The organism is Pseudomonas sp. ASL3 (genome assembly GCF_056680425.1).
This window is the reverse complement of sequence record NZ_CM155281.1, coordinates 6,097,673-6,155,000: the sequence shown is the minus strand read 5'-3', so window position 1 is coordinate 6,155,000 and position 57,328 is coordinate 6,097,673. Positions and strand designations below refer to the sequence as shown.

Below are 57,328 nucleotides of genomic sequence, written 5' to 3'. Positions count from 1 at the left end.
GTACATGATGCCCGGCGCTTCCTGAATCCCTACGTAGTTACCCAGGGACTTGGACATTTTCTTCACGCCATCCAGCCCTTCCAATAAAGGCATGGTGAGAATGCACTGGGCTTCTTGTCCATACGCCCGCTGCAGCTCTCGCCCCATCAGCAGGTTGAACTTCTGATCAGTGCCACCCAGCTCGACATCGGCACGTAGCGCGACGGAGTCATACCCCTGCACCAACGGATACATGAACTCATGAATGGCGATCGGCTGGTTGGTCGAGTAGCGCTTATGAAAATCATCACGCTCAAGCATCCGCGCCACCGTGTACTGCGAGGACAGGCGGATGAAGTCAGCGGGGCTCATCTGATCCATCCAGGTGGAGTTGAACGCCACCTCGGTCTTTGCCGGATCAAGAATCTTGAAAACCTGGGTTTTGTAGGTTTCTGCGTTAGCCAGAACCTGCTCACGCGTCAGCGGTGGACGCGTGGCGCTTTTGCCGCTTGGATCGCCGATCATGCCAGTGAAGTCACCGATCAGGAAAATGACCTGATGACCCAGCTCCTGGAACTGACGCAGCTTATTAATAAGCACGGTATGACCCAAGTGCAGATCAGGCGCCGTAGGGTCGAACCCAGCCTTGATACGCAGTGGCTGACCACGCTTGAGCTTTTCGACCAATTCGGACTCGACCAGGAGTTCATCCGCACCGCGCTTGATCAGCGCTAGCTGCTCTTCAACCGACTTCATAACAGCCCCGTTATGGCTCATTTCAAATGGGGACCAACCATACAAGATCAGGGCCCAATTACAAGTTTTGCCCAGCACCCGCCGACGAATCGGAAACTGATACGTTCGCAGGGTTGCTTCGAGCATGATTTGGTTATATTTTATACAGTTATTTCATCTTCACCTTGTCATACATCTTTTCCAATTCATCTTTTCAAAGTCAAATTACCTATGATCGACACACCGCCTAAAGCGCCCCCGCTTTATCCGAAAAGCCACCTGCTTGCTGCCAGTGGCATCGCCGCGCTGCTGAGCCTGGCTCTTCTGGTCTTCCCGTCCAGTGACGTTGAAGCCAAAAAAACCACTCTAAACCTTGATCTTGAAACTGCTGCCGATCAACTGACACAACAACAAGACGCTCAAGAACCGATCCAGGCCACACCTGAAAACGCTGCGTCCCCCTTCGCCCAAATCGAAAATGGCGCGGACGACACCCAGGAGACGGCCACCACCGAGCCCGTGAAGAAAGAGCCTGTCGCTCCGGCGGTCGCGAAAAATCCGAATCACAAGGAAGTCATCGTCTCCAAGGGCGATACCTTGTCGACCCTGTTCGAGAAGGTCGGTCTTCCTGCCGCCACCGTGCACGATGTACTGGCCAGCGATAAGCAGGCCAGGCAATTCAGCCAGTTGAAACATGGGCAGGTCCTGCAGTTCGAGTTTTCTCCTGAAGGCCAGCTCAAACAACTGCACAGCAAGGTCAGCGACCTGGAAAGCATCAGCCTGTCCAAAACCGGGAAAGGCTATGCATTCAACCGAGAGATCACTAAGCCAAACGTGCGCACAGCGTATGCTCATGGCGTTATCAACAGCTCGCTGTCGCAGTCGACCCAACATGCCGGTCTGTCCCACAGCATGACCATGGACATGGCCAGCGTCTTTGGCTATGACATCGACTTCGCCCAGGATATTCGTCATGGCGATGAGTTCGATGTGATCTATGAACAGAAGGTCGTCAACGGTAAAACTGTTGGCACGGGCAGCATCCTGTCCGCAAGATTCACCAATCGCGGCAAAATCTATACGGCGATTCGCTATACCAACAAACAAGGCAACAGCAACTACTACACCGCTGAAGGCAACAGCATGCGCAAGGCGTTCATCCGCACCCCCGTGGATTTCGCCCGCATCAGCTCCCTTTTCTCCATGGGCCGCAAGCACCCGATCCTGAACAAGATCCGCGCGCACCAAGGTGTCGATTATGCCGCGCCGCGCGGTACGCCGATCAAAGCGACCGGTGATGGCAAGGTTCTGCTAGCCGGTCGTCGCGGCGGCTATGGCAACACCGTGATCATTCAGCATGGCGATACCTACCGTACGCTGTACGGGCATATGCAAGGGTTTGCCAAAGGCATACAAAACGGAAGCAGCGTCAAGCAAGGCCAGGTGATTGGCTATATTGGCACTACGGGCCTCTCCACCGGTCCGCACTTGCACTATGAGTTCCAGGTCAATGGCGTTCACGTCGACCCCCTGGGCCAGAAACTGCCAATGGCAGATCCAATCGCCAAGGCTGAAAGACAACGTTTCCTTCAACAAAGCCAGCCGCTGATGGCGCGCATGGACCAGGAAAAGGCCACCATGCTGGCCTCGAGCAAGCGCTAAGCCATGGCCTTCTATATAGGTGTGATGTCCGGAACCAGTCTTGATGGGCTGGATATCGCCCTTATAGAGCAGGGCGACCGACCAACACTGTTGGCGACCCACTACATACCAATGCCCGATGACCTGCGCGCCGAGCTTCTCGGTTTGTGCGCCAGTGGCATCGATGAGCTAGCCCGGGCCGCCATCGCCGAGCAGAAATGGGTGCGTCTCGCCGCTCAAGGTGTTCTGGCGCTGCTAAGCCAGGAGAAACTGTCTCCCGGCGAAGTACGCGCCATTGGCAGCCATGGGCAGACTATTCGTCATGAGCCCGCGCGCGGCTTCACTATCCAGATTGGCAACCCCGCCCTGCTCGCCGAGCTGACAGAGATCACCGTTGTCAGTGATTTCCGTCGCAGAGATGTGGCCGCAGGCGGACAAGGCGCACCACTGGTGCCGGCTTTTCATGAAGCGCTCTTCGATCACCCCCTCGGTGCCCCACAGGATCATCGAGCGGTACTCAACATCGGTGGCTTCAGTAACCTGAGCCTGATTGAAGCTGACAAGCCTGTGTCCGGTTTCGACTGCGGACCAGGAAATGTTTTGCTTGATGCCTGGATACAAGCTCAACGCAGCCAAAACTTTGACCGCGACGGTACCTGGGCGGCGAGCGGGCAGATTGAGCCTGCACTACTGCAATCGCTACTCAGCGACCCGTTCTTTCTGACCCAAGGCCCGAAAAGCACAGGTCGCGAAGTCTTCAACCTTAGCTGGCTGCAGCATCATCTATTCCACCTGCCAACGTTCACCCCTGAGAACGTTCAGGCAACCTTGCTTGAGCTGACTGCGCTGACCATTACCCAGTCACTGCAGGCCGCGCAGGTGCAGACCGATGAGCTGTTGGTCTGTGGTGGCGGCGCGCATAACACTACGCTGATGGCGAGGCTGGCCGCCTTGCTGCCGAAAACCCAGGTCAGCAGTACAGCTCTCTATGGCGTGGACCCCGACTGGGTCGAAGCCATGGCTTTCGCGTGGCTAGCGCACTGCTGCCTTGAAGGCGTACCTGCTAACCGACCCAGCGTTACCGGTGCTCGCGGCTTACGCGTACTGGGCGCGATCTACCCGGCCTGACACAGACAGCAAAACGCCGCACATAAGTGCGGCGCGTCTTTGTCTACAAGCCCAGCCTAATCGACCAAACAGAATCAGATCGAGAACGACGAACCACAGCCACAGGTGGTGGAAGCATTCGGGTTCTTGATCACAAAGCGTGACCCTTCCAACCCTTCCTGATAATCCACTTCTGCGCCTGCCAGGTACTGGAAGCTCATCGGATCGACCACCAGGCTGACACCATCACGCTCAACGATGGTGTCGTCATCAGCGACGTCTTCATCGAAGGTGAAGCCGTACTGGAAACCTGAACAGCCGCCACCGGTCACGAATACGCGCAGTTTCAGGCGATCATTGCCCTCTTCATCGACCAGGGTCTTCACCTTGTGCGCTGCACCGTGGGTGAATTCCAATGCCGTAGGAGTGAAGGTTTCGACGCTCATGCTAAATATCTCCCGGCGCTATGCCGCCATAATGCGTAGTGACGCGCATTATCCGCTTGCCCCAGTAAACTGGTCAACTATTGTAAGAGCAGCAGTAAGCTTCAAGCCGCAAGAGAACGCACTATCACTTGCAGCTTGAAGCTAAAAGCTTGCAGCTGCCTTTAAGGCAGCATGCCAGCATGGGAAAGGCCCAACCGCTCGTCCAGACCGAACAGGATGTTCATGTTCTGTACCGCCTGACCCGAGGCACCTTTGACCAGGTTGTCGATGACCGACAACACCACCACCAGATCACCACCTTGCGGACGATGCACGGCGATACGGCAAACGTTGGCACCACGCACGCTACGTGTCTCGGGATGACTGCCGGCCGGCATCACGTCAACAAACGGCTCATTGACATAACGTTTTTCGAACAGTGCCTGCAAGTCCACCGACTTATCCACCACCGTGGCGTAAAGCGTGGAGTGAATGCCACGGATCATTGGCGTCAGGTGTGGCACGAAGGTCAAACCGACCTCCACCCCTGCCGCGTGCCGTAGACCCTGCCTGATTTCTGGTAAATGACGATGCCCTTTGACGGCATAGGCCTTAAAACTCTCGCTAGTTTCAGAGTACAACGAACCAACACTGGCACCGCGCCCGGCACCGCTCACGCCGGATTTGCAGTCGGCGATCAACCGGGAGGCGTCAGCCAGGCCTGCTTCGAGCAACGGAAGAAAGCCCAACTGCGTCGCGGTCGGATAGCAACCGGGGACGGCAATCAAGCGCGCTTGCTTGATCCGCTCGCGATTGACTTCAGGCAGACCGTAGACCGCCTCTTTGAGCAACTCAGGCGCGCCATGCGGCTGGCCGTACCATTTGGCCCACTCGTCTGCGTCCTGCAGACGGAAGTCTGCGGAGAGGTCGATGACCTTGGTGCCAGCGTTCAGCAGTTCACCTGCCAGCGCATGGGCAACACCGTGCGGCGTGGCGAAAAACACCACATCGCAGGCACCCAGAGCGTCGATGTCCGGCACGCTGAAGGTCAGGCCGTCGTAATGGCCTCGCAGGTTTGGGTACAGATCGGCTACGGCCAGCCCTGCCTCAGAGCGAGAAGTGATGACCACCACCTCAGCTTGTGGATGCTGTGCCAACAGACGCAGCAGCTCGACCCCGGTGTAACCCGTGCCGCCGACGATACCGACCTTGACCATAAATCTGCCCCTTCAACGAACCTACTGGAAAGCCGTCGATAATATGGGCGTAACGCTCAAGGAACAACCGCGAACGTGACGTACGGCGGTTCATGCCACTACTATTTGGCCACCGTGAACCTGGGAATAACCAAAAATGCTTTATCTATGGCTCAAAGCCTTCCACATCATCTCGATGGTCTGCTGGTTTGCAGGCCTGTTTTATCTACCGCGATTGTTCGTTTATCACTCGATGAGTGAGGACGCCGCCAGCCGCGAGCGTTTCTGCGTCATGGAGCGCAAGCTGTACCGGGGCATCATGGGACCAGCGATGATTGCCACGCTGGTATTCGGGATCTGGCTGATCAGCCTCAACCCCGGCGGTTACTTCAGTCACGCCTGGATGCACGCCAAACTCGCGCTCGTGGTTTTATTGATCGGTTATCACCATGTCTGCGGTGCGCAGGTCAAACGCTTCGCCCGTGGCGAGAATGGCCGCAGTCATGTCTTTTATCGCTGGTTCAATGAAATCCCTGTATTGATATTGCTGGCTATCGTCATTCTGGTTGTGGTCCAGCCTTTCTAATCAATAGCTCAATACGTTTGGGGTAATGCTTATGTCGCTGCCAGCTCTGCTTGAACAACGTCTGCGCCTGCCGGTCGTGGCCGCACCGATGTTTCTGATCTCCAATCCACAATTGGTTCTGGCGTGCTGCCGCAATGGCGTAGTCGGGAGTTTTCCTGCACTTAACCAACGCGAAAGCATTGGTTTCAAAGCCTGGCTGGAAGAAATCGAAGCCGGGCTGGCAGAGCTGACCAATCCAGCGCCTTACGCGGTCAACCTGATCGTGCACAACAGCAACCCGCGGTTGCAGGCTGATCTGGAAATCTGCATCGAGCATAAAGTGCCCATCGTGATCACTAGCCTGGGCGCAGTCAAAGAGCTGGTCGATGCAGTGCATGGCTACGGCGGACTGGTGTTTCACGACGTGACCACTCGCCGTCATGCGGAAAAAGCTGCAGAAGCGGGAGTTGATGGCCTGATCGCGGTCGCCGCAGGTGCCGGTGGACATGCCGGGACCTGGAGTCCTTTTTCGCTGATCGCAGAGATCCGCCAATTCTTCGACAAAACCCTGTTGCTGGCGGGTTGCCTGAACCACGGTCACGAGATTCTTGCGGCACAGCTGCTCGGCGCGGACCTGGCCTACTTTGGTACACGCTTTATCGCTACCAGCGAAAGCCATGCCCCTGAAGCCTACAAAGAGATGCTGATGACCTCCAAAGCCGCCGATATCGTGCATACCCCAGCGGTCTCCGGCGTTCCTGCCAGCTTCATGCGCCAAAGCCTGGAGAATGCCGGCTTCGACCTTTCGGCCTTGCAGGGCAAGGCCGAAATGAATTTTGGCGCTAAACTCAAACCCATCAGCGATGAAGCCAAGGCATGGAAAACCGTGTGGTCCGCCGGGCAAGGCGTCGGGGAAATCGACGACCTGCCCAGCATCGACGAACTGATTGCGCGTCTGGATGCCGAATATCGCAAGGCGCAAGCCCGTTCGTCTGAGCTGGCCTCCCACTGGCCGCGCTGACTACCTGCCCATGGCCTGCCTTCCAGGCGGGCCATGGGCCCCACTCTACAAAGCCCCATTGTGTTATCCAGACAAGGAAGCCAAGCATGGCCGAAACCCACTTCAAGATCATCTTCGAAGGGAAACTGCGCAATGGCGTCGAAATCGAGACCGCCAAGCTGAACCTGGCGGGCTTGTTCAAAAGTGAAACATCGACTGTGGAAAAACTGTTTCGCGGCCACCCAGTCACACTCAAGCGCGGACTGTCGCAAGAACAGGCCCAGCACTACCTGAGCGCATTGAATGATGCCGGCGTCGAAGCGCGGATCGAGGCAAATCCCGCCATTAGCTTGAGCATGGACGAAATCGCTGAACCCAATCCTTACCAAACGCCGGTAGAGAAGCCGTCTCTGGCAACATCGCCTTACGCACCACCACGGGCGCCGGTCGGCGCAACCCTGCCGGAGTTTGCCGACCTGAAGGTGTTCACTGTCCAGGGACGGATCGGCCGGTTGCGCTATCTGGCCTGGTCCCTGGTACTCATCGCCGCCATCTTTGCCGTCGCTGGCATTTGCGCAGCACTTATGACCAGCTCTCTGGTGGGCGGTGGCTTGCTCATCGCCATCGTAACGGTGGGCTTTTTCATCGTCAGCGTGCAAATCGGCGTGCAACGGCTGCACGATGCCGGCTGGTCCGGCTGGCTCTTGCTGATCAACCTCGTGCCTTTCGTGGGCACCCTGTTCCCGATCCTGATGATGGTCGTCCCGGGCAACACGGGGCCCAACCAATACGGCGCGCCGCAACCGCCAAACAGCAAGGCGGTAAAAGTCCTCGCAGCGATGTGGCTGCTGATCCTGTCGGTCCTGTTGGTTGGTTTTTTTGTCGGCGGCGTTGGCATGTTTGAAGACGAGGTCCAAACCACGGCCAGCGAATACGAAAATACCCTGCCCTACGACGACGATACTGATAGCGACACCTCGCAACCCGCCGATGCCGCTCCACCCTCTGTAGACTATAAAGACGAATAACGCGCCCACTCGCGCCCGACGCACACTGTCGTGGCCCGAGATCGCCGCCTGGAGAATTGCATGACCCGTTACGCTCTGATCACTGGTGCCTCCAGCGGCATCGGCCTGGCTATGGCCGAAGCCCTGGCGCGCCGTGGTCGCAGCCTGATTCTGGTAGCCCGCCAACGTGACCTGTTGGAGAGCATTGCCATTGAGCTGACCCAGCGGTTTGGCGTGGAAGTCCTGTTCCGAGCCTGTGATTTGGGAGAACCGCTGCGGCTCTCCGGCTTCTTGCTGGAGCTCGAAGAAGGCGAGCGGCAAATCGACTTACTGGTGAACTGCGCCGGCATCGGCACATGCGGGCCTTTTCTGGCCCAAGAATGGGGTGACGAGCAAGACTTGATCGACCTGAACATTCTGGCCCTCACACGTTTGTGTCACTCGGTCGGCAATGCCATGGCTGTGCAGGGCGGCGGGCAGATTCTCAATGTCGCCTCGGTCGCCGCGTTCCAGCCCGGTCCATGGATGAGCACGTATTGCGCGAGCAAAGCCTATGTCCTGCACCTCTCTGAAGGCTTGCGCGAAGAGCTGAAGAAAACCGGGGTGAAAATCTCGGTTCTGTGCCCTGGCCTTACCAGCACGGCGTTTTATCGCACTGCGCGCCTGGATGAGCGCAAGTTGTCCGCCAGCAAGTTGATGATGAGCCCCGAAGAAGTGGCGCTGTATACCGTCCGCGCGCTGGCGAAAAACCGTGCCGTGATCATTCCGGGTTGGCGTAACAAGCTGCTAACGTTCGTCCCGCGTCTCCAGCCGCGCTGGTTGGCAAGAAAAATAGCCGGTGCGCTCAACAAGTCCGCCTGCCCACGCTAAAGAGCTGGGCGTGATCCCACCCCCTCAGTACACTCAGTCACTTATCAAAACGGAGAAATAGCTGTGGAGACTCTGTTCACCAAGATCATCAACAGAGAGATACCGGCGAAGATCATCTACGAAGATGATCAGGTGCTGGCCTTTCACGACATTGCCCCACAAGCACCGGTGCATTTTCTGGTCATCCCGAAAAAGGCGATCCGCACACTCAACGATGTGACCGAAGAGGACAAGGGTCTGCTCGGCCATCTGTTGTTCACCGCGCAACGTCTGGCCAAAGAGCTGGGCTGCGAGGACGGTTTTCGGGTAACGATGAACTGCAATCCGCTGGGCGGGCAGACCGTCTATCACATTCACATGCACGTACTCGGTCAGCGTCAAATGCATTGGCCACCGGGTTGATTCATCTTTTCAACGGCTTATGCCCGCTGAGTCTGCATGCGCAAACCCGACGGGCTGATCCAGCTCAAGCCGCGCCCGACTGATTCGGGTAAACTGGCCGCCGTGGATTTATCCGGAGGTGCCCATGGCTACCGAGCGTCACTACTCCCCTGTTGACCGTCTCCTCTTGCAAGCCGATGCCGCGATGCGCACCTTGCTGCCTTTCAGCGGGCAACCGTATCGGCCATCACCCGCCATTGTTCAGCCTGAAGTCGAGTTGAGCGACGTCGATACCCGGCACGTTGCGGGCCTGATGCGCATCAACCATACCGGCGAAGTCTGCGCGCAAGCGTTGTATCAGGGCCAGGCGCTGACCGCCAAACTGCCGAAAGTTCGGGCTGCCATGGAGCACGCCGCTGAAGAAGAAGTCGACCACCTGGTCTGGTGCGAACAACGCATTCGCCAATTGGGCAGTCATACCAGCGTACTCAATCCGCTGTTCTACGGCATGTCCTTCGGGATCGGTGCTGTTGCCGGCTTGATCAGCGACAAAGTCAGTCTGGGGTTCGTGGCCGCGACCGAAGACCAAGTCTGCAAGCACCTGAATGAGCATCTGCAGCAATTGCCTGCCGAAGACGAAAAGTCCCGGGCCATTCTTGAACAGATGCGCATCGATGAAGAGCATCATGCCGAAAGCGCGCTGGAGGCCGGCGGATTCCGCTTCCCGGCCCCGATCAAGTTTGGTATGAGCCTGTTGGCCAAAGTGATGACCAAAAGTACTTACCGAATATAAAAGCGGTGCAGTGACGGCAAATACAAGAAAGGCGCCTCGATGGGCGCCTTTCTTATTTGTGTAGCCTGCTTTCTGTAGACGAAAGCAGGCCAACCCTTAAACCGGCATGTTGCGCCCGTAGAAGATTTCCAGCATTTCGTGCTTAACGCGCTCGGTCACCTGATCACGCTGTTCGGACGATAGGTTACTGGTGGCATCCCCGAACAGGTAGTTATCCAGTTCGAAGTCTTTGAGCAGCATCTTGGTGTGGAACATATTGTCCTGATACACGTTCACGTCAGTCATCTGGTAACCGGAGCGAGTGTCTTCAGACAGGTAATTCTGAATCGAGTTGATCTCGTGATCGATGAAGTGCTTTTTGCCTTCAACGTCACGGGTGAAGCCACGCACGCGATAATCGACGGTGACGATGTCTGAATCGAATTGGTGGATCAGGTAGTTGAGCGCCTTGAGCGGTGAAATCACCCCACAGGTCGACACGTCAATGTCCACACGGAAAGTCGCGATGCCATCGACCGGGTGAATTTCCGGGTAGGTGTGCACCGTGATGTGGCTCTTGTCGAGATGGGCCAGAATGGTCTCTGGCAGCGGGCCCGGGGACTCTTCGATCTGGCTGTCGGTAGGTGTCACCGGCTGCTCGGAAATCAGAATAGTCACGCTAGCGCCTTGCGGGTCGTAATCCTGGCGGGCGATGTTCAGGATGTTAGCGCCAATGATATCGACAACATCCGTGAGGATCTGCGTCAGGCGTTCGGCGTCGTACTCGCGATTGATGTACTCGACGTAAGCCTGCTGGTCCTGCGGGGTTTCCGCATAGCAGATGTCATAGATGTTGAAGCTCAAGGTCTTTGTCAGGTTATTGAACCCGTGGAGCTTGAGTTTGCTTTTCACCGTTAAAAACTCTCTTTATTTGTGCGGCACGGGCCGCGTGATCAAGCATGCCCGTCAGATAAGGAGGGCTCATCTGCGTAGGACGGTTAACACCTCTTCGCGGTGGCGATTTTGGTTGTCTGTTCGGGTGCAATTACAGCCTTGATGAACGGGCCGCACCCTGAAAAAGTGGCGCATTATGCAGACGTAATAAGCCATCTGCCAGAGTGTGCGCCGCTTTTATGAAAGTTGGGTGGCGATTCAGCCCAATTCGATGATTTCGTAGTCGTGAGTAATCTCCACGCCAGCGTTGCCAAGCATGATCGAAGCCGAGCAATACTTCTCGGCAGACAGTTCGATTGCACGCTTGACCTGAGCTTCTTTCAAACCACGGCCCTTGACCACGAAATGCAGATGAATCTTGGTGAACACCTTCGGATCTTCGCTCGCGCGCTCGGCTTCCAGAAACGCCTCGCAGCTTTCTATCGGCTGGCGGGACTTCTTCAGAATGCTGACCACGTCGAAGTTGCTGCAACCCCCCAGGCCGATCAGCACCATTTCCATTGGCCGAACGCCCAGATTACGACCGCCGCTCTCAGGCGGGCCGTCCATTACCACCACATGACCGCTGCCAGACTCACCGAGGAACATGGCTTCGCCAGCCCATTGGATGCGTGCCTTCATCGCCAAGACTCCACTGCTAAAAAAGGGTCGCCAGCTTAGCACAGGGCCGCGCTGTCGCTGGATGTACGGCTAAATGCCCAATCGAAATAAGCCGGTAGGAAATTTCCCAAATGGCGGAAAGTTCTCCTGATAAGCTGCGGCAAATCACGAGCACTGCCGATACCCATAAGAATGCCGTGTGGCGCTGTACTTTTCCGGGATACATGCATGGTTGCTATGACCCTTACACCCAAAATCAAAAACCTCGACAAACTTCTTGCCCATTGCCAGCGCCGTCGCTACTCAGCCAAAAACAACATCATCTGCGCAGGTGATCGCTCTGACTCGCTGTTCTTCATCATCAAAGGCTCCGTCACCATCCTGATTGAAGACGATGAAGGCCGGGAGATGATCGTTGCGTACCTCAATGCCGGGGATTTCTTCGGCGAATTGGGTCTGTTCGACCAGGCCGGGCATGAGACCGAGCGCAGCGCTTGGGTTCGTACCAAGACCGAGTGTGAAGTGGCTGAAATCAGTTACAGCAAATTCCGCGAAGTGACACAGCAAGAGCCGGACATTCTGTATGCCATCGGCGGCCAGATGGCCGAACGCTTGCGTAACACCACACGCAAAGTGGGCGACCTGGCGTTTCTCGATGTGACCGGACGTGTCGCACGCAGCTTGTTGGACCTGTGCAAGCAGCCCGACGCCATGACTCATCCCGACGGCATGCAGATCAAAATTACTCGTCAGGAAATCGGACGCATTGTCGGCTGCTCAAGGGAAATGGTCGGCCGCGTACTCAAGGCGTTGCAAGAACAGAATCTGGTGCACGTCAAAGGCAAGACCATGGTGGTGTTCGGCACGCGCTGAACCACTCGGTCAAAACCCGGCGAGGATTTGTCTATATAGGGTAGCCAATCGTTCCAGCACATCGGCGGCCGGATAAGCCTCGTGCAGGGCGATGTGACTGTCGGCACGCACCCGCTGCTCTTGCTCGCAGATCTGGTTGAAACGATTGACCGCCTCAACCATTTGCTCACGTTCGTTATCCAGCAGCAGCGCGCCATGGGCCAGTACCACGGGACGCTGCCCACCCTGACTTTGCCGCCAACGCTGAGCCGTACCGACCATCTTGCGGCCATTGAGGTTGACGTTGAAGCGCCCGTCACAGAAGGCCCCGTCCACTTCCCCGAGCGAGGCCGCACCACCCAACTCGATCAGGACGTCGCAGATCGGCTGACACAGACGGTTATAAGCATTCTCGATCCGGTCTCGGTCATTGTCACTGCGCGGTTGGGCGTAAACCAACGCGATGTTTACCACCGCTGAAGATTGAGGGACCGGTTCACCACCACTTTCACGCAGCAGTATTGGCCAGCCACTGGCCGCCAACGATTCAGTCGCCTGATCAAAACCTGCGAGGCGACTCATCCGACGCGGCATCACCAATGCTCGATCAAGCGGTCGCCATAAAAGCAGCCCGTACTCGAACTCACCGGCACACACCGACGCGAGCAAATTCTGCTCGGCCTGCAAACCCGCCTCGACGGAAATTTCGATCAACTGGCTCATTGTCTGCTCATCCTTTTTCGCACCTGTAAAAAAGCCGGCATCGCCGGCTTTTCCAAGGATTTAATTATTCCATGGCCCACGCTCCGGGAAGAACAAGCGTTGCAGCTCGGCTCCCGGGTGTTCCGCGCGCATGAACGTCTCGCCGACCAGAAAAGAGTAGACCTCACTGATCTCCATCAACTCGACATCAGCGCGATTGACGATGCCGCTCTCTGTGATGACCAGACGATCGCGAGGAATGAGCGGCAACAGATCCAGTGTGTTTTCCAGGTTTACTTCGAACGTGTGCAGGTTGCGGTTGTTGACGCCGACCAGTGGCGTGTCCAACGTCTTGAGGGCGCGCTCCAGTTCAGCGCCATCATGCACTTCCACGAGCACGTCGAGACCCACGCTTTTGGCGACGGCGGCCAGTTCGGCCATTTGCGCGTCTTCAAGCGCAGCAACGATCAGCAACACGCAGTCAGCGCCAAGCGCACGGGCTTCGACGATCTGATACGGATCGATCATGAAGTCCTTACGGATCACCGGCAGATTGCAGGCCGCACGTGCCTGCTGCAGATAAACGTCGGCGCCCTGAAAGAAATCGATGTCGGTCAGAACGGACAGGCAGGTTGCGCCGCCTGCTTGATAACTCTTGGCGATTTCGGCGGGGAGAAAGTTTGCCCGGATCACGCCCTTGCTCGGTGACGCCTTCTTGATTTCAGCAATGACCGCAGGGTGCTTGCTCTTGGCCTGTTTTATCAACGCCTTGGCAAAACCGCGTGGCGCGTCGGCCAACGCCGCCTGATGCTCCAGCTCGGCAAGGCTCACTACAGCGCTGCGAGCAGCGACTTCTTCAACCTTGCGGGCAAGAATTTTTTCCAGAACCGTCGGCACACTCATCCCTCATTCTCCTGCTTGAATACCGCGGTAAAGGCACCCAACTCTTCCAGTTTTTCCCGGGCAAGGCCTGTGTGCAGCGCATCGTGGGCCAGTGCAACACCCTCTTTCAACGTGTAGGCATGATCAGCAGCATAGAGCGCAGCGCCCGCATTGAGCACGATCATTTCGGCGGCCTTCTGACCGTTTTCGGTCTTGCGCCGACCCAGAGCATCGCGGATCAACTCCAGCGAGGCAGCCGGGCTTTCCACGGCCAGACCGAACAGACTCTGGCTTTTCATGCCCAAATCTTCCGGCTGCACCCAATACTCGGTGACTTCGCCATTTTTCAGCTCGGCAACAAAGGTCGGTGCAGCAAGACTGAATTCGTCCAGACCATCCTGGGAGTGCACCACCAGCACGTGCTTGCTGCCCATACGGAGCAAGACTTCGGCCAACGGCCGGCACAACGCCTGACTGAACACCCCAACCACCTGATGGCGGACGCCAGCCGGATTCGTAAGCGGGCCTAGCATATTGAAGAGGGTGCGCAAACCGAGGTCGCGACGCGGGCCTGCGGCGTATTTCATCGCGCTGTGGTGGGACTGGGCAAACATGAAACCGATACCGACGCTTTCGATACAACGGGCCACTTGCACGGGGGTCAGGTTCAAGTAGATGCCAGCCGCTTCGAGCAAGTCGGCGCTGCCACTTTTACCGGATACGGCACGGTTGCCGTGCTTGGCAACGGTGCAGCCCGCAGCTGCAACCACGAAGGCCGACGCCGTAGAGACGTTGAAGATATTCGCGCCATCGCCGCCCGTGCCAACGACGTCGACCACACCGTCCAGGGTCTTGAGCTCGACCTTGTCGGCCAGTTCACGCATCACTGACACGGCACCGACGATCTCATCGATGCTTTCGCTCTTCATACGCATAGCCATCATGAACGCGCCAATCTGCGCTTCAGTGCATTGACCGGTCATGATTTCACGCATGACGTCGCGCATTTCGTCGGTGCTCAAATCCAGCTGGTTAACGATGCGAGCCAGCGCGCCTTTAATATCCATAGCCATAACCTTGAAAACCCCTTAACCCTGACGACTGCCGCCGGTTTGCTTGAGGAAGTTGGCGAACAGCTCATGGCCCTGCTCGGTAAGAATCGACTCAGGGTGAAATTGCACCCCCTCGATATTCAGCGCTTTGTGGCGCAGGCCCATGATTTCGTCGACCGAGCCATCTGCGAGTTCGGTCCAGGCCGTCAACTCCAGGCACTCGGGCAGTGTTTCGCGCTTGACCACCAGTGAGTGATAGCGGGTAACCGTCAACGGATGATTCAAACCCTCGAACACGCCGAGGTCTTCATGGATTACCGGACTGGTCTTGCCGTGCATCACTTGCCGCGCGCGCACCACGTCACCGCCAAACGCCTGACCAATGGATTGATGGCCAAGACAGACACCCAGAATCGGCAGCCTGCCGGCGAAGTGTTTGATCACCTCCAGCGAAACGCCTGCTTCAGTCGGGGTACATGGACCCGGGGAAACCACGATGCGCTCGGGGTTCAGGGCTTCGATCTCGGCGACACTCAGCTCGTCATTGCGGATCACTTTGACCTCCGCACCCAACTCACCAAGGTATTGCACGACGTTATAGGTAAACGAGTCGTAGTTATCGATCATCAGCAACATGTGTTTAACCTCTTGAAATTACTGACTTTTAAAGCCACCCGTGGATTTTGTTCACTGGCCTCGACGCACACTGTCTGGTCACTGGGATTCATCCAGCTCAGGTGCTCTGGCAAGTCAATCGAAGGGCATATCGGTACAGGTCCGGCGTGGCCGGAAGGAGAACAGTCAGGCGCGCCAACGCCAACGGGCGTGAGCCTTGATAACGCGCATCAAGAGTTTACTGACGATCAACACTGGGGAGGTCTCATTCATACATTTGGGCACAGTAGCCTACCCGAGCGGGCGGTGCAATATCACGCTTTCGAAGCGCCATTGGGCAGTTCACGAGGCCAGGCTGCGCAGGGGTGCGCAGTCTTTGCTACTTTCGTAAAGAGTGCAAAAAAACAACAACATAAAGGGATCTCCAGAATGATCAAACAGGCGCTGTCCCTGCCGTTCGCGGCATGCCTTCTTTCTCTGGCCTGCTCTCACGCTTTGGCGGCCCCCTCCCCTTACTCGACGATGGTGGTATTCGGCGACAGCCTCAGTGACTCCGGACAATATCCCGACCCCGGCGGCCCCACTGGCGCGACGCTTCGCTTTACCAACCGTACCGGTCCGACGTTCCTGGATGGCCGTGGCGAAATCTTCGGCCCAGTCGCGCCGATGCTGCTCGGCAGCAAGCTCGGCATCGCGCCGGGCACCCTTGCGCCATCGACCTCGCCGGTGAACGCCCTCCTCGGTCTCAAGGACGGCAATGACTGGGCAGTGGGCGGTTACCGCACCGACCAGATCTACGATTCGATTACCTCCACATCGGAAGTCGCCATCCCCGAGGGAGACCCTGGTGCCGGTATCGTATTGCGCAGCCGTGCGGGCTATCTGGTGGCGAATAATTTTCATGCCGATCCCAATGCGCTTTATTACCTCACGGGCGGCGGTAACGATTTCTTTCAACAGCGGGTGGTCGACGTTGCTTCGGCACAAGTCGCAGCAGACCAACTGGCGAACAGTGCTCAAGCCCTGCAACAGGCCGGCGCACGCTACATCATGGTCTGGCTGCTACCCGACCTCGGCCTGATCCCGGCCATCAACGGCACGCCTCTGCAAGGCCCCACCTCTCAACTCAGCAGCGTGTTCAACAGCGAACTGGTCAGTCGTCTGGCGCCGATCCATGCCATTCCGCTGAACATCCCACTGCTGTTTCAGGAAACCCTGGCCGACCCCGCGCGCTTCGGCCTGGCCGCCAATCAGAATCTGGTCGGCACCTGCTTCAACGGCAACGGTTGCACGGAAAACCCGGTCTACGGCCTGAACAGCGCAACGCCCGACCCAACCAAACTGCTGTTCAACGACGACGCGCACCCGACCATTGCCGGGCAGCAACTCATCGCCGATTACGCCTATTCATTGCTGGCCGCGCCCTGGGAAATCACCCTGCTGCCAGAAATGGCCCTTGGCACCTTGAACGCCCATCAGGATGAACTACGCAGTCAGTGGCAAGCCGATTGGGGCAATTGGCAAAACGTCGGCCAGTGGCGTGCGATCGTCGCGGGGGGCGGTCAGTATATGGACTTCGATGATCAGAGCAGCTCTGCCAGCGCCAATGGTCATGGCTACAACCTGACCATTGGTGGCAGCTACCGCTTTGCCGAGGACTGGCGCGCCGGAGTGGCGGCTGGCCTCTACCGGCAGAAGCTGAAAGCCGGCGCTCAGGATTCCGACTACACACTCAACAGCTACCTGGCCACCGCGTTCGTACAGTACCAGGCCAATCGCTGGTGGGCCGATGCGGCGTTGACCGGCGGCCGACTCGACTACGAAGACGCCAACCGTAAATTCGCCCTGGGTGTCTCCGAAGGTGAGGAGAAAGGCAGCACCCATGGCGAACTGTGGGCGTTTAGTGGACGGTTGGGTTACGACATCGCGCAGACCGATAGCCTCTGGCATTTGTCGCCGTTCGTCAGCGCCGACTACGCGCATGTCACCGTAGACGGCTACTCGGAAGACAGCTCACGTTCGACAGCGTTGACCTTCGATGCGCAGAGACGCAATTCCCGGCGCCTCGGAGTAGGTCTTCAAGGCAAGTTGCAGATCACACCGCAGACGCAACTCTTTGCTGAGATCGCCCACGAACACGAATATGCAAACAACCAGCAAGACCTGACCATCGCCCTCAACAGCCTGCCGAACAACGACTTCACCCTGGAAGGTTACAAACCGCAAGCAAGCCTCAATCGCGCCAGTGTTGGCGTTAACCAGAAACTGACTCAGGACGTGTCATTAAGGGGCAATTACAACTGGAGCAAAAACGATGACGTCACCCAGCAAGGCATCGGTCTGGCAGTCAGTCTGGATTTCTGATGAAGAATTTGTAGGAGCGGCTTGCCCGCGATTGCTTCGGAGTCGCGCTCGACCGAAGCAGTCGCAAATGGCTGGATTCAGAACCGCCTGAAGGTCCTCCGGCCCTTATCGCGGGCAAGCCCGCTCCTACAATAATTCGTGCGGAGTCTTAATTGGGCTCTTGCTCTGCAAGCGCGACCGCACGGAACATGGCGCGGCGCTTGTTCAGCGTCTCCTCCCATTCCAGCGCCGGCACCGAGTCCGCGACGATGCCGCCACCGGCCTGCACATGCAGCTCACCGTTCTTGATCACTGCAGTGCGGATCGCAATCGCGGTGTCCATGTTGCCATTCCAGGCCAGATAACCCACGGCGCCGCCGTAGACACCCCGCTTGACCGGCTCCAGCTCGTCGATGATTTCCATGGCACGGATTTTCGATGCGCCAGACAAGGTGCCCGCTGGCAGAATCGCCCGCAAGGCGTCCATCGCAGTCAGGCCACTTTTCAGATGGCCAGTAACGTTGGAGACGATGTGCATCACGTTGGAATAACGCTCGATGACCATCTTTTCCGTGAGCTTCACCGAACCGATTTCGGATACGCGACCGGTGTCGTTGCGCCCCAGATCGATCAGCATCAAGTGCTCGGCGATTTCCTTGGCGTCGGACAGCAGGTCTTCTTCCAGCGCCAGATCTTCTTCTTCGTTGGCACCGCGCGGGCGGGTGCCGGCAATCGGGCGCACGGTGATCAGGTTGTCTTCAACCCGCACCAATACTTCCGGCGAACTGCCAACGACATGGAAGTCGCCGAAGTTGAAGAAGTACATATAAGGCGTCGGGTTGAAACAGCGCAGCGCACGGTACAAGTCGATAGGCGCAGCCTTGAAGTCGATGGACATGCGTTGCGATGGAACCACCTGCATGACGTCACCGGCGAGGATGTACTCCTTGATGGTGTCCACTGCCCGCTCGTAATCGGCCTGAGTGAAACTGGAGCGGAACACCGGGTCAGCTGCCTGCGGCCGGGTCAGGTCGAGGCCACGACGCGGGGTGATCGGCTGACGGAGTTTGTCCATCAGCTCTTCCAGGCGCGCCTGACCGTTTTCGTAAGCGTTAGCTTCGGACGGGTCGACCAGCACAATCGCGTGCATCTTGCCCGCCAGGTTGTCGAACACCACTACGGCATCAGAGACCATCAGCAGGATATCCGGCACACCCAACGGGTCCGGGTTCGGGCATTTACCCAAGCGTTTCTCGACATAGCGAACGCAGTCATAGCCGAAATAACCCACCAGCCCGCCATTGAATCGCGGCAAACCAGCGATGGTCGGCACGTTGTAGCGCGCCTTGAACTCTTCGACGAACGCCAGCGGGTCTTCCGCCTCCAGGCGCTCGATCTCGATACCGTCCAGGGTCACGCTGATCTGCTGCTCGTGGACACGCATTACGGTGCGGCACGGCAGGCCGATGATTGAATAACGGCCCCATTTCTCGCCACCCTGCACCGACTCCAGCAAATAGGAGTTCGGCTGGTCGGCCAGTTTCAGGTAGATCGACAGCGGCGTGTCGAAGTCGGCAAGGGTTTCGTAGGCAAGCGGAATACGGTTGTAACCGACAGCAGCCAAACGCAGGAATTCTTCGCGGGTCATGATCAGCCTCGTGGCTTGAGGGTAAAACGGTCAGGTATGCAAACGTGCCGGTGAGCCGGCCAGAATCAAGTCAGGCGCGCCAACGCCAACGGGCCAGGGCCTTGATGACTTTCATCCAGAGTTTGTGCGTGACCACCACGATGGAATCTCTTTGAGGGGGAAATTTGACGTCGGCCAACGTTATCTCAGCCGCCGAATCTAAGCAACCGGGGAGCAGCTTGCGCAGGTCATCGATAACCAGCGACGGCGATTCCTCGGCAATCGGCCGGCCATGGTTGTAGCCATAACTGAGCGCCACACTGGCCACCCCTGCGGCTTTCGCCGCCAGCACATCGTTGCGTGAATCGCCGACGAACAGCGACTGGGATGCCGGAACACCCGCCATTTTCATCACGAAAAACAGCGCCGCCGGATCAGGCTTCTGCTGCGGCAAGGTATCCCCGCCGATGATCCAGCGGAAAAACCGTCCCAGTTTCAACTCATCCAACAGCGGCGCGACGAAGCACTCCGGTTTGTTGGTGATCAGGGCCATTTCAACACCCTGCTTCTGCATCCATTTCAAGGTCTCGCGCACGCCGGGATAAACCTGCGTCAGCGCGTGGCTGTCGGCGTAGACCTCCATGAAAATCGCCAGGGCCTCTTCAGTGTCAGCGTCATTCACGGACGAATGATCAAAATCATTGGCCAGCGCCCGACGCACCAACACGCGTACGCCGTTACCGATCCAGATCCGCACCGACTCGATGCCCGCCAATGGACGACCCAGCGTGAGCAGCATGCTATCGATCGCCGCAGCCAGGTCCGGCACTGAGTCGATCAACGTGCCATCCAGATCGAACATCACCAGCTTGGGCAAACGGCCGGGAAACAGCTGCTCGAATCCGCTCATGGGCGAGCCATCGCCAGTTCTGCACGCATTTTCTGTATGACCTCTTGGTAGTCCGGCGCATTGAAGATAGCGGAGCCGGCGACAAAGGTATCAGCACCGGCAGCGGCAATCTCACGAATGTTATTCACGTTGACCCCGCCATCGATCTCCAGACGAATGTCGTAGCCCGACGCCTCGATCAGCGCCCGCGCTTCGCGCAGCTTGTTCAGGGTGCCGGGAATGAACTTCTGTCCGCCGAAACCCGGGTTGACGCTCATCAGCAAGATCATGTCGACCTTGTCCATCACGTATTCCAGCAGGTTCAGCGGCGTGGCCGGGTTGAACACCAGACCGGCCTTACAGCCGCCTTCACGGATCAACTGCAACGAGCGATCGATGTGCTGTGTGGCTTCGGGGTGGAAGGTGATGTACGTCGCGCCGGCTTCGATGAAGTCGCCAATGATGCGGTCGACCGGGCTGACCATCAAGTGAACGTCGATGGGCGCGGTGACGCCGTACTTGCGCAGCGCCGTGCAGACCATCGGGCCGATGGTCAGGTTGGGTACGTAGTGATTGTCCATGACATCGAAGTGAACGATGTCGGCGCCAGCGGCAAGAACATTGTCGACTTCCTGGCCCAGGCGGGCGAAGTCGGCGGAAAGAATCGACGGAGCAATAGCGAAGGGCTGCATGACGCACCTTTTTTGAGCAAAATCACGGTGGCGCGCATTGTACCTCATGACGAATGACTCGCCGCAGTCCATCCGCCGGACCGTTCGCAGGCAAGCCTGCTCCCACACAGGCTGTGTGAAAACCCCAACAGAAAACTGAACTGCGCGTTCGTACGTCAATTCAGAAATAGATCGGCTGCTGGACAGACCTGGATTTCACGTAGGAACGCGATTTTCAGGTCGGTTTTTAATCAGTTAATCGGTCGCGGAGGTTTTCACACAGCCTGCACAGAGGAATGATTTTCTGTGGGAGCAGGCTTGCCTGCGAATTGCCTGATGCGGTCTATCAGGCCACTTGAGTACGCATTTTCTCGCTGCGTCCACGCAACCATTCCAGCACCAGCAGCAGCACCACCGAGAAGGCAATCAGCAGGGTTGCAGCGGCGGCGATGGTCGGGCTGAGGTTTTCGCGGATACCACTGAACATCTGCCGGGGCAGCGTGGCCTGCTGCGGGCCAGCGAGGAACAGCGTCACCACGACTTCATCGAAAGAAGTCGCAAACGCGAACAGCGCACCTGAAATCACTCCCGGCGCGATCAACGGCAAGGTCACCCGGCGGAACGCGGTCAGCGGCGATGCCCCCAGACTGGCGGCGGCACGAACCAGATTCTGGTTGAAGCCTTGCAAGGTCGCCGACACGGTGATGATCACGAACGGCACACCCAACACCGCATGCACCAGGATCAACGAAATGTAACTGTTACCCAACCCCAGCGGGGCGAAGAACAGGTAGCTGGCAACACCGACAATCACCACCGGCACCACCATCGGCGAAATCACCAAAGCCATGACCAGCGGCTTACCGGGGAAGTTGCCACGGGTCAGGCCAATGGCTGCCAGCGTGCCGAAGCCCATCGCTAATACTGTGGCGGCGGGTGCCACGATCATGCTGTTCTTCAGCGAGCGCATCCATTCGGCGGAAGCGAAAAAGTCCTGATACCAGTGCAAGGAAAACCCTTGCAGCGGGTAGACCAGAAAGCTGCCGGAGTTGAACGACAGCGGGATGATCACCAGCACCGGCAGGACCAGAAACAACAGCACCAGCCCACAGAGAATGCGCAGGGCGTAATACCAGACCCGCTCGACGGGCGACGTGTAAGGGCTCAGCATGTTGATTCTCCTCAGCTCAGGCGCATGCGGCTGGCGCCGATCAGCCAGCTATAAATCAGATAAAGCACAACGGTCGCCAGCAATAGCAAACCGCCCAGCGCCGTTGCCATACCCCAGTTGATGCTGGTGTTGGTGTAGAACGCGACGAAGTAGCTGACCATCTGGTCGTTCGGACTGCCGAGCAATGCCGGAGTGATGTAGTAACCAATCGCCAGAATGAACACCAACAGGCAACCGGCGCCGATACCGGCGTAGGTTTGCGGAAAGTACACACGCCAGAAGCTGGTGATCGGGTGACAGCCAAGGGAAATCGCGGCCCGCATGTAGGTCGGGGAAATGCCCTTCATCACGCTATAGATTGGCAGGATCATGAACGGCAGCATGATGTGCACCATCGAGATGTAAACGCCGGTCCGGTTGAACACCAGTTCCAGCGGTTTATCGATGATCCCCATGGCCATCAGCGCGCTGTTGATCAGGCCGCTGGATTGCAGCAACACGATCCAGGCCGCGACTCGCACCAGAATCGAGGTCCAGAACGGCAACAGCACCATGATCATCAACAGGTTGCTTTGCCGTGAAGGCAGGTTCGCCAGCAGGTAGGCCAACGGATAGGCCAGCAGCAGGCAAACAACGGTGATGATCAGGCCCATCCAGAAAGTGCGGGCGAAGATATCCAGGTAGATCGCTTGATCAGGGGTCGCGGGCGCCACTTCACCGAGGTCATTGATGCGGTGGTCAACGGCGGCCAGCAAGTAAAAGGGGGTGACGCTGCTGGTATTACGACGGATCGCTTGCCAATAGGCCGGATCGCCCCAGCGCTCATCGACGGCTTCGAGCGCATCTTTATAGGAAGCCGGTTCAGTCGCGAACGGTAATGCGCGGGCGGTTTTCGTCAGCAAGCTGCGATAACCGGCCGATTCCATGTTCAGACGCTTGGACAGATCGCCCAGGGTCTGATTCTTGCGGGAATCCGCCAGGTCGATGCTCAGCGCCTTGTAAACCGGTTCTGAAGGCAGACTTTTACCGTCCCATTGCGCCACTGCAGCGACGGTGTGCGGCAAGGCGTTGACGACTTCAGGGTTGCCGACGCTCTTGTAGAGCAGCGCAACGATAGGCACCAGAAACACCAGCAGCAGAAACAGAACCAGCGGCGCAATCAATGCCTGAGCCTTCCAGCGATTAACCCGTTCAGCACGAGCCAGACGCTGTTTCAGGGTGGGGCTGGCGCCTTCGGTGAGGGGCACTGCGATGGCCATAGCGAACTCCGAAAATCTTTGAACGATGGATGTGCCCCTCCTCCCGCGATACAAGAGGAGGGAGCGCACCTGGACCTAACTCAAGGCAACAACATTACTTGGCTGGCTTATTTGGCTGCCCATGCGGTGAAACGCTGTTCCAGTTGCTCACCGTTGTCAGCCCAGAAGCCGACGTCGATCTGTACCTGGTTCTTGATGTTTTCCGGAGTGGTCGGCATGTCTTTCAGGATGCCTTTGTCCAACAGTTCCACAGCTTTGGTGTTGGCTGGGCCGTAAGCGATGTTTTCCGAGTAGGTCTTCTGCTGCTGTGGGCTGACCGAGTAAGCGATGAACTTCTTCGCTTCAGCGGCAGTTTTCGAACCCTTTGGAATGGCCCATGCGTCGAAGTCGTAGACGCCGCCGTTCCAGACCACTTTCAGGTTGCTTTCTTTCTGTACGGCAGCGATACGGCCGTTGTAGGCCGAGCTCATGACCACGTCACCGGACTTGAGGAACTGTGGTGGTTGAGCGCCGGCTTCCCACCATTGGATGGAAGGCTTGAGTTCGTCGAGCTTCTTGAACGCGCGGTCCTGACCGTCTTTGCCAGCCAGCACTTTGTAGACGTCTTTCGGTGCAACACCGTCAGCCATCAAAGCGAATTCCAGGGTGTATTTGGCGCCTTTGCGCAGGCCACGTTTGCCCGGAAATTTCTTGGTGTCCCAGAAATCGGCCCAACTGGTCGGCGCGGTGGTCAATTTGTCAGCGTTGTAAGCCAACACGGTGGACCATACGAAGAAACCTACGCCGCAGGTCTGGATTGCACCTTTGACATAGTCTTCTTTCTTGCCGGGAAGGCTCGCCGGATCGATCTCTTCGAACATTCCTTCGTCGCAACCGCGCGACAGTTCAGGCGATTCGACTTCTACCAGGTCCCAGGACACGCTCTTGGTGTCGACCATGGTTTTGATCTTGGCCATCTCACCGTTGTATTCGCCCGCGATGATCTTGCCATTACCGGCCTTTTCCCACGGTGCATAGAAGGCTTTTACCTGGGCGTCCTTGTTGGCACCGCCAAAGGATATAACGGTCAGATCCGCTGCCGCCATGGCATTGGCCGCGCACATCATGCCCAGCGTAATAGCGGTGAACTTCAAAGATTTGAGCATTTATTGTTCTCTCCACAGTGCAGTGTTGGTTTTACGTGGGGCGATTCATTCGCCTCTGACTGTTAATGCGCTTCCAGCAAGGGATCGAGCGCGCGAACGTGTTCGACCTGCCATCCAATTGGCACAACGTCGCCCACCGTCAACCCCGGATCCAGCTCCGCGATTGGCTGTTTGACGAAGAAGTCGGTTTTGCCTGCGACTTCCAGACGCACACGCACGTGGTCGCCCAGATAAATGAATTCAGCAACGCGGCCAGAGAAACGGTTCACGCAACTTTCGCTGCTGCCGTTGACGCTGACGCGCTCGGGACGGATCGACAAGGTCACCGGATCGCCGACCTGGCCGACATTGACCGCCAGCGCCTCGACCTTCTCGCCACGAGCCAGCGCCACGACACAGCGATCACCGGTGTGGCTGATCAGGTTGCCGCTCAGGCGATTGTTCTCGCCGATGAAGTTGGCAACAAAAGTGTTCTTTGGCTCTTCATAGAGCGTGCGCGGAGGAGCGATTTGTTGAATCTCACCCTGATGGAATACCGCCACCCGGTCGGACATGGTCAGGGCTTCACCCTGGTCATGGGTCACGTACACCACGGTCACGCCAAGACGCTGATGCAGGTGTTTGATCTCCATCTGCATGTGTTCGCGCAGTTGTTTATCCAGCGCGCCCAAGGGTTCGTCCATCAGCACCAACTGCGGTTCGAACACCAATGCCCGGGCCAACGCCACGCGCTGCTGCTGACCACCGGAAAGCTGCGCCGGATAACGATGAGCGAAGGTGTCGAGTTGGACCATGCTCAGCACGCGCTTGACCCGATCGCGGACGTCGCTCTTGTTCAAGCCGCGTACCGACAACGGGAACGCCAGGTTTTCCGAGACGGTCATGTGCGGGAACAACGCGTAGTTCTGAAACACCATGCCGATGTCGCGCTTGTGCGGTGGCACGTTGTTGATCGAGCGGCCAGCCAACTGGATTTCACCAGCAGTAGGCGTTTCGAAACCGGCCAGCATCATCAGGCTGGTGGTCTTGCCCGAACCGGAAGGCCCGAGCAAGGTGAGAAACTCGCCTTTGCGAATCTCCAGGTTGAGGTCTTTGACGATCAGGTTTTCGCCGTCGTAGCTTTTCTGCACACCACGGAAGCTGACCAGAACATCATTCGCCCCAGCACTTGAATCGACGTCGCTCATTACCCACACCTTTGTTTTGTATGCCGTGGGTTAAGCCTAGATCAGGCTCGACCCCAAGCAAATCGGGGGGCAGGAGAGATTGGGGTAGGGATTGCCCTACAGAGATGGCGTGATTGGGTATGTCATTCGAGAGTGAGGCTTTGTCTGAACTGACGCCATCGCGGGCAAGCCCGCTCCTACAGGGGATCGCGTTTCAATTGTAGGAGCGGGCTTGCCCGCGATCATGGAATGTCAGACGAAAAAGCATGTCGCAGACGGACATGTACTACATCAGAGCAACTTGTGCTCCATCGCATACTTCACCAGGTCGGCCAGCGAATTGGCGTGAAGCTTCTGCATCAGCCGCGCCTTGTGGGTGCTGATGGTTTTGCTACTCAGGGCCAATTGCTGAGCGATGTCATTGACGTTGGCACCTTGCGCCAAGCGCTCGAACACCGAAAACTCGCGTTCGGACAGCAGCGAGTGCAGTGGTCGGTTATCGGTCAGGCCGACTTCAAAGACCATGCGGTCTGCCAGATCCGGGTCGATGTAACGCCCACCGGCAGCCACCCGACGAATCGCCGTCAGCAACAGCGCCGGATCGCTGTCCTTGGTGGCGTAACCTGCAGCGCCAACCTTCAATGCTCGAGCGGCCATCTGCGCCTCGTCGTGCATGGACAACACCAGAATCGCTGGTGGATTGTTCAGGGCGCGAATCCGTGGGATCGCTTCAAGGCCGTTCACACCGGGCATGGAAATATCCAGCAGCACCACTTCGCACTCGACATGCCGCAAGATTTCCAGCAGTTGTTCGCCATTACTCGCCTCGCCCACCACCGCCAGATCCTTCGCCAGCCCGATCAGTTGCTTGATGCCCTCACGGACGATGGCGTGGTCTTCAGCTACCAATACACGAATCACTTTTCTCGCTCCTGCCCAACGGCTTTTAATGATTAAACGGCAAGCGGAATGTATGCACGTAAGGTTGTGCCCTCACCGGACTCACTGTCCAGTTCCAATCTGCCGCCGAGCATCAACACGCGCTCCCGCATACCCACCAGACCGAACGAAGTCGGCCTGCCCTCCTCGGGCACAAAACCACAGCCGTCGTCGGCAATGGTCATGCACAGCAGGCCCTCATCCAGGGTAAGGCTCAGCTCGACAGTGTGCGCCTGGGCGTGACGCATCACGTTGGTCAGCGCTTCCTGGAGGATGCGGAACAGACCGATGGCCTTGGCATCGCTGAGCATCGGCAGGTTGTCCGGGACCTGCACCAGACACGGAATCTGGGTGCGCGCCTCAAAACGCCGGGCCTGCCATTCGATGGCCGAGGCGATGCCAGCATCGAGAATCGGCGGGCGCAGGGCCGTGGCGACATCACGCACCAGCTGAAAAAGCTGGGCGATCAGACGCTTCATGCTGTTCAGTCGCTCGTGTAAGCCCGGATCGAGATCGGCGTAGGCCAATTCGCACATAGAGGTTTCCAGCTTGAGCACGGTGAGCATCTGCCCCAGCTCGTCATGCACTTCGCGAGCGATGCGCGCTTTCTCTTCTTCGCGCACGCTTTCCAGGTGCGCAGACAGTTCACGCAATTGCTCGCGAGAACTGGCGAGCTCCAGCTCGATGCGCTTGCTTTCACTGATGTCCCAGACGATGCCGTCCCAGACCACCCGATCATCGTCCAGACTCCGGGCAATGGCCTTGATCTCCGCCCAGCGCTCCTCACCTCCACGGGTAAGGATGCGCCCCTGCCACGACCAGTCGCTGTCGCTGTCCAGGGAGCGATCCTGAATGATGTGGTAGCCAGCGCGATCGTCCGGGTGCACCAGATTGCGCAGGCCCATGTCCGGATGACGCAGCGTTGCCGGCGAATAGCCCACCAGGCTTTCACTGCCCTCACTGATATAGGCGAACTCCGGCGCCTCGCCGGCCCGCTCCCGCTCCAGTCGAAACACCAACCCCGGCACGTTGGCCGCGATCCCTTGCAACCGAGCCTCGCTTTCTTGCAGCGCCGCCAACGCCCGACGGCGATCGGTGACGTCGGTGAGAAACACCACCAGGTATTCGGCGTCGCGAAAGCGCAGAAAGCTCAAGGACACATCGGTGGGCAACATACTGCCATCGGCGCGGATGCAATTTGTTTCGAAACTCTGCGGGCTGTCCTCCGTGGAGCGAGCGCGTTTCCACAGGCTCAACCAACGGTCCATGTGCAGGCCCGGTTCGAAGTCGATCAACGGCCGATCAACCACGCCGCCAGAGGCATAACCCAGCATTGTCTCGGCCGCGTGATTGGCGTAGCGCACATGGCTGTCCCAATTGACCCAGAGAATGCCGACCGTGCTTTGGTCTATGGAAAACTGCGTCAGCCGCAAGGCCTCTTCACTGGCCTGGCGCTTGGCAATGTCTTCGCGCGCTGCCAACAGACTATGTTCCAGCGCCTGTTGCTGACGTCGCTGCCAGACCACAATTGCAAAACAGGACAGCAACATCACAGTCAGCAGCAGGGTGAGGTTTTGCCAAAACCCGGGCGACTCGCTCAGTCGTGGGTATTTGGGCTGCATCCAGCGCGCATGCAGTTGTTCGAGGTCTCGGGCGGGTATCGCTTGCAGCGCGACGCTGACAATGCCCGCCAACTCCGGCCAGTCTCTTCGCGAAGCCACGCGCAACAGCTGTGGCAAGCCGATATCACCCACCACCGCCAATTCGGCGAACTCCGGTTCGATGGACAAACGACTGAGCTGCGCTTCATCGATCACCGCGTATTGGGCCTGGTGGCTCAACAACAATTGCAGCGCCTCACGCTCCAGCGGCACCCCTTGCAAATTGAGATGGGTGTAGGTGCTGCGCAGGTAATCGGCTACCTGACTGGGCATGCGGACAGCAACACGAATGCGACTGTCGAGTTTTTCCAGATCGACTGCGCCCGCGCCACGACGCTCGCCGACCACCAGATTCGGCACGCGCATGTACGGATCGGAAAAAAGCCACAGACGCAGGCTGGCCGGGGTTTGCGTCAACCCTGGCGCCAGATCGACGGCCCCCTCCTCCAGCGCCTTGTCGAGCGCGGCCTGATCGGGGTAATTGCGCCAGAGCAACTCAACTTGCAGGGTTTTTGCCAGCTCGTTCACCAGGTCGACGTTAGCGCCCGACAATTGCTGCAAGCGCCGGTCGAACTGCGCATAAGGCGCCTGCAATACCAGACCAACGCGCAACTGGCCACGCTGATCGAGCCAGGCTCGCTGCTCCACGCTTAACCCCGCAGAGGACGATACCGGCGCCGGCGCGGCCAGAACCATGAACGGCAGCGCTATCAAGGGCAACGCCATCAAGAGCAGCCTTGGGCAGCCGATAAGCCAAAGGCGCATCGATCGAATCATAAGCGTGTCATTCCATTACTTCCTGAATTGTTTCCCACGTTGCCGCAGTGCCCAAGCGCGCCTGACAAATGCTGATCAACCCATTAGGCTGCCAGGATTGTTTCTGGCCTGGAATATCCGATGTCCTACACCTTTAGCGCAACGTTTCCTGCATTGTGCCTGTCGCTGATACTACCTTGCGCCTTGCCAGTGATGGCCGCTGATCCGCCGCCGGGCAAAGAGTCGACCACCGAAACGGCCCCCGTCGAACGCCAGTTGTTGCTCGAACGCAGTCAGGAAGACGCCATCGCCCTGCAACGACAGCTGCCGCAGCAGGAGCAACAGCAGCTACAAGCCGGCAGCGACAGCTTCCTCGCATTGTGGAAACCGGCCAACGTCGATCAACCCAAAGGCACCGTGATTATCATTCCCGGTGCCGGCGAGTCGGCGGATTGGCCGCAGACGGTAGGGCCGCTGAGGCGCAAGTTCCCCGATGATGGCTGGGCCAGCTTGAGTCTGACCCTGCCGGATGTGCCAAATGATGGCAGCTTGCCGCGCATCGAGGAAAAGGCGGCCGCCGCCGATCCCGCCGCACCGGCCAAGGACGCCGCTCTCGCCAAGGTAGCCAAAGGCGCCGATGCGCCGAAAAACGCCGAGCCAGAGAACACTGCCGAAGCCGATGCGGCGAACAACGTGGCGCGGGCGGCGGCCGCCGAAGAACAAGCCAAGGCCAACGCCGAGCGCATCTTCGCCCGCATCGAAAGCGCCATCGCGTACGCGCAACAGCAAAAAGCCCACAGCATTGTATTGCTCGGACATGGCAGCGGCGCTTATTGGGCCGCCCGTTTCTTGAGCGAGCGACCTTCGCCCCTGATCCAGAAGCTGGTCATGGTCTCCGCGCAGGATCCGTCCGACGCCAAACCGCGCCTGGATGAACTGGCGTCGATGCTTAAAGTGAGAACGGCTGACTTTATCTATAAGGACCTGGCGCAAGGCCGTCAGGCCGCGCTGCAACGCCTGCAAGCGAGCAAGCGCACGAAAAGCACGGGCTACACGCAGGTTGCGCTGGCGGCGATACCGGGAAACAACACGGCTGAACAGGAGCAATTGTTCCGGCGGATTCGTGGGTGGCTTGAGGCGAAGTAAATCATTTTGTGTCAGACAGACCGCGTCAAGCTATTCGCAGCGGGACGCGTAGTTGCAAGCCTGCTCCCACAGGGGTACTCGATCTTCTGTGGGAGCAGGCTTGCCTGCGAACGATGCAACGCGGTCCATCTGACCCACCGCCGCTTGCATCAACGAAATTCCCGCCGCTCTCGAATCAATGCATAAGCCTGATGCAATTCACGAGTTTTCTCGGTCGCCTCTCGCACCTGCATCAGGCTGGCGCCGGTGCCCGCGACTTTATCGGGATGATGGCGGCTGAGCAGACGCCGATAGGCGCGTTTGATCTGCGCGGGCTCTGCGTTCGCCGCCACGCCCAACAACCGCAGCGCGTCCTGGTAAATGTCCGCACTGCTGGCAATTGGTTTTTTATGCGGATCGTAGTCACTGGCCAATGCCTGAACTTTCGACGCCGACCAGCCCAGCCATTTTCCCCACAGCACGATCAACTCGCGCTCCGCTCGCGAGGCCTTGCCGTCGGCCCAGGCCATGCGCCAACAGGCCCGCAGCAGCCCTTCGGCCGCATGCGGCTGGGTTTTCAGGCGACGCAGGTACCCGTGCAACCCCTCGCGCCCCTTTTTGCCGCGATTGAAGGCCAGAATCGCCCGCTGTTGGGACGGCTCACTCAGGTCCAGGCGACGCATTTCAACGCGCGCCTGCTGGATGTGCCCATCGACCACCCGCCCATCAGCCTTGGCCAACCGGCCGAGCAAAATGAACAGCAATTCATCATCACGCGGAACGCTGCGACCACCCAGACGTTCACGCAGATGCGCCCAACTGCGCAACTCCAGACGCCGGTCCAGCGCCTGGCCGAGCAACGCGCCCAGCAGCGCCCCCGGAATGCTGGCGATAGCAAAACCGGCACCGGCACCAATCAGCGTGCTTGGCCAAAGCATTTAGCGACTCACCGCAAGCAACCGCTCGACTTCTGCCAGGCGCTCGTGGGTGCCGACATCAACCCAGCGCCCGGTGAAATGCTCGCCCGAAACCTGCCCTTGCGCCATGGCCTCGCGCAACAACGGCGCCAGCTTGAAAGCGCCTGCCTCACAGCCGTCGAACAGCCGTGGATGCAGAATGGCCATGCCGCTATAGGTCAGGCGCGGCACCTGAACAACCCCCGCCTGGCCATCGACCACACGTCCAGCCACCAGGGCAAAATCGCCAATCGGGTGGTGCACGGGGTTATCGACCAACACCAGGTGCGCCAGCCCGGAGATGGGCCGATGCAGGTTCGCGAAGTCGTAATCGGTCCAGATATCGCCGTTGACCACCAGAAACGGCTCGTCACCCAATAACGGCAGCGCACGGAATATCCCGCCACCAGTTTCCAGCGCCTCGCCTTCCGGGGAATAGCGGATGCTCAGGCCCAGGCGTTGCCCATCCCCGAGATAATCCTCGATCTGCTGACCCAGCCAGGCATGGTTGATCACCACCTCCGTAAACCCCGCTGCGAGCAGCGCTCGCAGGTGATACTCGATCAAGGGCACATCCCCGGCACGCACCAGTGGCTTGGGCGTGTGCAAGGTCAGCGGACGCAGGCGCTCGCCTTTGCCTGCGGCGAGAATCATCACCTTCATGCGCTCAATACCGTCATCTTCATACAACAGCTCCAACAGGTTGACGCAGGCTTGCCAGTAACTCACCCAGCTCAGCCAGCTCCGGTCGCCGCGCCAATACTGCTTCTATATAGGCGAAGAAACGTGGCACATCGGCCAGGTAGCGGGGTTTGCCGTCACGGTGGCAAATACGCGCAAAAATACCGATCACTTTCAAATGCCGCTGCACGCCCATCAAATCACTGGCCCGCAAAAAATCTTCAAACTCCGCCTGCACCGGGATACCTAGCTTGGCAGCCGTCTGCCAATAGGTGAACAACCAGCCGCGCACGCGTTCTTCGGGCCAGCTCAGGAATGCATCCTTGAACAAGCAAGTCACGTCGTAAGTCACCGGCCCGTACACCGCATCCTGAAAGTCCAGCACGCCAGGATTGGGCTCGCTGTGCATCAGGTTGCGGGGCATATAGTCGCGATGCACCAATACTTTGGGTTGCGCCAGCGCACTGTCGATCAACAGATCGCTGACCCGCTGCCACATCGCCAGTTGCGCTTGATCCATCTCGATACCCAGGTGACGACGTACATACCACTCAGGAAAGAGTTCAAGCTCGCGACGCAACAGCGCTACGTCATAACTGGGCAGCGGCGCGTCCATCGGCAATTGCTGATAAGCCAGCAACGCGTCGAGTGCGTCGGTGAACAATGCGTCGGCGTTCTCGGCATCAATCACGTCGAGGTAGGTCTTACGACCCAGGTCATTGAGCAGAAGAAAGCCTTGCGTCAGGTCTTCGGCATAAATTTTCGGAACATTAATTCCTGATTTATTTAATAAATGTGCGATATCCACGAAGGGTTTGCAGTTTTCCTGGGGGGGAGGCGCATCCATGACAATAAAACTTCGACCTGCGCCTTCCCAGCGAAAATACCGCCGAAAACTGGCATCACTACTGGCCGCGGTCAACGTGGCCGGGGGTACGGCACCCCAGCCTTGAGCCGCGAACAGCTCTGGTAATTGCTCATTGAGCCAAACTTTCAGGTGTTGCAAGCGTACATCTTGATCTGGCATTGCAAGGGTCTCCGACGGCGCTAGCCGTCAAGCGGGTCATGCTTTATTATCCGACATCTTTTTCAGCCCATCGAGAGGCGTGCGGGCCCCCCCGCGGGCAGATGGCGCGCAGGAAGCCCGGACTAATAAGATGGCATTGAAATCCCCCGCGTTCCGTAAAAAATTTCCGTTGCTCGTGACCGGCAGTTTGCTGGCGATGCAACCTCTAGCCACTCAGTTCGTGGTTGCCGCGGAACAGTATGACTGCTCAGTCTCTGCTTCGGGCACCTGGGATTGCGCGCCGAAAGCCAACGCTGCCCAACTGCCGCCGCGCCCCGTGCATAACACGGATGCTGCCAGTTCGAACGGCCAAAGCGCTCCGGACAGCGGCTCCAATGGCGGCGAAAAAGCCGCCACCACCACGCTGGTCACCCAAGCCAAAGGCCGCGGCCTGAAGTCGCGTAGTGCTGACTACAGTCACCTGGACTGGGTTCCCCGGGAGCAACTCACCCCTGCACAAATGGCCGAAACCGGCCCTTATTGCTCGGGAGCGTACGTCGAGCCGATCCGTCCGGGCATGAATGACACGACGAAGATGAGCGACGCGCCGATGTTCGTCGGTGCCAAGGCCTCTCGTTACGAGCAGGAAGCACAGGTGGCAACGCTGGCCGGTGACGTTGTATTGCGTCAGGGCAGCATGCAGGTCCAGGCTGACGAAGCCAGCCTGCATCAGGCAGAAAACCGTGGCGAGCTCAACGGCAATGTCCGTCTGCGCCAGAACGGCGCCCTGATCGTGGGTGACCACGCCGACCTGCAACTCGATACCGGTGAAGCTCAGGTCGACAACGCCGAATACGTGATGCACAAGTCCAATGTTCGCGGTAGCGCTCTGTACGCCAAGCGTGCCGAGAATGCGATCATTCGACTCAAGGACGGCACATACACCACCTGCGAACCGAGCAGCAACGCCTGGGAAATCAAGGGCAACAACATCACCCTGAACCCGGCCACCGGTTTCGGTACCGGGACCAACGTCACGTTGCGGGTCAAAGACATACCGGTCTTCTACACCCCGTACATTTACTTCCCGATCGATAGCCGTCGTCAGTCCGGTTTCCTGCCACCGACCATCGGCACCGGCACCAAAACCGGCCTGATGCTGGTCACCCCGTACTACTTCAACCTGGCACCGAACTACGATGCCACGCTGTATCCGCGCTACATGAGCAAACGCGGCTTGTTGATGGAAGGTGAGGTCCGCTACCTGACCCAATCAAGCGAAGGGCAATTCGGCGGTGCGTTCCTCAACGATGAGGACAAAGATCGCAAGCTGCAGACGGACGCCAAAGACACACGCTGGATGATCAACTGGCAGCACAAGGGCGGCCTGGATTCGCGCCTGATGACCCAGGTCGACTACACCGACATCAGCGATCCGTACTACTTCCAGGATCTGGAGAGCGACCAGATTGGTATCCAGGCCCGCGATTACGTCAATCAGCAAGGCTCTGTGTCATGGCGCGGCGATACCTATACCGCTCGATTGAACCTGCAGGCTTACAAGCTGGCGACTGTTGCGGATATCACCCCGTATAACCGTCTGCCGCAAATCACCTTCAATGGTGCGTTGCCGTATCATCCGGGCGGGTTGAATTTCGCTTACGAGACCGAAGCCGTACGATTTGACCGGAGTTTGAAGACCGGCGATTTTATCGACGAGAATGGTCTAAGTAGTCCGCGGCTCGATACAAACGTCACAGGCCTTGCTCGTGCGAACGGTGACCGCCTCAATCTTGCGCCATCGATGAGCTTGCCGATGAACTCGACCTACGGGTTCGTCACACCGAAGCTCAAGTACGTCTACACCCAATATGATCTGAACCTGGACAACCTCGGCAAGCAACAAATCGCGGCCGAAGACAGCGCAACTCAAGCTCTAAACGGAACGTTCAACAGCTCTCAAGATCGTGCCGTGCCGATCTTCAGCGTCGACAGCGGCCTGTACTTCGACAGAAATACCCAGTGGTTCGGCAAAGACTACCGTCAGACGCTGGAGCCGCGCCTGTTCTATCTTTATGTACCGTATAAAAATCAGAACGACATCCCTGTTTTCGACACAAGTGAAACCACCTTCAACTATGCCTCTCTGTTCCGCGACAACCGTTTCGTGGGCTCAGATCGTATCGGTGACGAGAACAAGCTGTCGCTGGGTATCACCAACCGCTGGATTGAAGACAACGGCTTTGAACGCCAACGCTTCAGCATCGGCCAGGCGGTGTACTTCCAGGATCGCAAGGTACAACTGCCAGGCATCGACTTCAGCACCCGCAAGGATGCTCAGGCGAGCGTCTCGCCTTACGCCCTGGAGTACGAATACCGCTTCAACCGCGACTGGCGCGCGTCGTCCGACTTCAACTGGGATCCGGACAGCCGCAAAACCCGCTCTGGCAGCGCGATGATGCACTACCAGCCTGAAGACGAACCCGGCAAGATCATCAACCTCGGTTACCGCTACCGTAATGACCTGGTCCGTTATGACCAGACCACCGGTAAGTGGAGCGTTGGCGGTGGCGACTACGGCACACCAGGCACACCGGGCTTCGTGAAGGATTACTACAAAATCCAGCAACACGACTTCTCGGTCATCTGGCCAATCGTGCCGCAGTGGAGCGCGATCAGCCGTTGGCAGTACGATTACAACCGCAACCGCACCCTCGAGGCCTTCGGTGGCTTCGAATATGACAACTGCTGCTGGAAGCTGCGTCTGATCAACCGTTACTGGGTCAGCTATGACGAGTTCAGCCAACAAGCGCCTCAGAACGAAAAAGGCGACCACGGCATTTTCTTACAAATTGTGTTGAAGGGACTTGGTGGCGTTACTGGCTCCAAAGTTGAAGGCTTCCTCGACAAAGGCATTCAGGGTTATCAAGAACGTGAAGACAAAGCTTTCTAATTACCTGCGCCCACTCATGTTGGGCGCGTTACTCCTGGGCACCGCGGCGCACGCTGAGGTGCGGTCCCTCGACAAGGTCGTGGCCATCGTCGACAACGACGTGATCATGCAAAGCCAACTGGATCAACGGGTCAGAGAGGTACAGCAGACCATCGCCAAGCGTGGCGGGGGCCAGCCGCCTGCCAGCGTGTTGGAGCAGCAAGTGCTGGAACGCCTGATCGTGGAGAACCTGCAGCTGCAAATCGGTGATCGCTCCGGCATTCGTATCACTGATGAAGAGCTGAACCAGGCCATCGGCACCATTGCTCAGCGCAACAACATGAGCGTGGATCAATTCCGCGCCGCGCTGACCCATGACGGCTTGTCCTACAACGACGCTCGCGATCAGGTCCGCCGGGAAATGATCATCAGCCGGGTGCGTCAGCGCCGGGTTGCTGAACGTATTCAGGTGACGGAACAGGAAGTGAAGAACTTCCTCGCCTCCGACATGGGCAAGATGCAGATGTCCGAGGAATATCACCTGGCTAACATTCTGATCGCCACACCCGACAGCGCTTCTTCGGAGGCGATTCAGGCCGCGGCGCGTCAGGCTCAGGAGATTTACCAGCAGCTCAAGCAAGGTGCTGACTTCGCTCAGTTGGCCATTGCCAAATCCAAAAGTGACAACGCTCTGGATGGCGGCGATATGGGCTGGCGTAAAGCCGCGCAATTGCCACCGCCGTTCGATAGCATGCTTAGCACCATGGCACTTGGCGATATAACCCCGCCTACACGCACTCCCGGCGGCTTCATTATTTTGAAGCTGGTGGAGAAGCATGGAGGTCAGGGCCAGGCGCAAATGAAAGACGAAGTGCATGTACGCCATATCCTGATCAAACCAAACGCAATCCGCAGCGAAGACGAGACGCATCGTCTGGCCGACCGCTTGTATGAGCGCATCAAAAACGGCGAAGACTTTAGCGCACTGGCGAAAAGCTACTCCGAAGATCCTGGCTCGGCGCTCAACGGTGGCGACCTGAACTGGGTTGATCCGAACCAATTGGTACCAGAGTTCCGCGCCGTCATGGCTGATACTTCCGCCGGTGAGCTGTCCAAACCGTTTAAAAGCCCTTACGGCTGGCATGTTCTGGAAGTCCTTGGCCGCCGCGCGACTGACAGCAGTGGTGCCGCTCGCGAAGAGCAAGCCAAAACCGCGCTGCGTAACCGTAAATACGATGAAGAGCTGCAAACCTGGCTGCGTCAGATCCGCGACGAGGCCTACGTTGAAATCAAGCTCCCTGGCGCTCAACAGCCCGACCAGGCTGACCAGGTTGTAAAGTGAAACCACAGCGCTTCGCTCTGACACCCGGCGAGCCGGCCGGTATAGGTCCTGACCTGTGCCTGCTGCTCGCCTCACAACCTCAGCCGCACCCTCTGATTGCCATTACCAGCCGCGACCTGCTCCTCGAGCGGGCCGCGCTGCTGGGTGTGGCCGTCAATCTGCTACTGGTGACGCCCGATACCTGGCCAGACCTGCCCGCCCCGGCTGGCAGCCTGTACGTGTGGGATACGCCGTTGCAAGTCGCCGTGACCGCAGGCCAGCTGGACAAGGCCAATGCCGCCTTTGTGCTGCAGACCTTGACCCGTGCCGGACAGGGTTGTATCGATGGCGACTTTGCAGGGATGATTACCGCGCCGGTGCACAAGGGTGTGATCAACGAATCCGGCATCGCTTTTTCAGGCCACACCGAATTTCTAGCCGAGCTGACTCACACCGAACAGGTGGTGATGATGCTCGCCACAGGCGACTTGCGCGTGGCACTGGTGACCACTCACCTGCCGCTGCGTGACGTCGCCGATGCAATCACGCCGGAGCGCCTGGAGCGCGTCACACGGATCCTGCATGCCGACCTGGTCAACAAGTTCGGCATCGCCCAGCCACGCATCCTGGTCTGCGGGCTCAACCCCCACGCCGGAGAAAGTGGGCATCTGGGCCACGAAGAAATCGACATCATCGAACCTACTCTGGAGCGCCTGCGCAGTGAGGGCCTGGATTTACGTGGCCCGCTGCCTGCCGACACTCTGTTTACCCCCAAATATCTGGAGCACTGCGATGCAGTGCTGGCGATGTACCACGACCAGGGGCTGCCCGTACTGAAATACAAAGGTTTCGGCGCCGCAGTCAACGTGACCCTCGGCCTGCCGATCATCCGCACGTCAGTCGATCATGGCACCGCGCTGGATCTGGCGGGCAGCGGCAAAATCGACACCGGCAGCCTGAAGGTCGCCCTGGAAACCGCCTACCAGATGGCCGAGACTCATTAATGACCGAGCAATTCCAACACAAGGCGCGCAAGCGCTTCGGGCAAAACTTCCTGCACGACGCTGGCGTGATCGACAAAATCCTGCGTGCTATTCGTGCCCGTCCGGAAGATCGCCTGCTGGAAATCGGCCCGGGCCAGGGCGCCCTGACTGAGGGTCTGCTCAACAGCAACGCGCAACTGGACGTGGTCGAGCTGGACAAGGACTTGATCCCGATCCTCATCCATCAATTCGGCAGCAAGCCCAATTTCAATCTGCATCAAGGCGACGCGCTGAAGTTCGACTTCACCAGCCTGAACGCCCCACCGAACAGCCTGCGAGTAGTGGGCAACCTGCCTTACAACATCTCCACGCCGCTGATCTTCCATCTGCTGCAGAACGCCAGCCTGATCCGCGACATGCACTTCATGCTGCAAAAGGAAGTGGTCCAGCGTCTCGCCGCCGGCCCCGGTGGTGGTGATTATGGTCGCCTGTCGATCATGGTTCAGTACCATTGCCGCGTCGAACACCTGTTCAACGTCGGGCCAGGCGCGTTCAACCCGCCACCCAAAGTCGATTCGGCGATTGTCCGCCTGGTGCCACACGAAACCCTGCCGCACCCGGCCAAGGATCATCGCCTACTTGAACGCGTCGTGCGCGAAGCATTCAACCAGCGCCGCAAGACACTGCGCAATACGCTCAAAGCCTTGCTCAGCAGCGACGAGATCACTGCCGCTGGCGTCGATGGCAGCCTTCGCCCCGAGCAACTGGACCTTGCTGCCTTCGTCCGTCTGGCGGACAAACTGAGTGAACAACCCAGCGCCGAGTAAAGTGGCGGGGCATGCCTGAGGAAGACGACCGTTCAATGCAGGCATACAGCCTGCAGTATTGGTTTTTTTCCTCCCAAATGCCCTAGACTGAATTTCACCGGTATTGTCCGGCTTTTTCCGCGTTTGCTTTTAAGGCCTATTGCATGTCCGATCCCCGTTATCAGGTCGACGTCAGCGTCGTTACTCGCTTTCTTGTAGAACAGTCGCAACCCGAGCAGAACCGTTTCGCTTTCGCGTATACCGTCACGGTGCACAACAGTGGCGAGTTGCCGGCCAAACTGCTCTCCCGGCATTGGGTGATCACCGATGGTGATGGCCATGTCGAGGAAGTCCGTGGCGATGGTGTGGTTGGTCAGCAACCACTGATCAAAGCCGGGCAAAGCCATACCTATAGCAGCGGCACGGTCATGACGACGAAAGTCGGCAACATGCAGGGCAGCTATCAAATGCTTGCCGAAGACGGCAAACGCTTCGACGCCGTAATTGCCCCCTTCCGCCTGGCGGTGCCCGGAGCCCTGCACTGATGGCAGTGTATGCCGTCGGCGATCTGCAAGGCTGCCTGGAACCACTGCAATGCCTGCTCGAACATGTCGCCTTCGACCCGAGCAAAGACCGGCTATGGCTGGTGGGGGATCTGGTCAATCGCGGCCCACAGTCGCTAGAAACCCTGCGCTTCTTGTACGGCATTCGCGATTCTCTGGTGTGCGTTCTGGGCAACCATGACCTGCATCTGCTCGCCACCGCTCGCAATATCGAACGTCTGAAGAAACACGACACGCTGCGCGAAGTGCTCGAAGCGCCTGATTGCGACCAGTTGCTTGAATGGCTGCGCCAGCAAAAGCTCATGCATTACGACGCCGAACGCGCTATCGCCATGGTTCACGCCGGCATCCCGCCCCAGTGGACACTGAAAAAAGCGCTCAAGTACGCCAGCGAAGTCGAAGACGCATTGCGTGACGACAACCTGTTCGAACCCTTCCTCGATGGCATGTACGGCAATGAACCGACCAAGTGGGACAAAGACCTGCACGGCGTGACGCGGCTACGGGTGATTACCAACTATTTCACCCGCATGCGCTTCTGCACCAGCGACGGCAAGCTCGACCTCAAAGGCAAGGAAGGCGTAGAAACCGCCCTGCCCGGCTACGCCCCCTGGTTCAGTCATAGCGACCGCAAGACCAAAGGCCTGAAGATCATCTTCGGTCACTGGGCGGCGCTTGAGGGCAAATGCACCGAACCCGGCATGTTTGCGCTCGACACCGGCTGTGTCTGGGGCGGCGCCATGACCTTGCTTGACGTCGACAGCGGCGAGCTGCATCGCTGTGATTGCGATAATAAAGGCTTGGCCGACGCCAACCCTGTTTCAATGGCGCGTGCCGGCATACAAACCGCCGCCAAGCGTTAGAATCCACTTTTCAGCCAAGCCCCAAGGAGCCCAGTCCATGACCGAGTTCAAACGCATCCCTCCAGCGCAGGCCCACTCCCTGCGCGAACAAGGTGCCGTGCTGGTCGACGTACGCGACCCACAGACATTTGCTGCCCATCACATCCCTGGCTCGCAACATCTGGACAACCACTCCATCGCCGACTTCATTGCCAAAGCCGATCTGGACAAGCCACTGGTTGTGGTCTGCTATCACGGCAATTCCAGCCAAAGCGCCGCAGCCTATCTTGTGGGCCAGGGCTTCTCGGACGTTTACAGCATGGATGGCGGTTTCGAACTGTGGCGCAACACCTATCCGGACGAAACCGCCCAAGGCATCCCGGAATAATTTTTTTTACATGGGGCGATCCCGCGCCCTGTGCGGGCTCGCGCCCCAAACTGACGAACGGTCAGCCCGACTTATCAATCAATACTCCTTGATCTCTGCGATTCCGAACTATCCTTAGCCCTAGGCCATCCAAATCAGGGGAGAGCCGGTACACCGGCGCGTGGGTCATCGGTAGTAATTTTATGGTGTTCTGGGGGGTAAACAGCAGCTGGATTTCAGCTGCATGCCAGCATCGACTGACGATCCGCCGCCGGCTCCACGTATCGAGCGAGGTGACGTCATGAGTATTTTTAGCCACTTCCAACAACGCTTTGAATCGACACGCCAGGAAGAGTTCTCGCTACAGGAGTATCTGGAACTCTGCAAAAAAGAACGTAGCGCCTACGCCTCTGCCGCAGAACGTCTTCTGCTGGCCATTGGCGAGCCCGAGCTGCTCGACACGTCGGCCAACTCACGCTTATCCCGAATCTTCTCCAACAAGGTGATCCGTCGCTATCCGGCGTTCGAAGACTTCCATGGCATGGAAGAATGCATCGATCAGATCGTCTCGTACTTCCGCCACGCCGCGCAGGGCCTGGAGGAGAAGAAACAAATCCTCTATCTGCTCGGACCCGTGGGTGGCGGTAAATCCTCGCTGGCTGAAAAACTCAAACAGCTGATCGAAAAAGTGCCCTTCTACGCCATCAAGGGCTCACCGGTTTTCGAATCGCCACTCGGCCTGTTCAATGCGACCGAGGACGGCGCGATTCTCGAAGAAGACTTCGGCATTCCTCGACGTTACCTGAACACCATCATGTCGCCGTGGGCGACCAAACGTCTGGCTGAGTTCGGGGGCGACATCAGCCAGTTCCGCGTGGTCAAGCTGTATCCGTCCATCCTCAACCAGATCGCCGTGGCGAAAACCGAACCGGGCGACGAGAACAACCAGGACATCTCGGCACTGGTCGGCAAGGTCGATATCCGCAAGCTGGAAGAATTCCCACAGAACGACGCCGATGCCTATAGCTACTCAGGAGCACTCTGCCGGTCCAACCAGGGCCTGATGGAATTCGTCGAAATGTTCAAGGCGCCGATCAAGGTCTTGCACCCGTTGCTCACCGCCACTCAGGAAGGTAACTACAACAGCACCGAGGGTCTGGGCTCGATCCCCTTCACCGGCATCCTGCTGGCCCACTCCAACGAGTCGGAATGGCACAGCTTCCGCAACAACAAGAACAACGAAGCCTTCATCGACCGGATCTACATCGTCAAAGTGCCGTACTGCGTGCGGGTTAGCGATGAGGTCAAAATCTACGACAAGCTGCTCTTCAACAGCTCTCTGGCCAAAGCTCACTGCGCGCCCGACACTCTGAAAATGCTGGCGCAGTTCACCGTGCTGTCGCGTCTCAAAGAGCCAGAAAACTCGAACATCTACTCGAAGATGCGGGTGTATGACGGCGAAAACCTTAAAGACACCGACCCGAAAGCCAAATCAATTCAGGAATACCGTGACAATGCCGGTGTCGATGAAGGAATGAACGGTCTGTCGACACGTTTCGCGTTCAAGATTCTGTCGAAAGTATTCAACTTCGACCCCCATGAAATCGCCGCCAACCCGGTTCACCTGCTGTACGTGTTGGAACAGCAGATTGAGCAAGAGCAATTCCAGGCCGAAGTTCGTGAGCGTTATCTGCGCTTCATCAAAGAATACCTGGCGCCGCGCTACATCGAGTTTATCGGCAAGGAAATCCAGACTGCCTACCTCGAGTCTTACAGCGAATACGGCCAGAACATCTTCGATCGCTACGTGCTTTACGCAGATTTCTGGATTCAGGATCAGGAATACCGAGATCCGGAAACCGGCGAAATCCTCAACCGCGTCGCGCTGAACGAGGAACTGGAAAAAATCGAAAAACCGGCCGGCATCAGCAATCCGAAAGATTTCCGCAACGAGATCGTCAATTTCGTGTTGCGCGCCCGCGCCAATAACAACGGCAAAAATCCTACCTGGCTCAGCTACGAGAAGCTGCGGGTAGTCATCGAGAAGAAAATGTTCTCGAACACCGAGGACCTGCTGCCGGTCATTAGTTTCAACGCAAAAGCCAGCAAAGAGGATCAGCAGAAGCACAACGACTTCGTCACAAGGATGGTCGAGCGTGGTTACACTGACAAACAGGTACGACTGCTGTCCGAGTGGTATCTGCGGGTCAGAAAATCACAGTAGCCCGCTACCGGTTACACCGGTTGTCGTTAGCCGAGAGCCTGTGCCAGCTTTTTCTGCTACACAGGCTCCAAGAAGCTGTTTTAGAAATCGGCAGCGAGGCTCAGACAGAGCAAAAGTGGCTTACGCCCACACACTGCTCTAACCGCCCTGCCAGCTCGCCATTTTTCAAGACAGCTTCTAAGGAGCAGTCATGAGTTATGTGATCGACCGACGTCTCAATGGCAAGAACAAGAGCACGGTAAACCGCCAACGCTTTCTGCGGCGTTACCGTGATCACATAAAAAAAGCAGTCGAAGAAGCAGTTAGCCGCCGTTCCATTACCGATATGGAGCACGGCGAACAGATCAGCATTCCCGGGCGCGATATCGACGAACCGGTACTTCATCATGGTCGCGGCGGTAAACAGACCGTCGTTCATCCCGGCAACAAGGAATTCACCACTGGCGAGCATATCGCCCGTCCACAAGGGGGCGGCGGCGGTAAAGGGCCGGGCAAGGCCAGCAATTCAGGCGAAGGCATGGATGAGTTCGTCTTCCAGATCACTCAGGAAGAATTTCTGGAATTCATGTTCGAAGATCTCGAGTTGCCCAACCTGGTCAAACGCAACCTGACGGGCACCGACACCTACAAGACCGTGCGTGCAGGGATCAGCAACGAAGGCAATCCTTCACGGATCAATATCATCCGCACCCTGCGCTCAGCACATGCCCGGCGCATCGCGCTTTCTGGCAGCAGTCGCGCCAAACTGCGCGAAGCCGTCGATGAGCTGGAGCGCATGAAACGCGAAGAGCCCGATAACTTCGGCGATATTCAGGAACTGGAGGCCGAAATCGAGCGCCTCAAGGCCCGTATTTATCGGGTGCCTTACCTGGACACCTTCGACCTCAAATACAACCTGCTGATCAAACAACCCAATCCCAGCTCCAAGGCGGTCATGTTCTGCCTGATGGACGTCTCCGGCTCCATGACCCAGGCGACCAAGGACATCGCCAAGCGCTTCTTCATCCTGCTGTATCTGTTTCTCAAGCGTAACTACGAAAAGATCGAAGTCGTGTTCATTCGCCACCACACCAGCGCCCGCGAAGTCGACGAGGAAGAGTTCTTCTACTCCCGGGAAACCGGCGGCACCATCGTTTCGAGCGCGTTGAAAATGATGCAGGAAATCATGGTCGAGCGTTACCCGACCAATGAATGGAACATTTACGCGGCGCAGGCTTCGGACGGCGACAACTGGAACGATGATTCACCGATTTGCCGGGACATCCTGATCAAGCAGATCATGCCCTTCGTGCAGTACTACACTTACGTGGAGATTACCCCGCGTGAACATCAGGCACTGTGGTTCGAATACGAGCGCATCAACGAAGCCTTCCCCGATACGTTTGCCCAGCAACAGCTCGTCTCTGCCGGTGATATCTATCCGGTATTCCGTGAACTCTTCCAGCGCAGGTTAGTGACATGACCGCTAGAGAGCAGAAGCGCCAACCCCTGTCCACGGGTTCAGAGTGGACATTCGAACTGATCCAGGCCTACGACCGGGAAATCAGCCGCATTGCCGAGCGTTATGCCCTGGACACCTACCCCAACCAGATCGAGGTGATCACTGCCGAGCAGATGATGGACGCCTATGCCTCCGTCGGCATGCCGCTGGGTTATCACCATTGGTCCTACGGCAAACACTTCCTTAGCACCGAAAAATCCTACAGCCGCGGACAGATGGGGCTGGCTTACGAAATCGTCATCAACTCCGACCCCTGTATCGCTTACCTGATGGAAGAAAACACCATCTGCATGCAGGCGCTGGTCGTGGCGCACGCCTGTTACGGGCACAACAGCTTCTTCAAGGGTAACTACCTGTTCCGCACCTGGACCGATGCCAGCTCGATCATCGATTATCTGGTGTTCGCCAAGCAGTACATCATGCAGTGCGAGGAACGCCACGGCATCGACGCAGTAGAAGACCTGCTCGACTCCTGCCACGCGCTGATGAACTACGGCGTCGACCGCTACAAGCGTCCTTACCCGATATCCGCCGAAGAAGAACGCCGCCGGCAGAAAGACCGTGAAGAACATCTGCAGAAGCAGATCAACGATCTGTGGCGGACCATCCCGAAAGGCGCGGATAAAAACAGCGATAAGGACAACGCTCGCTTCCCCGTAGAGCCTCAGGAAAACATCCTCTACTTCATCGAGAAACACGCGCCGCTGCTGGAGCCCTGGCAACGTGAAGTGGTGCGGATCGTGCGCAAGATCGCTCAGTACTTCTATCCGCAACGCCAGACTCAGGTGATGAATGAAGGCTGGGCGACCTTCTGGCACTACACGCTGATGAACGACCTCTACGATGAAGGTCTGGTGACGGACGGTTTCATGATGGAGTTCCTGACATCACACACCAGCGTCGTCTATCAGCCGGGCTTCGACAGTCCGTATTACAGCGGCATCAACCCCTACACCCTGGGTTTTTCAATGTACCGGGATATCCGACGGATCTGCGAGCACCCCACTGATGAAGATCGCCACTGGTTCCCGGACATTGCCGGCAGTGATTGGCTGGCTACCCTCAAGTTCGCCATGAGCAGCTTCAAGGATGAGAGCTTCATCCTGCAATACCTGTCGCCCAAGGTGATTCGCGACCTGAAACTGTTCAGCATCATGGACGACGACCAGAAGGACGATCTGCTGGTTCCCGCCATCCACGACGAACCCGGCTACAAGACCATCCGTGAAACCTTGGCCGCGCAGTACAACCTGGGCAACCGCGAACCTAACGTGCAGATCTATAGCATCGACCGCCGCGGCGACCGCTCTCTGACCCTGCGCCACCAGCAGCACGACCGCAAACCTTTGGGAGACTCCACGGAAGAAGTGCTCAAGCACCTGCACCGCTTGTGGGGCTTCGATATTCATCTGGAGACCCTGCAAGGCGATCAGATAATGAAAACCCACCATGTCCCACCTAAAGGCGAACATGCCGATAGTGAATATCCCCGGCTCGATTTGGCGGTCATTCACCTTTAAGCCCTAATTGCCTTTAGACCTGGTCACCGTTTTCGGTTTTAACCTCCGTGAGTACGACGCAAGGGTTATCCTGTCGCGCTTACGGAGGTTTTTTATGCAGATTTATAAAGTGGGCGGCGCAGTACGTGATCGCCTCCTCGGCAAAACAGTCGCAGACACCGATTGGGTGGTAGTGGGCGCAACCACCGACGAAATGCTCGGCAAAGGCTTTCGCCCGGTCGGCGCAGATTTTCCGGTGTTCCTGCACCCGAAAACCGGCGAGGAGTATGCCCTCGCCCGGACCGAGCGTAAGAGCGGCCGAGGCTACGGCGGCTTCACCTTCCACGCCAGCCCCGAAGTCACCCTCGAAGAAGATTTGATTCGCAGGGATCTCACGATCAATGCCATCGCCGAAGATGAGCAGGGTCAGCTGACGGACCCCTACCACGGCCAGAAAGATCTTAAAGCACGCATTTTACGTCATGTTTCCCCGGCGTTTGCCGAAGATCCCCTACGGGTACTGCGCGTCGCCCGCTTTGCCGCGCGGTATGCTCCCGAGGGTTTCAGCATCGCCCCGGAGACCCTGTTACTGATGCAACGGCTCAGTGAATCCGGCGAATTGGAAGCGCTGACCCCAGAGCGCAGCTGGAAGGAAATCTCCCGCGCCCTGATGGAAAGTCAGCCGCAGGTATTCATTCAGGTGCTGCGCGAGTGTGGCGCGCTGAAGGTGTTATTTCCTGAGGTCGATGCATTATTCGGCGTACCGCAGCCTGCAGCGCACCACCCGGAAGTCGACACCGGTCAGCACGTACTCAGCGTCCTGGAGCAGGCCGCCGCCCACCAGCAGCCGCTGAGCGTACGCTGGGCCTGCCTGCTGCATGATCTGGGCAAGGGCCTGACACCAGAAAGCGAGTGGCCACGGCATATTGCCCATGAACACACCGGCCTGCGCCTGATCAAAGCGGTGAACGCACGCTTCAAGGTGCCTCGGGATTGCCAGGAGCTGGCGCTTCTGGTCGGCCAGTACCACACCCATGGACACCGAGCGCTGGAGCTGAAAGCGTCGACATTGCTTGAGCTGCTGCAAAGCTTCGATATCTACCGTCGGCCGCAGCGTTTCGAAGAGTTCATCGCGGCCTGCGAGATGGATGCTCGAGGCCGTTTGGGTTTCGAGCAGCGAGATTATCCGCAGGCCGCGTATCTACGCGGTGCGGCTGAGGCCGCGCGGACCGTGGCTGTGCAGCCGTTGCGCGAACAGGGGTTTGAAGGGCCTGAGCTGGGTGAAGCACTGAAGCGTGAGCGGCTTAAGGCGCTGAAGGACTACAAAGAAGATAACGCAAACTAGGAGCTGGCTTGCCTGCGATCAGCTTGACGCGGTGCGCCCGACACAACGCTATCGCGGGCAAGCCCGCTCCTACAGGGAATTGGCGCATTTCAGGGCGTCAACTGCCTACCACGCCACTCAAACGCCACCGGCGCCAACACCTGATCGATCTGCGCCTCTTGCCACAAATCCTGGAAGGTCTTGTTCACGCCAGGATGCAGCCGTTCCGGCGCGATCAGCGACAGCGGCCACAGCACGAACGCATTCTTGAGAATTTCCGCGCGAGGCAGAATCAAGCCATCGAAATTACCAACCTGCTCACCGTAGAGCAGTACGTCAATATCCAACGGCAAGCCCTTGCGTTCCGGAGCATAGCGCCCGTTGTCCGCCTCGATGAACTTCAAACGGCGATCCAGTTCCATCAACGGCAGATCGGTATACGCCGATACCACCAGATTGAAAAACGGTCCGCTTTTGATGCCCACCGGCTGGCTTTCGAACACCGGCGAACAGGTCATCTGCTGCAAAAATCCATCCAGCGCTTCAAGCCCTGCATGCAGGTGCGTTTCGCGCTCGATATTGCTGCCGAGACCTAGGAATATCTGGGTTAGCGACATCCGCGCTCGATCTCCACGCCCACGCCAGCCGCCGCCGCAACGGCACCTGGCTTGGTCAGTTTGAGGTGTAGCCAGGGAATCTGGAATTCGCTCATCAACACCTCGGCCAGACGTTCGGCGAACGTCTCGACCAGCTGGAATTGCGCTTGCTCGGCAAAGGCCTGAATGCGTGTCGAGACACTAGCGTAGTCGAGTGCCTTGCTCAGGTCATCACCCGCCGCAGCCGGCCGATTATCCCAGGCAAAACTCAGGTCCAGGCGCAGGCACTGGCGAATGCCACGCTCCCAGTCGTAGGCGCCGATGACCGTATCGACTTCCAGACCCTCGATAAAAACTCTGTCCAAGCACTTTTCTCCGCTGCACGACAAGGGCGCGATGCGCCGTTAGAATCAGGGCGTCCTCGCCCGGAATAGTTAGCATGTTTTGGTTACTGGCGATCCTCGCCTACCTGCTTGGCTCACTGTCCTTCGCCATCTTGCTCAGCCGCCTCACGGGTAGCCCGGACCCGCGCGCCAGCGGTTCCGGTAATGCCGGCGCGACCAACATGTTGCGCCTGGCGGGGAAGAAGCTCGCTGTTTTGACACTAATCGGCGACGTTTGCAAAAGTCTGCTGCCGGTACTGGCCGCCAATCTGCTCGGCCTCGACCCTCAACAGCAAGCGTGGGTAGGACTTTGCGCGGTACTGGGTCATCTTTTTCCACTGTACTTTCGCTTTCGCGGCGGCAAGGGTGTTGCGACGGCGGCCGGCATGCTGCTGGGCCTATCCCCGCCCGCTGCCGCGCTGGCTCTCTGCGTCTGGCTGCTGGTGTTCTTCCTGACCCGCACCAGCTCGCTCGCGGCCTTGATCGCGACACCGCTGACCCTGCCATTACTGGCATGGCAGGAGCCTCAAGCACTGCTGCCGATGAGCATCGTCACCTTACTGGTCGTATGGCGCCACCGCGGCAATTTACGCGACCTGTTCGCCGGGCGCGAACGGCATTTTTAAATCTTCGCGACGAACCTGAGTCAGGTTGACGCCGTCACAGACCTGACAACTGTTCCATCGGCCAGCGCGCCTGCACGCTGATGCTCAAATCCTCTTTCTGCCCGGCCTGCAGACGCTGGCAACCGGCAAACGCGATCATTGCGCCGTTATCGGTGCAAAACTCCGGCCGCGCGTAGAAAACGTTGCCGCGCAGCTCACCGAGCATTTTTTCCAGCGACAGGCGCAATGCCGTATTGGCACTGACGCCGCCAGCGATGACCAGACGCTTGAGGCCGGTCTGCTTGAGGGCACGCTTGCACTTGATGGTCAAAGTCTCTACCACCGCATGCTGGAAGGCCAGAGAGATGTCGCAACGGGTTTGCTCGCCGTCGTCTCCAGCGCTTTGGCATTGATGCCAGGTATTCAGGGCAAAGGTCTTCAGGCCACTGAAGCTGAAATCCAGACCGGGCCGGTCGGTCATGGGCCGCGGAAAAACAAAACGACCCGCCACGCCCTGATTCGCCAGCAGCGCGATCTCAGGACCACCGGGATAACGCAGGCCCATCATCTTCGCGGTCTTGTCGAACGCTTCACCCGCCGCGTCATCCAGCGTCTCGCCCAGCAGCTGGTAAAGACCGATGCCATCGACCCGAACCAGCTGCGTATGGCCACCGGACACCAACAAAGCGACGAACGGGAATTCGGGCGGTTGTTCTTCGAGCATCGGCGCCAGAAGATGGCCTTCCATGTGATGCACGCCCAGGGCCGGAATGTCCCAGGCAAACGCCAGCGCCTGAGCGCAGGAAGCACCGACCAAAAGTGCACCGACCAGGCCAGGACCCGCGGTGTAGGCGATGGCGTCGATCTCGGTCGCGATACAGTCCGCTTCGGCCAGAACCTGGCGGATAAGCGGCAGCATGCGCTTGACGTGATCACGCGACGCCAGCTCGGGTACAACCCCGCCATACGCGCGATGCAGGTCAATCTGGCTGAACAGTGCGTCGGCCAGCAGGCCTCGCTCACTGTCGTAAAGTGCGACACCGGTTTCGTCGCAGGAGGTCTCTAATCCCAGTACTAGCATGGGTTTGCGCCTTGTAGAGGCTGAATTCGAAGCCGCGCATAATAGTCGCCACTCCAGGCCCCGACCAGCGTTTTTCGATCAGAGGCTTTGCATTCCTTGCGATGAGGGGTTAACATCCGCAACCCTTAAAAACCGACGTACTTAAGTGCAGTTTTTGCACGAGTCGTTGACCCCGGTAATGAATGAAGGTAGCTCTGGATGCCAGCCGTCAAAGTTAAAGAGAACGAACCCTTCGACGTAGCTCTGCGTCGTTTCAAGCGCTCCTGCGAAAAAGCCGGTGTTCTGGCTGAAGTTCGTAGCCGCGAATTTTACGAGAAGCCGACTTCTGAGCGTAAGCGTAAAGCAGCAGCCGCTGTTAAGCGTCACGCCAAGAAAGTACAGCGCGAACAGCGCCGCGCCGTTCGTCTGTATTAATTTACAGACATTCGTCGCAAGCTTCTGCCACGCCCGGCCCCAAAGCCGGGCTGCCGGCAGTTGCACATCAAGCCTCACGCTTCACTGACAGAGGCTGTCTGAGCCGCAGATGCAAGCCAGCTGCGACTAAGACAAATCCCGTCAAGGCACGTCCTGCTCTGATTCAGACAACGATTCAGGCCGCATTGATCACGTCTAGACTGACCATGGATCAAGGCGCATGACGAGCACGCCTCACTGACCTTCGAAAGAAGCTCAATCAAGGCAGCGTCTCCCAATGTCAGCTTAGTGAACACAGCAGCCCGCGATAACCAATCGTGACGGTCAATGTAGCTACGTTTCAGTTTCGCCACGATTAGCTGGCGGGCCGCCTGATGATGAGAACGCCATGGCCGGGCTAATTCCCCAGAGCTTTATTGACGACCTTCTGAACCGCACCGACATTGTCGATGTTGTCAGCTCACGTCTGCAATTGAAGAAAACCGGGAAGAATTACAGCGCCTGCTGTCCGTTCCACAAAGAAAAAACTCCATCGTTCAGCGTCAGCCCGGACAAACAGTTCTATTACTGCTTCGGTTGCGGTGCTGGCGGCAATGCCCTCGGCTTCATGATGGACCACGACAATCTGGATTTCCCCCAGGCCGTCGAGGAACTGGCTAAAGCCGCAGGCATGGAAGTCCCGCGCGAACAAGGCGTCAAAGGTCAAAAACCCCGTCAGCCGACAGACTCACCGCTGTATCCATTGCTGACGGCAGCTGCCGAGTTTTATCGCCAGGCCCTCAAAAGCCATCCGACGCGTAAATCCGCAGTGGATTATCTAAAAGGCCGCGGCCTGTCCGGCGAGATCGCTCGCGATTTCGGCCTGGGTTTTGCCCCGCCCGGCTGGGACAACCTGTACAAGCATTTGAGCAGCGACACACTTCAGCAGAAGACCATGATCGACGCGGGTCTGTTGATTGAAAATGCCGAGACCGGCAAGCGCTATGACCGTTTTCGTGACCGCGTGATGTTTCCGATCCGCGACAGTCGTGGGCGAGTCATCGCTTTTGGCGGTCGAGTTCTGGGCGATGACAAACCCAAATACCTGAACTCACCGGAAACGCCGGTATTTCACAAAGGGCAGGAGCTTTACGGCCTGTTCGAAGCGCGCAAGTACAACCGCAACCTCGACGAGATCATTGTCGTCGAGGGCTATATGGACGTCATCGCCCTCGCCCAACAAGGCTTGCGTAATGCCGTCGCCACGCTCGGGACCGCCACTAGTGAAGAGCATCTCAAACGGCTCTTTCGGGTAGTACCCAACGTGCTGTTCTGTTTCGACGGCGATCAGGCCGGCCGCAATGCCGCCTGGCGAGCATTGGAAGCAGCGCTGTCGAGCCTGCAGGATGGGCGCCGAGCACGCTTTCTGTTTCTGCCCGAAGGCGAAGACCCGGATACGCTGGTCCGCTCCGAAGGCACCGATGCATTCAAGGCACGGATCAATCAGCACGCACAGCCGCTGGCCGATTACTTCTTCGAGCAGCTGACCAAGGAGGCCGACCCTCGCTCGCTGGAGGGCAAGGCTCACATGGCAACCCTGGCCGCGCCGCTGATCGACAAAGTGCCAGGCGCCAACTTGCGGACACTCATGCGTCAGCGCCTGAGTGAAATTACCGGCCTCAACAATGAGGCCATGCATCAACTGGTGCAGAGCGCGCCCAATGAAGCGCCGCCGCCCAGCTATGACCCGAACATCGATTACGACGCCATTCCCGACTACGCTGATTATCAGCAGCACGGCAGTTATGAAGCTCAGCCGGAGTGGACGCCGAAGAAAACCGGCGGTCAAAAACAGTGGGACAAGAAGCCCTGGGACAAGAAAGGCAAACGGCCTGACTTCGAGCCTCGCGGCCCTCGCACTCCCGCGACGGTTGAACCACCGACCCTGACCGCGCTCAGAACATTGCTGCACCATCCGCAGCTGGCCGCGAAAGTCGAAGATGCCAGCCACTTTGCCGCAGAAGATCACATCTACGCGCAATTGTTGGTCGCTTTGCTCGAAGCGCTGCAGAAAAACCCCAAGCTGCGTTCACTGCAATTGATCGCACGCTGGCATGGCACAGAGCAAGGCCGACTATTACGTGCGTTGGCCGAGAAAGAATGGCTGATCGAGGCCGATAACCTTGAACAACAGTTTTTCGACACTATAACTAGGCTATCCGCCCGCCAACGCGAGCGCAGTCTGGAACATCTGATCAGGAAAGAGCGTCAAACAGGGTTGAGTGCGGAAGAGAAAGTCCAGCTACTCAATCTGTTAAAACGCAATCTTCCTGCACAAACCCCGACCTCAACTGGCGCGTGAGGTCCTAGCTCGGGTATAATCCTCGGCTTGTTTTTTGCCCGCCAAGACCTTCAGTGGATAGGGTGTTATGTCCGGAAAAGCGCAACAGCAGTCTCGCCTCAAAGAGTTGATCAGCCGCGGTCGTGAGCAGGGTTACCTGACTTACGCGGAGGTCAACGACCACCTGCCGGAGGATATTTCAGATCCGGAACAGGTGGAAGACATCATCCGCATGATTAACGACATGGGGATCAACGTATTCGAGAGTGCCCCGGATGCGGATGCCCTTTTGTTGGCCGAAGCTGACACCGACGAGGCAGCCGCAGAAGAAGCGGCCGCAGCGTTGGCGGCAGTGGAAACCGACATTGGTCGCACCACCGACCCGGTGCGCATGTATATGCGCGAAATGGGCACGGTCGAGCTTCTGACCCGTGAAGGCGAAATTGAAATCGCCAAGCGTATCGAAGAGGGCATCCGTGAAGTGATGGGCGCAATTGCGCACTTCCCTGGCACGGTTGACCATATTCTCTCCGAGTACACACGTGTCACAACCGAAGGTGGACGCCTTTCTGACGTTCTGAGCGGTTATATCGACCCGGACGACGGCATTGCGCCGCCTGCCGAAGTGCCACCGCCTGTGGATCCGAAAACGGCGAAGCCAGCTGATGGCGACGACGAAGAGGAAGAAACAGCTGAGGCGACCGAGGACGAGGACGAAGTCGAAAGCGGCCCTGATCCGATCATCGCTCAGCAGCGCTTCGGTGCGGTTTCCGATCAAATGGAAATCACTCGCAAGGCGTTGAAGAAGCACGGTCGTGGCAGCAAGCAGGCAATCGCCGAACTGGTGGCGCTGGCTGAGCTGTTCATGCCGATCAAACTGGTTCCTAAACAGTTTGAAGGCCTGGTCGAGCGTGTTCGCAGTGCACTTGACCGCTTGCGTGCTCAGGAACGCGCCATCATGCAGCTGTGTGTACGTGATGCACGTATGCCGCGCGCCGATTTCCTTCGCCAGTTCCCTGGCAACGAAGTCGACGAGAGCTGGACCGATGCGCTGGCTAAAGGCAAAAGCAAATACGCTGAAGCCATTGGCCGCCTGCAAGCCGATATCCAGCGTTGCCAGCAAAAGCTGACCGCGCTTGAAACCGAAACAGGTTTGAAGATTTCCGAGATCAAGGACATCAACCGTCGCATGTCGATCGGCGAGGCCAAGGCCCGTCGCGCGAAGAAAGAGATGGTTGAAGCGAACTTGCGTCTGGTGATCTCCATCGCCAAGAAGTACACCAACCGTGGCTTGCAATTCCTCGATCTGATCCAGGAAGGCAACATCGGCTTGATGAAAGCGGTGGACAAGTTCGAATACCGTCGTGGTTACAAGTTCTCGACTTATGCCACCTGGTGGATCCGTCAAGCGATTACCCGCTCGATCGCCGACCAGGCCCGCACCATCCGTATTCCGGTGCACATGATCGAGACGATCAACAAGCTCAACCGTATTTCCCGGCAGATGTTGCAGGAAATGGGTCGTGAACCGACCCCGGAAGAGCTGGGCGAACGCATGGAAATGCCTGAGGATAAAATCCGCAAGGTATTGAAGATCGCTAAAGAGCCGATCTCCATGGAAACCCCGATCGGTGACGACGAAGATTCGCACCTGGGTGACTTCATCGAAGACTCGACCATGCAGTCGCCAATCGATGTCGCCACGGTCGAAAGTCTCAAGGAAGCGACACGCGAAGTGCTCTCGGGCCTTACCGCTCGTGAAGCCAAGGTTCTGCGCATGCGCTTTGGCATCGACATGAATACCGACCACACGCTTGAAGAGGTCGGTAAGCAATTTGACGTAACCCGTGAGCGGATTCGTCAGATCGAAGCCAAGGCGCTACGCAAGTTGCGCCACCCGACGAGAAGCGAGCATCTGCGCTCGTTCCTTGACGAGTAAGTCAGCACGTAATAACAAAACCCCCGGCCCTGCCGGGGGTTTTGCATTGTGCAGAATTAAGTTTTTCCATCGCCCTCCCTCCCGCTTCTACGCCCGTCTACACTCGATTCATCCCCTACTGCCAAATTGAGGCTGCCATGTCACGACTGCCGGCCATTATTTTCTTTTACATGATCGGCGCGACAGTAACGGCTAACGCCCTGACCCTTTCGGACGAGGAAAAAGGCTGGCTTGGTTCACACAAAGAGCTTCGCCTGGGCGTCGACGCCACCTGGCCGCCCTTTGAGTTTCGTGATGAACAAGGGCGTTATCAGGGGCTTGCGGCGGAATATGTCGTACTGATCGAAAAGCGTCTCGCCATCACATTACAACCGATCGAGACAGTCAGCTGGAATGAGGTTTTAAACAAAGCCAAACTTGGCGAGATAGATTTACTGCCCGGCATCATGTCAACACCAGAGCGACAGCGCTATCTATCGTTCACCCGCCCCTATCTGGATTTTCCGATTGTTATTCTTGCCCATGAAGGCGGCGCACACCCGCACAACCTGCAAGAACTTTACGGTCTCAAAGTCGCCATCGTCGAAAACTACGCACCTCACGAATTCCTGCACACCCATCACCCGGACCTTAATCTCGTCGCTCTGCCAAACGTCGGTTCCGCCCTGCAGGCCTTGGCCTCGGACGAGGTGGATGCCGTTGTGGGCGATCTGGCTTCCAGCGTCTGGAGCTTGCGCCAGCTCAAGCTTGAGGGCATCTACGTAAGCGGTACCACGCCCTATCGCTATCAACTGGCGATGGCCGTCCCGCGTGATCAGAAAATGCTGATCGGCATCCTGGACAAAGTCCTCGCAGATCTAAGCCCGTCGGAAATCAACAGCATTCAGGAGCGCTGGGTAGGTGGCGTACTCGATCACCCAAAGTTATGGCAGGATTTTCTGTTCTATGGACTTCCGGGGCTGCTGTTGCTGTCCACCGTGCTCGCCGTGGTCATTCGCATCAATCGCCGATTGAGCTCGGAGATATCGCGCCGGGTCGCCCTTGAACAAGAGCTACGCAGCAGCGAATACCATTATCGCGGGCTGGTCGAGAGCCTTTCGGCCATCGCCTGGGAAGCGAGCGTGAGTGATTACACCTATAGCTATGTGTCCCCCCACGCAGAAAACCTGCTCGGCTATCCGTTGACCCATTGGCTCAGACCCGGCTTCCGACGCAGCATCATGCACCCGGCAGACATCCGACAGGCGGAACGATTTTGCGATCAGGAGACCCGCCTCAGCCGGGACCACAGCCTCGACTATCGTGTCATCCGGGCCGACGGCAAGACCCTCTGGGTGCGCGATATCGTCAGCCTCATCGAACATGGCCGCGAGTCGGTAATGCGCGGATTGATGATCGACATCAGCGAAACCAAACAGACCGAAGACGCTCTGCGCCTGTCCGAAGAGAAGTTTGCCTCAGTGTTCAAGCAATGCCCGGACATTCTGGTGATTGCTCGCCTGTCCGACGGCTGCGTACTCGAAGCCAACAAAGCGTTTGAAGAACAGATCGGCCTCAGTGCGGATCAGGTCATCGGCAAAACCGCGACCGAGCTCAATATCTGGGGTATCCCCGGTATCGGCCCAAGCCTGCTGATGCGCTTGCAGAGCGGCAGCATTCGCAATCTGGAAATGCCCTTTCGGCGCATTGACGGGCGTATGTTCACCGGCCTGATCTCGGCCGAACACTTCGACCTCGATTCGACACCCGCCCTGGTGGTGGTGGTGCGCGACATCAGCCCGCTCAAGGAGGCCCAGCAGCAACTGCAAATATCCGAGGAGAAATTCGCCAAGGCCTTTCACTCCTCACCCGACGGCCTGCTCATCACCCGTCAACGTGATGGCGTGCTGGTAGAGGTCAATGAAGGTTTCAGCCGGATCACCGGCTACCAGAGCGCACTGTCCCTGGATCGCTCGACCCTCGACCTGGGCATCTGGGTCGACCTGAAAGAACGCAACCAAATTATCGAAGCGCTCAAACGCGATGGTTTTGTTCGCGACTTCAGCAGTCATATTCGCCGTAGGGACGGTCAGGTCAGGCTGTGTGAAATTTCCGCGAGACCGCTACCAATCGGCGGTGAAGATTGCATATTGACCATCGCGCGCGACATCACCGAACGCCACCAAATGCAGGAAAAACTGCAACTGGCCGCCACGGTGTTCGAAAGCACGGCCGAAGGCGTATTGATCACCGACACCCGGCAGAAAATCAACGCAGTGAACCGCGCATTCACTGAAATCACCGGCTACAGCGAACTGGAAGCGCTCGGCCAGACTCCGCGCCTGCTCGCCTCAGGCCAGCATGACAGCGCCTTTTATGCCGCCATGTGGTACCAACTGACGGCCGAAGGGCATTGGCAAGGCGAAATCAGTAATCGGCGCAAAAGCGGAGAGCTTTACCCAAGCTGGCTCACGATCAGCGCGGTGCGCAACCCAGCGCGGGTCATCACCCACTTTGTCGCGGTGTTCGCCGATATTTCCAGCATCAAGCATGCGCAAGCGCGCCTCGACTATCAGGCACACCACGATCCATTGACCGGCCTGCCCAATCGCACCTTGTTCGAAAGTCGCCTGCAAGCCGCGCTCAATCAAAGTCAGGAAGCATGCGGCCAGGGCGCGGTGCTATTCCTTGACCTGGACCGCTTCAAACACATCAACGACAGCCTCGGTCATCCTGTGGGCGATCTGCTGCTCAAAGGCATCGCCCTGCGCCTCAAAGACCAGTTGCGCGATGTCGACACCGTCGCGCGCCTGGGCGGCGATGAATTCATCATCCTGCTGCCCGGCCTGCTGCATGCCAACGACGCGGAAACCGTCGCGAACAAACTGCTGGCATGCTTCAACGCGCCGTTTCAGGCGG

The 57,328-nt window shown here is 57.9% G+C and carries 51 protein-coding genes (2 of these 51 cut by a window edge); 27 read left to right on the top strand and 24 right to left on the bottom strand.

Annotation, left to right across the window (positions count from 1 at the left end; all coding sequences use genetic code 11):
- Nucleotides 1-735: the 5' portion of a tyrosine--tRNA ligase gene (tyrS, locus tag AC1MEE_RS28190; protein WP_480412746.1), read on the bottom strand. It extends 465 nt beyond the left edge of the window; 735 of the gene's 1,200 nt are visible here — the first part of the coding sequence; it begins with the start codon at nucleotides 733-735; its stop codon lies beyond the left edge, outside the window.
- A 210-nt stretch (nucleotides 736-945) separates the two neighbouring features.
- Between tyrS and AC1MEE_RS28185 the strand changes: the two genes are divergently transcribed.
- Nucleotides 946-2,376, top strand: a complete 1,431-nt coding sequence (locus AC1MEE_RS28185) for a peptidoglycan DD-metalloendopeptidase family protein (RefSeq protein WP_480412745.1) — start codon at nucleotides 946-948, stop codon at nucleotides 2,374-2,376.
- A 3-nt stretch (nucleotides 2,377-2,379) separates the two neighbouring features.
- The gene (locus AC1MEE_RS28180) at nucleotides 2,380-3,483 is read left to right on the top strand and encodes an anhydro-N-acetylmuramic acid kinase (RefSeq protein ID WP_480412744.1); all 1,104 of its coding nucleotides are present in this window, start codon (nucleotides 2,380-2,382) and stop codon (nucleotides 3,481-3,483) included.
- Between the two features lie 74 nt (nucleotides 3,484-3,557).
- Here the strand turns inward: AC1MEE_RS28180 and erpA are convergent, their stop codons facing one another.
- Together erpA and argC are read right to left on the bottom strand one after the other, a co-directional pair.
- Nucleotides 3,558-3,908, bottom strand: a complete 351-nt coding sequence (erpA, locus tag AC1MEE_RS28175; RefSeq protein WP_449639710.1) for an iron-sulfur cluster insertion protein ErpA — start codon at nucleotides 3,906-3,908, stop codon at nucleotides 3,558-3,560.
- 161 nt (nucleotides 3,909-4,069) lie between these two features.
- Complete coding sequence (gene argC / locus AC1MEE_RS28170) at nucleotides 4,070-5,104, bottom strand: N-acetyl-gamma-glutamyl-phosphate reductase (RefSeq protein WP_480412743.1); 1,035 nt, start codon at nucleotides 5,102-5,104, stop codon at nucleotides 4,070-4,072.
- Nucleotides 5,105-5,240: 136 nt separating this feature from the next.
- Here argC and hemJ point away from each other — a divergent pair, with 136 nt between their 5' ends.
- From hemJ to coq7, 6 genes are all read left to right on the top strand, one after another.
- A complete protein-coding gene (gene hemJ, locus AC1MEE_RS28165; RefSeq protein ID WP_480412742.1) occupies nucleotides 5,241-5,669 on the top strand; it encodes a protoporphyrinogen oxidase HemJ in 429 nt (142 codons plus the stop codon).
- A gap of 31 nt (nucleotides 5,670-5,700) precedes the next feature.
- Nucleotides 5,701-6,669 (top strand): NAD(P)H-dependent flavin oxidoreductase, encoded by a 969-nt coding sequence (locus AC1MEE_RS28160; RefSeq protein ID WP_480412741.1) that lies wholly within the window; start codon nucleotides 5,701-5,703, stop codon nucleotides 6,667-6,669.
- Nucleotides 6,670-6,755: 86 nt separating this feature from the next.
- The gene (locus AC1MEE_RS28155) at nucleotides 6,756-7,676 is read left to right on the top strand and encodes a DUF805 domain-containing protein (protein WP_480412740.1); all 921 of its coding nucleotides are present in this window, start codon (nucleotides 6,756-6,758) and stop codon (nucleotides 7,674-7,676) included.
- A gap of 60 nt (nucleotides 7,677-7,736) precedes the next feature.
- Nucleotides 7,737-8,525, top strand: coding sequence for an SDR family NAD(P)-dependent oxidoreductase (locus tag AC1MEE_RS28150; RefSeq protein ID WP_480412739.1), 789 nt, complete (start codon nucleotides 7,737-7,739; stop codon nucleotides 8,523-8,525).
- A gap of 63 nt (nucleotides 8,526-8,588) precedes the next feature.
- On the top strand, nucleotides 8,589-8,927 hold the full coding sequence (locus AC1MEE_RS28145; RefSeq protein ID WP_480412738.1) for a histidine triad nucleotide-binding protein: 339 nt from the start codon (nucleotides 8,589-8,591) through the stop codon (nucleotides 8,925-8,927).
- Between the two features lie 124 nt (nucleotides 8,928-9,051).
- Nucleotides 9,052-9,699 (top strand): 2-polyprenyl-3-methyl-6-methoxy-1,4-benzoquinone monooxygenase, encoded by a 648-nt coding sequence (coq7, locus tag AC1MEE_RS28140; protein ID WP_480412737.1) that lies wholly within the window; start codon nucleotides 9,052-9,054, stop codon nucleotides 9,697-9,699.
- Between the two features lie 96 nt (nucleotides 9,700-9,795).
- Here coq7 and speD read toward each other — a convergent pair whose 3' ends face one another.
- Both speD and AC1MEE_RS28130 read right to left on the bottom strand, forming a co-directional pair.
- Complete coding sequence (speD, locus tag AC1MEE_RS28135; protein WP_480412736.1) at nucleotides 9,796-10,590, bottom strand: adenosylmethionine decarboxylase; 795 nt, start codon at nucleotides 10,588-10,590, stop codon at nucleotides 9,796-9,798.
- A 240-nt stretch (nucleotides 10,591-10,830) separates the two neighbouring features.
- A complete protein-coding gene (locus AC1MEE_RS28130; protein ID WP_480412735.1) occupies nucleotides 10,831-11,253 on the bottom strand; it encodes an OsmC family protein in 423 nt (140 codons plus the stop codon).
- 207 nt (nucleotides 11,254-11,460) lie between these two features.
- Here AC1MEE_RS28130 and crp point away from each other — a divergent pair, with 207 nt between their 5' ends.
- Entirely contained in the window at nucleotides 11,461-12,105 is a 645-nt protein-coding gene (crp, locus tag AC1MEE_RS28125; RefSeq protein WP_480412734.1) for a cAMP-activated global transcriptional regulator CRP, read from the top strand.
- Between the two features lie 9 nt (nucleotides 12,106-12,114).
- Here the strand turns inward: crp and AC1MEE_RS28120 are convergent, their stop codons facing one another.
- Genes AC1MEE_RS28120 through AC1MEE_RS28105 form a run of 4 tightly spaced genes read right to left on the bottom strand, consistent with a single transcriptional unit; the run spans nucleotide 12,115 to nucleotide 15,356 of the window.
- On the bottom strand, nucleotides 12,115-12,807 hold the full coding sequence (locus AC1MEE_RS28120) for a lipoate--protein ligase family protein (protein WP_480412733.1): 693 nt from the start codon (nucleotides 12,805-12,807) through the stop codon (nucleotides 12,115-12,117).
- Between the two features lie 60 nt (nucleotides 12,808-12,867).
- Nucleotides 12,868-13,689, bottom strand: a complete 822-nt coding sequence (trpC, locus tag AC1MEE_RS28115; protein ID WP_480412732.1) for an indole-3-glycerol phosphate synthase TrpC — start codon at nucleotides 13,687-13,689, stop codon at nucleotides 12,868-12,870.
- Nucleotides 13,686-14,735, bottom strand: a complete 1,050-nt coding sequence (gene trpD, locus AC1MEE_RS28110) for an anthranilate phosphoribosyltransferase (RefSeq protein WP_480412731.1) — start codon at nucleotides 14,733-14,735, stop codon at nucleotides 13,686-13,688. Before trpD ends, trpC begins: the two co-directional genes overlap by 4 nt.
- Nucleotides 14,736-14,756: 21 nt before the next feature.
- Complete coding sequence (locus tag AC1MEE_RS28105) at nucleotides 14,757-15,356, bottom strand: aminodeoxychorismate/anthranilate synthase component II (protein WP_480412730.1); 600 nt, start codon at nucleotides 15,354-15,356, stop codon at nucleotides 14,757-14,759.
- A gap of 408 nt (nucleotides 15,357-15,764) precedes the next feature.
- Here AC1MEE_RS28105 and estP point away from each other — a divergent pair, with 408 nt between their 5' ends.
- On the top strand, nucleotides 15,765-17,699 hold the full coding sequence (estP, locus tag AC1MEE_RS28100) for an esterase EstP (RefSeq protein WP_480412729.1): 1,935 nt from the start codon (nucleotides 15,765-15,767) through the stop codon (nucleotides 17,697-17,699).
- 148 nt (nucleotides 17,700-17,847) lie between these two features.
- Here estP and trpE read toward each other — a convergent pair whose 3' ends face one another.
- The 9 genes from trpE to AC1MEE_RS28055 form a co-directional block, all read right to left on the bottom strand.
- Nucleotides 17,848-19,326 (bottom strand): anthranilate synthase component I, encoded by a 1,479-nt coding sequence (trpE, locus tag AC1MEE_RS28095; protein ID WP_480412728.1) that lies wholly within the window; start codon nucleotides 19,324-19,326, stop codon nucleotides 17,848-17,850.
- A gap of 70 nt (nucleotides 19,327-19,396) precedes the next feature.
- A complete protein-coding gene (locus tag AC1MEE_RS28090) occupies nucleotides 19,397-20,215 on the bottom strand; it encodes a phosphoglycolate phosphatase (RefSeq protein WP_480412727.1) in 819 nt (272 codons plus the stop codon).
- On the bottom strand, nucleotides 20,212-20,886 hold the full coding sequence (gene rpe / locus AC1MEE_RS28085) for a ribulose-phosphate 3-epimerase (RefSeq protein ID WP_480412726.1): 675 nt from the start codon (nucleotides 20,884-20,886) through the stop codon (nucleotides 20,212-20,214). The genes AC1MEE_RS28090 and rpe overlap by 4 nt, the downstream gene beginning before the upstream one ends.
- Before the next feature lie 325 nt (nucleotides 20,887-21,211).
- A complete protein-coding gene (locus AC1MEE_RS28080) occupies nucleotides 21,212-22,036 on the bottom strand; it encodes an ABC transporter permease (protein WP_480412725.1) in 825 nt (274 codons plus the stop codon).
- 11 nt (nucleotides 22,037-22,047) lie between these two features.
- Nucleotides 22,048-23,295: an ABC transporter permease gene (locus AC1MEE_RS28075; protein ID WP_480412724.1), complete on the bottom strand. Its 1,248-nt coding sequence runs from the start codon at nucleotides 23,293-23,295 to the stop codon at nucleotides 22,048-22,050.
- A gap of 107 nt (nucleotides 23,296-23,402) precedes the next feature.
- The gene (locus AC1MEE_RS28070; protein ID WP_480412723.1) at nucleotides 23,403-24,440 is read right to left on the bottom strand and encodes an ABC transporter substrate-binding protein; all 1,038 of its coding nucleotides are present in this window, start codon (nucleotides 24,438-24,440) and stop codon (nucleotides 23,403-23,405) included.
- A 62-nt stretch (nucleotides 24,441-24,502) separates the two neighbouring features.
- Nucleotides 24,503-25,627, bottom strand: coding sequence for an ABC transporter ATP-binding protein (locus tag AC1MEE_RS28065; protein ID WP_480412722.1), 1,125 nt, complete (start codon nucleotides 25,625-25,627; stop codon nucleotides 24,503-24,505).
- Nucleotides 25,628-25,897: 270 nt separating this feature from the next.
- Nucleotides 25,898-26,527, bottom strand: coding sequence for a response regulator (locus tag AC1MEE_RS28060; RefSeq protein WP_480412721.1), 630 nt, complete (start codon nucleotides 26,525-26,527; stop codon nucleotides 25,898-25,900).
- 32 nt (nucleotides 26,528-26,559) lie between these two features.
- The gene (locus AC1MEE_RS28055; RefSeq protein WP_480412720.1) at nucleotides 26,560-28,983 is read right to left on the bottom strand and encodes a PAS domain-containing sensor histidine kinase; all 2,424 of its coding nucleotides are present in this window, start codon (nucleotides 28,981-28,983) and stop codon (nucleotides 26,560-26,562) included.
- A gap of 120 nt (nucleotides 28,984-29,103) precedes the next feature.
- Between AC1MEE_RS28055 and AC1MEE_RS28050 the strand changes: the two genes are divergently transcribed.
- Nucleotides 29,104-30,108 carry an alpha/beta hydrolase family protein gene (locus tag AC1MEE_RS28050; protein ID WP_480412719.1) on the top strand — a complete coding sequence of 335 codons (1,005 nt, stop codon included), beginning with the start codon at nucleotides 29,104-29,106 and terminating at the stop codon, nucleotides 30,106-30,108.
- 149 nt (nucleotides 30,109-30,257) lie between these two features.
- On the opposite strand, the gene AC1MEE_RS28045 is transcribed toward AC1MEE_RS28050, so the two are convergent.
- From AC1MEE_RS28045 to AC1MEE_RS28035, 3 genes are read right to left on the bottom strand one after another with little or no spacing between them, the layout of a single operon-like run.
- Nucleotides 30,258-31,025 carry a TerB family tellurite resistance protein gene (locus AC1MEE_RS28045; RefSeq protein WP_480412718.1) on the bottom strand — a complete coding sequence of 256 codons (768 nt, stop codon included), beginning with the start codon at nucleotides 31,023-31,025 and terminating at the stop codon, nucleotides 30,258-30,260.
- Entirely contained in the window at nucleotides 31,026-31,706 is a 681-nt protein-coding gene (murU, locus tag AC1MEE_RS28040; RefSeq protein ID WP_480416363.1) for an N-acetylmuramate alpha-1-phosphate uridylyltransferase MurU, read from the bottom strand.
- Between the two features lie 19 nt (nucleotides 31,707-31,725).
- Complete coding sequence (locus tag AC1MEE_RS28035) at nucleotides 31,726-32,751, bottom strand: aminoglycoside phosphotransferase family protein (RefSeq protein ID WP_480412717.1); 1,026 nt, start codon at nucleotides 32,749-32,751, stop codon at nucleotides 31,726-31,728.
- A 130-nt stretch (nucleotides 32,752-32,881) separates the two neighbouring features.
- Between AC1MEE_RS28035 and AC1MEE_RS28030 the strand changes: the two genes are divergently transcribed.
- The 11 genes from AC1MEE_RS28030 (at nucleotide 32,882) to AC1MEE_RS27980 (ending at nucleotide 47,113) form a co-directional block, all read left to right on the top strand.
- A complete protein-coding gene (locus AC1MEE_RS28030; RefSeq protein ID WP_480412716.1) occupies nucleotides 32,882-35,683 on the top strand; it encodes an LPS-assembly protein LptD in 2,802 nt (933 codons plus the stop codon).
- On the top strand, nucleotides 35,664-37,004 hold the full coding sequence (locus AC1MEE_RS28025; RefSeq protein ID WP_480412715.1) for a peptidylprolyl isomerase: 1,341 nt from the start codon (nucleotides 35,664-35,666) through the stop codon (nucleotides 37,002-37,004). The genes AC1MEE_RS28030 and AC1MEE_RS28025 overlap by 20 nt, the downstream gene beginning before the upstream one ends.
- A complete protein-coding gene (gene pdxA / locus AC1MEE_RS28020; RefSeq protein ID WP_480412714.1) occupies nucleotides 37,001-37,987 on the top strand; it encodes a 4-hydroxythreonine-4-phosphate dehydrogenase PdxA in 987 nt (328 codons plus the stop codon). The genes AC1MEE_RS28025 and pdxA overlap by 4 nt, the downstream gene beginning before the upstream one ends.
- Complete coding sequence (gene rsmA / locus AC1MEE_RS28015; protein ID WP_480412713.1) at nucleotides 37,987-38,793, top strand: 16S rRNA (adenine(1518)-N(6)/adenine(1519)-N(6))-dimethyltransferase RsmA; 807 nt, start codon at nucleotides 37,987-37,989, stop codon at nucleotides 38,791-38,793. Before pdxA ends, rsmA begins: the two co-directional genes overlap by 1 nt.
- A 143-nt stretch (nucleotides 38,794-38,936) precedes the next feature.
- Entirely contained in the window at nucleotides 38,937-39,317 is a 381-nt protein-coding gene (gene apaG, locus AC1MEE_RS28010; protein WP_480412712.1) for a Co2+/Mg2+ efflux protein ApaG, read from the top strand.
- On the top strand, nucleotides 39,317-40,198 hold the full coding sequence (locus AC1MEE_RS28005; protein ID WP_480412711.1) for a symmetrical bis(5'-nucleosyl)-tetraphosphatase: 882 nt from the start codon (nucleotides 39,317-39,319) through the stop codon (nucleotides 40,196-40,198). The genes apaG and AC1MEE_RS28005 overlap by 1 nt, the downstream gene beginning before the upstream one ends.
- A 37-nt stretch (nucleotides 40,199-40,235) precedes the next feature.
- The gene (gene glpE / locus AC1MEE_RS28000; RefSeq protein WP_480412710.1) at nucleotides 40,236-40,565 is read left to right on the top strand and encodes a thiosulfate sulfurtransferase GlpE; all 330 of its coding nucleotides are present in this window, start codon (nucleotides 40,236-40,238) and stop codon (nucleotides 40,563-40,565) included.
- A 280-nt stretch (nucleotides 40,566-40,845) separates the two neighbouring features.
- The gene (locus AC1MEE_RS27995; protein ID WP_480412709.1) at nucleotides 40,846-42,768 is read left to right on the top strand and encodes a PrkA family serine protein kinase; all 1,923 of its coding nucleotides are present in this window, start codon (nucleotides 40,846-40,848) and stop codon (nucleotides 42,766-42,768) included.
- 190 nt (nucleotides 42,769-42,958) lie between these two features.
- Nucleotides 42,959-44,230 (top strand): YeaH/YhbH family protein, encoded by a 1,272-nt coding sequence (locus AC1MEE_RS27990; RefSeq protein WP_480412708.1) that lies wholly within the window; start codon nucleotides 42,959-42,961, stop codon nucleotides 44,228-44,230.
- The gene (locus tag AC1MEE_RS27985; protein ID WP_480412707.1) at nucleotides 44,227-45,789 is read left to right on the top strand and encodes a SpoVR family protein; all 1,563 of its coding nucleotides are present in this window, start codon (nucleotides 44,227-44,229) and stop codon (nucleotides 45,787-45,789) included. Before AC1MEE_RS27990 ends, AC1MEE_RS27985 begins: the two co-directional genes overlap by 4 nt.
- A 94-nt stretch (nucleotides 45,790-45,883) precedes the next feature.
- Nucleotides 45,884-47,113 (top strand): multifunctional CCA addition/repair protein, encoded by a 1,230-nt coding sequence (locus AC1MEE_RS27980; protein WP_480412706.1) that lies wholly within the window; start codon nucleotides 45,884-45,886, stop codon nucleotides 47,111-47,113.
- 89 nt (nucleotides 47,114-47,202) lie between these two features.
- Here the strand turns inward: AC1MEE_RS27980 and folK are convergent, their stop codons facing one another.
- The gene (gene folK, locus AC1MEE_RS27975; RefSeq protein WP_480412705.1) at nucleotides 47,203-47,709 is read right to left on the bottom strand and encodes a 2-amino-4-hydroxy-6-hydroxymethyldihydropteridine diphosphokinase; all 507 of its coding nucleotides are present in this window, start codon (nucleotides 47,707-47,709) and stop codon (nucleotides 47,203-47,205) included.
- The gene (gene folB, locus AC1MEE_RS27970) at nucleotides 47,700-48,053 is read right to left on the bottom strand and encodes a dihydroneopterin aldolase (protein ID WP_480412704.1); all 354 of its coding nucleotides are present in this window, start codon (nucleotides 48,051-48,053) and stop codon (nucleotides 47,700-47,702) included. The genes folK and folB overlap by 10 nt, the downstream gene beginning before the upstream one ends.
- A gap of 74 nt (nucleotides 48,054-48,127) precedes the next feature.
- Here folB and plsY point away from each other — a divergent pair, with 74 nt between their 5' ends.
- Nucleotides 48,128-48,697 carry a glycerol-3-phosphate 1-O-acyltransferase PlsY gene (gene plsY / locus AC1MEE_RS27965; protein WP_480412703.1) on the top strand — a complete coding sequence of 190 codons (570 nt, stop codon included), beginning with the start codon at nucleotides 48,128-48,130 and terminating at the stop codon, nucleotides 48,695-48,697.
- A gap of 34 nt (nucleotides 48,698-48,731) precedes the next feature.
- Here the strand turns inward: plsY and tsaD are convergent, their stop codons facing one another.
- Nucleotides 48,732-49,757 (bottom strand): tRNA (adenosine(37)-N6)-threonylcarbamoyltransferase complex transferase subunit TsaD, encoded by a 1,026-nt coding sequence (gene tsaD / locus AC1MEE_RS27960; RefSeq protein ID WP_480412702.1) that lies wholly within the window; start codon nucleotides 49,755-49,757, stop codon nucleotides 48,732-48,734.
- Nucleotides 49,758-49,955: 198 nt separating this feature from the next.
- Here tsaD and rpsU point away from each other — a divergent pair, with 198 nt between their 5' ends.
- From rpsU to AC1MEE_RS27940, 4 genes are all read left to right on the top strand, one after another.
- Nucleotides 49,956-50,171, top strand: coding sequence for a 30S ribosomal protein S21 (gene rpsU / locus AC1MEE_RS27955; protein ID WP_002551877.1), 216 nt, complete (start codon nucleotides 49,956-49,958; stop codon nucleotides 50,169-50,171).
- A 388-nt stretch (nucleotides 50,172-50,559) separates the two neighbouring features.
- The gene (gene dnaG, locus AC1MEE_RS27950) at nucleotides 50,560-52,512 is read left to right on the top strand and encodes a DNA primase (RefSeq protein WP_480412701.1); all 1,953 of its coding nucleotides are present in this window, start codon (nucleotides 50,560-50,562) and stop codon (nucleotides 52,510-52,512) included.
- Nucleotides 52,513-52,579: 67 nt separating this feature from the next.
- The gene (rpoD, locus tag AC1MEE_RS27945) at nucleotides 52,580-54,430 is read left to right on the top strand and encodes an RNA polymerase sigma factor RpoD (RefSeq protein WP_480412700.1); all 1,851 of its coding nucleotides are present in this window, start codon (nucleotides 52,580-52,582) and stop codon (nucleotides 54,428-54,430) included.
- A gap of 137 nt (nucleotides 54,431-54,567) precedes the next feature.
- Nucleotides 54,568-57,328, top strand: partial view of a bifunctional diguanylate cyclase/phosphodiesterase gene (locus tag AC1MEE_RS27940; RefSeq protein ID WP_480412699.1) — the 5' portion only. Its footprint extends 983 nt past the window's final position; the window shows 2,761 of its 3,744 coding nt (coding positions 1-2,761); it begins with the start codon at nucleotides 54,568-54,570; its stop codon lies beyond the right edge, outside the window.

Bases quoted from the DNA above. Each gene is read 5' to 3' on its own strand.
- AC1MEE_RS28185 (WP_480412745.1), top strand. From the start codon at position 946: ATGATCGACACACCGCCTAAAGCGCCCCCGCTTTATCCGAAAAGCCAC.
- AC1MEE_RS28180 (WP_480412744.1), top strand. From the start codon at position 2,380: ATGGCCTTCTATATAGGTGTGATGTCCGGAACCAGTCTTGATGGGCTG.
- erpA (WP_449639710.1), bottom strand. From the start codon at position 3,908: ATGAGCGTCGAAACCTTCACTCCTACGGCATTGGAATTCACCCACGGT.
- argC (WP_480412743.1), bottom strand. From the start codon at position 5,104: ATGGTCAAGGTCGGTATCGTCGGCGGCACGGGTTACACCGGGGTCGAG.
- hemJ (WP_480412742.1), top strand. From the start codon at position 5,241: ATGCTTTATCTATGGCTCAAAGCCTTCCACATCATCTCGATGGTCTGC.
- AC1MEE_RS28160 (WP_480412741.1), top strand. From the start codon at position 5,701: ATGTCGCTGCCAGCTCTGCTTGAACAACGTCTGCGCCTGCCGGTCGTG.
- AC1MEE_RS28155 (WP_480412740.1), top strand. From the start codon at position 6,756: ATGGCCGAAACCCACTTCAAGATCATCTTCGAAGGGAAACTGCGCAAT.
- AC1MEE_RS28150 (WP_480412739.1), top strand. From the start codon at position 7,737: ATGACCCGTTACGCTCTGATCACTGGTGCCTCCAGCGGCATCGGCCTG.
- coq7 (WP_480412737.1), top strand. From the start codon at position 9,052: ATGGCTACCGAGCGTCACTACTCCCCTGTTGACCGTCTCCTCTTGCAA.
- AC1MEE_RS28130 (WP_480412735.1), bottom strand. From the start codon at position 11,253: ATGAAGGCACGCATCCAATGGGCTGGCGAAGCCATGTTCCTCGGTGAG.
- crp (WP_480412734.1), top strand. From the start codon at position 11,461: ATGGTTGCTATGACCCTTACACCCAAAATCAAAAACCTCGACAAACTT.
- AC1MEE_RS28120 (WP_480412733.1), bottom strand. From the start codon at position 12,807: ATGAGCCAGTTGATCGAAATTTCCGTCGAGGCGGGTTTGCAGGCCGAG.
- trpC (WP_480412732.1), bottom strand. From the start codon at position 13,689: ATGAGTGTGCCGACGGTTCTGGAAAAAATTCTTGCCCGCAAGGTTGAA.
- trpD (WP_480412731.1), bottom strand. From the start codon at position 14,735: ATGGATATTAAAGGCGCGCTGGCTCGCATCGTTAACCAGCTGGATTTG.
- AC1MEE_RS28105 (WP_480412730.1), bottom strand. From the start codon at position 15,356: ATGTTGCTGATGATCGATAACTACGACTCGTTTACCTATAACGTCGTG.
- estP (WP_480412729.1), top strand. From the start codon at position 15,765: ATGATCAAACAGGCGCTGTCCCTGCCGTTCGCGGCATGCCTTCTTTCT.
- trpE (WP_480412728.1), bottom strand. From the start codon at position 19,326: ATGACCCGCGAAGAATTCCTGCGTTTGGCTGCTGTCGGTTACAACCGT.
- AC1MEE_RS28090 (WP_480412727.1), bottom strand. From the start codon at position 20,215: ATGAGCGGATTCGAGCAGCTGTTTCCCGGCCGTTTGCCCAAGCTGGTG.
- rpe (WP_480412726.1), bottom strand. From the start codon at position 20,886: ATGCAGCCCTTCGCTATTGCTCCGTCGATTCTTTCCGCCGACTTCGCC.
- AC1MEE_RS28080 (WP_480412725.1), bottom strand. From the start codon at position 22,036: ATGCTGAGCCCTTACACGTCGCCCGTCGAGCGGGTCTGGTATTACGCC.
- AC1MEE_RS28075 (WP_480412724.1), bottom strand. From the start codon at position 23,295: ATGGCCATCGCAGTGCCCCTCACCGAAGGCGCCAGCCCCACCCTGAAA.
- AC1MEE_RS28070 (WP_480412723.1), bottom strand. From the start codon at position 24,440: ATGCTCAAATCTTTGAAGTTCACCGCTATTACGCTGGGCATGATGTGC.
- AC1MEE_RS28065 (WP_480412722.1), bottom strand. From the start codon at position 25,627: ATGAGCGACGTCGATTCAAGTGCTGGGGCGAATGATGTTCTGGTCAGC.
- AC1MEE_RS28055 (WP_480412720.1), bottom strand. From the start codon at position 28,983: ATGATTCGATCGATGCGCCTTTGGCTTATCGGCTGCCCAAGGCTGCTC.
- AC1MEE_RS28050 (WP_480412719.1), top strand. From the start codon at position 29,104: ATGTCCTACACCTTTAGCGCAACGTTTCCTGCATTGTGCCTGTCGCTG.
- AC1MEE_RS28045 (WP_480412718.1), bottom strand. From the start codon at position 31,025: ATGCTTTGGCCAAGCACGCTGATTGGTGCCGGTGCCGGTTTTGCTATC.
- murU (WP_480416363.1), bottom strand. From the start codon at position 31,706: ATGAAGGTGATGATTCTCGCCGCAGGCAAAGGCGAGCGCCTGCGTCCG.
- AC1MEE_RS28035 (WP_480412717.1), bottom strand. From the start codon at position 32,751: ATGCCAGATCAAGATGTACGCTTGCAACACCTGAAAGTTTGGCTCAAT.
- AC1MEE_RS28030 (WP_480412716.1), top strand. From the start codon at position 32,882: ATGGCATTGAAATCCCCCGCGTTCCGTAAAAAATTTCCGTTGCTCGTG.
- rsmA (WP_480412713.1), top strand. From the start codon at position 37,987: ATGACCGAGCAATTCCAACACAAGGCGCGCAAGCGCTTCGGGCAAAAC.
- apaG (WP_480412712.1), top strand. From the start codon at position 38,937: ATGTCCGATCCCCGTTATCAGGTCGACGTCAGCGTCGTTACTCGCTTT.
- AC1MEE_RS28005 (WP_480412711.1), top strand. From the start codon at position 39,317: ATGGCAGTGTATGCCGTCGGCGATCTGCAAGGCTGCCTGGAACCACTG.
- glpE (WP_480412710.1), top strand. From the start codon at position 40,236: ATGACCGAGTTCAAACGCATCCCTCCAGCGCAGGCCCACTCCCTGCGC.
- AC1MEE_RS27995 (WP_480412709.1), top strand. From the start codon at position 40,846: ATGAGTATTTTTAGCCACTTCCAACAACGCTTTGAATCGACACGCCAG.
- AC1MEE_RS27990 (WP_480412708.1), top strand. From the start codon at position 42,959: ATGAGTTATGTGATCGACCGACGTCTCAATGGCAAGAACAAGAGCACG.
- AC1MEE_RS27985 (WP_480412707.1), top strand. From the start codon at position 44,227: ATGACCGCTAGAGAGCAGAAGCGCCAACCCCTGTCCACGGGTTCAGAG.
- AC1MEE_RS27980 (WP_480412706.1), top strand. From the start codon at position 45,884: ATGCAGATTTATAAAGTGGGCGGCGCAGTACGTGATCGCCTCCTCGGC.
- folK (WP_480412705.1), bottom strand. From the start codon at position 47,709: ATGTCGCTAACCCAGATATTCCTAGGTCTCGGCAGCAATATCGAGCGC.
- plsY (WP_480412703.1), top strand. From the start codon at position 48,128: ATGTTTTGGTTACTGGCGATCCTCGCCTACCTGCTTGGCTCACTGTCC.
- tsaD (WP_480412702.1), bottom strand. From the start codon at position 49,757: ATGCTAGTACTGGGATTAGAGACCTCCTGCGACGAAACCGGTGTCGCA.
- rpsU (WP_002551877.1), top strand. From the start codon at position 49,956: ATGCCAGCCGTCAAAGTTAAAGAGAACGAACCCTTCGACGTAGCTCTG.
- dnaG (WP_480412701.1), top strand. From the start codon at position 50,560: ATGGCCGGGCTAATTCCCCAGAGCTTTATTGACGACCTTCTGAACCGC.
- rpoD (WP_480412700.1), top strand. From the start codon at position 52,580: ATGTCCGGAAAAGCGCAACAGCAGTCTCGCCTCAAAGAGTTGATCAGC.